At 48.6% G+C, this 57,671-nt stretch carries 49 protein-coding genes and 1 tRNA gene (1 of these 50 running past the window's edge); 23 read left to right on the top strand and 27 right to left on the bottom strand.

Annotation, left to right across the window (positions count from 1 at the left end; translation table 11 throughout):
* Positions 1-267: 267 nt before the first annotated feature.
* The 6 genes from OXH00_19640 to OXH00_19665 all read right to left on the bottom strand — a co-directional run bounded on the left by OXH00_19640 (position 268) and on the right by OXH00_19665 (position 6,307).
* Positions 268-576 (bottom strand): hypothetical protein, encoded by a 309-nt coding sequence (locus OXH00_19640; protein ID MCY3743237.1) that lies wholly within the window; start codon positions 574-576, stop codon positions 268-270.
* Between the two features lie 60 nt (positions 577-636).
* Complete coding sequence (locus tag OXH00_19645; protein ID MCY3743238.1) at positions 637-1,785, bottom strand: glycosyltransferase family 9 protein; 1,149 nt, start codon at positions 1,783-1,785, stop codon at positions 637-639.
* A gap of 68 nt (positions 1,786-1,853) precedes the next feature.
* Positions 1,854-2,456 (bottom strand): hypothetical protein, encoded by a 603-nt coding sequence (locus tag OXH00_19650; protein MCY3743239.1) that lies wholly within the window; start codon positions 2,454-2,456, stop codon positions 1,854-1,856.
* The gene (locus OXH00_19655; GenBank protein MCY3743240.1) at positions 2,456-3,493 is read right to left on the bottom strand and encodes a hypothetical protein; all 1,038 of its coding nucleotides are present in this window, start codon (positions 3,491-3,493) and stop codon (positions 2,456-2,458) included. Before OXH00_19655 ends, OXH00_19650 begins: the two co-directional genes overlap by 1 nt.
* Before the next feature lie 13 nt (positions 3,494-3,506).
* Positions 3,507-4,874, bottom strand: coding sequence for a sulfatase-like hydrolase/transferase (locus tag OXH00_19660; protein MCY3743241.1), 1,368 nt, complete (start codon positions 4,872-4,874; stop codon positions 3,507-3,509).
* Between the two features lie 287 nt (positions 4,875-5,161).
* Positions 5,162-6,307, bottom strand: coding sequence for a PLP-dependent aminotransferase family protein (locus OXH00_19665; protein MCY3743242.1), 1,146 nt, complete (start codon positions 6,305-6,307; stop codon positions 5,162-5,164).
* A gap of 548 nt (positions 6,308-6,855) precedes the next feature.
* On the opposite strand from OXH00_19665, the gene rimI reads away from it, so the two are divergent.
* Both rimI and OXH00_19675 read left to right on the top strand, forming a co-directional pair.
* A complete protein-coding gene (gene rimI, locus OXH00_19670) occupies positions 6,856-7,335 on the top strand; it encodes a ribosomal protein S18-alanine N-acetyltransferase (protein MCY3743243.1) in 480 nt (159 codons plus the stop codon).
* Positions 7,325-8,104 (top strand): isochorismatase family protein, encoded by a 780-nt coding sequence (locus OXH00_19675; GenBank protein MCY3743244.1) that lies wholly within the window; start codon positions 7,325-7,327, stop codon positions 8,102-8,104. The genes rimI and OXH00_19675 overlap by 11 nt, the downstream gene beginning before the upstream one ends.
* A 183-nt stretch (positions 8,105-8,287) precedes the next feature.
* Here OXH00_19675 and OXH00_19680 read toward each other — a convergent pair whose 3' ends face one another.
* Positions 8,288-9,889, bottom strand: coding sequence for a CRTAC1 family protein (locus OXH00_19680; protein ID MCY3743245.1), 1,602 nt, complete (start codon positions 9,887-9,889; stop codon positions 8,288-8,290).
* A gap of 771 nt (positions 9,890-10,660) precedes the next feature.
* Between OXH00_19680 and OXH00_19685 the strand changes: the two genes are divergently transcribed.
* From OXH00_19685 to OXH00_19725, 9 genes are all read left to right on the top strand, one after another.
* Complete coding sequence (locus tag OXH00_19685) at positions 10,661-11,167, top strand: HNH endonuclease (GenBank protein MCY3743246.1); 507 nt, start codon at positions 10,661-10,663, stop codon at positions 11,165-11,167.
* Between the two features lie 3 nt (positions 11,168-11,170).
* On the top strand, positions 11,171-11,530 hold the full coding sequence (gene rnpA / locus OXH00_19690) for a ribonuclease P protein component (protein ID MCY3743247.1): 360 nt from the start codon (positions 11,171-11,173) through the stop codon (positions 11,528-11,530).
* 192 nt (positions 11,531-11,722) lie between these two features.
* A complete protein-coding gene (gene yidD, locus OXH00_19695; protein MCY3743248.1) occupies positions 11,723-11,926 on the top strand; it encodes a membrane protein insertion efficiency factor YidD in 204 nt (67 codons plus the stop codon).
* A gap of 169 nt (positions 11,927-12,095) precedes the next feature.
* Entirely contained in the window at positions 12,096-13,907 is a 1,812-nt protein-coding gene (gene yidC, locus OXH00_19700) for a membrane protein insertase YidC (protein MCY3743249.1), read from the top strand.
* Between the two features lie 168 nt (positions 13,908-14,075).
* Positions 14,076-14,699 (top strand): protein jag, encoded by a 624-nt coding sequence (locus OXH00_19705; GenBank protein ID MCY3743250.1) that lies wholly within the window; start codon positions 14,076-14,078, stop codon positions 14,697-14,699.
* 49 nt (positions 14,700-14,748) lie between these two features.
* Positions 14,749-16,137: a tRNA uridine-5-carboxymethylaminomethyl(34) synthesis GTPase MnmE gene (mnmE, locus tag OXH00_19710; protein MCY3743251.1), complete on the top strand. Its 1,389-nt coding sequence runs from the start codon at positions 14,749-14,751 to the stop codon at positions 16,135-16,137.
* 86 nt (positions 16,138-16,223) lie between these two features.
* Positions 16,224-16,421: a hypothetical protein gene (locus tag OXH00_19715; protein MCY3743252.1), complete on the top strand. Its 198-nt coding sequence runs from the start codon at positions 16,224-16,226 to the stop codon at positions 16,419-16,421.
* A 130-nt stretch (positions 16,422-16,551) separates the two neighbouring features.
* Positions 16,552-16,728 carry a hypothetical protein gene (locus OXH00_19720; GenBank protein ID MCY3743253.1) on the top strand — a complete coding sequence of 59 codons (177 nt, stop codon included), beginning with the start codon at positions 16,552-16,554 and terminating at the stop codon, positions 16,726-16,728.
* Between the two features lie 15 nt (positions 16,729-16,743).
* On the top strand, positions 16,744-17,466 hold the full coding sequence (locus OXH00_19725; protein MCY3743254.1) for a hypothetical protein: 723 nt from the start codon (positions 16,744-16,746) through the stop codon (positions 17,464-17,466).
* Between the two features lie 149 nt (positions 17,467-17,615).
* Here the strand turns inward: OXH00_19725 and OXH00_19730 are convergent, their stop codons facing one another.
* The 6 genes from OXH00_19730 to OXH00_19755 all read right to left on the bottom strand — a co-directional run bounded on the left by OXH00_19730 (position 17,616) and on the right by OXH00_19755 (position 22,891).
* Positions 17,616-18,329, bottom strand: a complete 714-nt coding sequence (locus OXH00_19730) for a pseudouridine synthase (GenBank protein MCY3743255.1) — start codon at positions 18,327-18,329, stop codon at positions 17,616-17,618.
* Between the two features lie 12 nt (positions 18,330-18,341).
* On the bottom strand, positions 18,342-18,983 hold the full coding sequence (locus OXH00_19735; GenBank protein ID MCY3743256.1) for an HAD-IB family hydrolase: 642 nt from the start codon (positions 18,981-18,983) through the stop codon (positions 18,342-18,344).
* Positions 18,980-19,732, bottom strand: a complete 753-nt coding sequence (locus OXH00_19740) for a pyridoxine 5'-phosphate synthase (GenBank protein ID MCY3743257.1) — start codon at positions 19,730-19,732, stop codon at positions 18,980-18,982. The genes OXH00_19735 and OXH00_19740 overlap by 4 nt, the downstream gene beginning before the upstream one ends.
* A gap of 30 nt (positions 19,733-19,762) precedes the next feature.
* Positions 19,763-20,368 (bottom strand): hypothetical protein, encoded by a 606-nt coding sequence (locus OXH00_19745; protein MCY3743258.1) that lies wholly within the window; start codon positions 20,366-20,368, stop codon positions 19,763-19,765.
* Between the two features lie 30 nt (positions 20,369-20,398).
* Entirely contained in the window at positions 20,399-21,820 is a 1,422-nt protein-coding gene (locus tag OXH00_19750) for a Glu/Leu/Phe/Val dehydrogenase (protein ID MCY3743259.1), read from the bottom strand.
* A 210-nt stretch (positions 21,821-22,030) separates the two neighbouring features.
* Positions 22,031-22,891, bottom strand: a complete 861-nt coding sequence (locus tag OXH00_19755) for a peptidyl-alpha-hydroxyglycine alpha-amidating lyase family protein (GenBank protein MCY3743260.1) — start codon at positions 22,889-22,891, stop codon at positions 22,031-22,033.
* 146 nt (positions 22,892-23,037) lie between these two features.
* Between OXH00_19755 and OXH00_19760 the strand changes: the two genes are divergently transcribed.
* The gene (locus OXH00_19760) at positions 23,038-23,430 is read left to right on the top strand and encodes a hypothetical protein (GenBank protein ID MCY3743261.1); all 393 of its coding nucleotides are present in this window, start codon (positions 23,038-23,040) and stop codon (positions 23,428-23,430) included.
* 24 nt (positions 23,431-23,454) lie between these two features.
* Here the strand turns inward: OXH00_19760 and OXH00_19765 are convergent, their stop codons facing one another.
* Positions 23,455-26,622, bottom strand: a complete 3,168-nt coding sequence (locus OXH00_19765; GenBank protein ID MCY3743262.1) for a DUF294 nucleotidyltransferase-like domain-containing protein — start codon at positions 26,620-26,622, stop codon at positions 23,455-23,457.
* Between the two features lie 661 nt (positions 26,623-27,283).
* On the opposite strand from OXH00_19765, the gene OXH00_19770 reads away from it, so the two are divergent.
* Positions 27,284-27,475 carry a type II toxin-antitoxin system HicB family antitoxin gene (locus OXH00_19770; GenBank protein ID MCY3743263.1) on the top strand — a complete coding sequence of 64 codons (192 nt, stop codon included), beginning with the start codon at positions 27,284-27,286 and terminating at the stop codon, positions 27,473-27,475.
* On the top strand, positions 27,472-27,648 hold the full coding sequence (locus OXH00_19775) for a type II toxin-antitoxin system HicA family toxin (protein MCY3743264.1): 177 nt from the start codon (positions 27,472-27,474) through the stop codon (positions 27,646-27,648). The genes OXH00_19770 and OXH00_19775 overlap by 4 nt, the downstream gene beginning before the upstream one ends.
* 84 nt (positions 27,649-27,732) lie before the next feature.
* On the opposite strand, the gene OXH00_19780 is transcribed toward OXH00_19775, so the two are convergent.
* Complete coding sequence (locus OXH00_19780; protein MCY3743265.1) at positions 27,733-28,746, bottom strand: hypothetical protein; 1,014 nt, start codon at positions 28,744-28,746, stop codon at positions 27,733-27,735.
* Between the two features lie 236 nt (positions 28,747-28,982).
* Here OXH00_19780 and OXH00_19785 point away from each other — a divergent pair, with 236 nt between their 5' ends.
* The 7 genes from OXH00_19785 to ftsZ all read left to right on the top strand — a co-directional run bounded on the left by OXH00_19785 (position 28,983) and on the right by ftsZ (position 38,729).
* Entirely contained in the window at positions 28,983-29,855 is an 873-nt protein-coding gene (locus tag OXH00_19785; GenBank protein ID MCY3743266.1) for a sugar phosphate isomerase/epimerase, read from the top strand.
* A 9-nt stretch (positions 29,856-29,864) separates the two neighbouring features.
* On the top strand, positions 29,865-30,950 hold the full coding sequence (locus tag OXH00_19790) for a mandelate racemase/muconate lactonizing enzyme family protein (protein ID MCY3743267.1): 1,086 nt from the start codon (positions 29,865-29,867) through the stop codon (positions 30,948-30,950).
* Positions 30,951-31,039: 89 nt separating this feature from the next.
* A complete protein-coding gene (locus OXH00_19795; GenBank protein MCY3743268.1) occupies positions 31,040-31,750 on the top strand; it encodes an SDR family NAD(P)-dependent oxidoreductase in 711 nt (236 codons plus the stop codon).
* A 67-nt stretch (positions 31,751-31,817) separates the two neighbouring features.
* Positions 31,818-32,579 (top strand): TatD family hydrolase, encoded by a 762-nt coding sequence (locus OXH00_19800; protein ID MCY3743269.1) that lies wholly within the window; start codon positions 31,818-31,820, stop codon positions 32,577-32,579.
* A 36-nt stretch (positions 32,580-32,615) separates the two neighbouring features.
* Complete coding sequence (locus OXH00_19805) at positions 32,616-33,434, top strand: hypothetical protein (protein ID MCY3743270.1); 819 nt, start codon at positions 32,616-32,618, stop codon at positions 33,432-33,434.
* Positions 33,435-33,450: 16 nt separating this feature from the next.
* Complete coding sequence (gene gguB / locus OXH00_19810) at positions 33,451-34,569, top strand: sugar ABC transporter permease (GenBank protein MCY3743271.1); 1,119 nt, start codon at positions 33,451-33,453, stop codon at positions 34,567-34,569.
* 101 nt (positions 34,570-34,670) lie between these two features.
* Positions 34,671-38,729 carry a cell division protein FtsZ gene (gene ftsZ, locus OXH00_19815; GenBank protein ID MCY3743272.1) on the top strand — a complete coding sequence of 1,353 codons (4,059 nt, stop codon included), beginning with the start codon at positions 34,671-34,673 and terminating at the stop codon, positions 38,727-38,729.
* On the opposite strand, the gene OXH00_19820 is transcribed toward ftsZ, so the two are convergent.
* The 6 genes from OXH00_19820 to OXH00_19845 form a co-directional block, all read right to left on the bottom strand.
* Positions 38,701-40,107: an extracellular solute-binding protein gene (locus OXH00_19820; GenBank protein MCY3743273.1), complete on the bottom strand. Its 1,407-nt coding sequence runs from the start codon at positions 40,105-40,107 to the stop codon at positions 38,701-38,703. The two genes, ftsZ and OXH00_19820, sit on opposite strands and share 29 nt — an antisense overlap.
* A gap of 61 nt (positions 40,108-40,168) precedes the next feature.
* On the bottom strand, positions 40,169-41,125 hold the full coding sequence (locus tag OXH00_19825; protein MCY3743274.1) for a M23 family metallopeptidase: 957 nt from the start codon (positions 41,123-41,125) through the stop codon (positions 40,169-40,171).
* A 252-nt stretch (positions 41,126-41,377) separates the two neighbouring features.
* On the bottom strand, positions 41,378-42,295 hold the full coding sequence (locus OXH00_19830; GenBank protein ID MCY3743275.1) for a CBS domain-containing protein: 918 nt from the start codon (positions 42,293-42,295) through the stop codon (positions 41,378-41,380).
* A gap of 189 nt (positions 42,296-42,484) precedes the next feature.
* Positions 42,485-43,315 (bottom strand): phytanoyl-CoA dioxygenase family protein, encoded by an 831-nt coding sequence (locus OXH00_19835; GenBank protein MCY3743276.1) that lies wholly within the window; start codon positions 43,313-43,315, stop codon positions 42,485-42,487.
* A gap of 83 nt (positions 43,316-43,398) precedes the next feature.
* Positions 43,399-44,829: an Nramp family divalent metal transporter gene (locus tag OXH00_19840; GenBank protein ID MCY3743277.1), complete on the bottom strand. Its 1,431-nt coding sequence runs from the start codon at positions 44,827-44,829 to the stop codon at positions 43,399-43,401.
* Between the two features lie 25 nt (positions 44,830-44,854).
* Entirely contained in the window at positions 44,855-47,791 is a 2,937-nt protein-coding gene (locus OXH00_19845; GenBank protein ID MCY3743278.1) for an FAD-binding protein, read from the bottom strand.
* A gap of 101 nt (positions 47,792-47,892) precedes the next feature.
* Here OXH00_19845 and OXH00_19850 point away from each other — a divergent pair.
* Positions 47,893-47,976 (top strand) — tRNA-Leu (locus OXH00_19850).
* A 5-nt stretch (positions 47,977-47,981) separates the two neighbouring features.
* Here the strand turns inward: OXH00_19850 and OXH00_19855 are convergent.
* The 3 genes from OXH00_19855 to OXH00_19865 form a co-directional block, all read right to left on the bottom strand.
* A complete protein-coding gene (locus OXH00_19855) occupies positions 47,982-49,103 on the bottom strand; it encodes a glycosyltransferase family 4 protein (GenBank protein MCY3743279.1) in 1,122 nt (373 codons plus the stop codon).
* Between the two features lie 51 nt (positions 49,104-49,154).
* A complete protein-coding gene (locus OXH00_19860) occupies positions 49,155-49,547 on the bottom strand; it encodes a hypothetical protein (GenBank protein ID MCY3743280.1) in 393 nt (130 codons plus the stop codon).
* Positions 49,548-50,145: 598 nt separating this feature from the next.
* Positions 50,146-51,066: a DNA glycosylase gene (locus OXH00_19865; protein ID MCY3743281.1), complete on the bottom strand. Its 921-nt coding sequence runs from the start codon at positions 51,064-51,066 to the stop codon at positions 50,146-50,148.
* 239 nt (positions 51,067-51,305) lie between these two features.
* Between OXH00_19865 and OXH00_19870 the strand changes: the two genes are divergently transcribed.
* Positions 51,306-53,285: a peptidyl-prolyl cis-trans isomerase gene (locus OXH00_19870; GenBank protein MCY3743282.1), complete on the top strand. Its 1,980-nt coding sequence runs from the start codon at positions 51,306-51,308 to the stop codon at positions 53,283-53,285.
* Positions 53,286-53,359: 74 nt separating this feature from the next.
* Here the strand turns inward: OXH00_19870 and OXH00_19875 are convergent, their stop codons facing one another.
* The 3 genes from OXH00_19875 to mqnC form a co-directional block, all read right to left on the bottom strand.
* Entirely contained in the window at positions 53,360-54,805 is a 1,446-nt protein-coding gene (locus OXH00_19875; protein MCY3743283.1) for an arylsulfatase, read from the bottom strand.
* A 140-nt stretch (positions 54,806-54,945) separates the two neighbouring features.
* On the bottom strand, positions 54,946-57,192 hold the full coding sequence (locus tag OXH00_19880) for a leucine-rich repeat domain-containing protein (GenBank protein ID MCY3743284.1): 2,247 nt from the start codon (positions 57,190-57,192) through the stop codon (positions 54,946-54,948).
* Between the two features lie 105 nt (positions 57,193-57,297).
* Positions 57,298-57,671: the end of a dehypoxanthine futalosine cyclase gene (gene mqnC, locus OXH00_19885; protein ID MCY3743285.1), read on the bottom strand. 694 nt of this gene lie beyond the right edge of the window; only the last 374 of its 1,068 coding nucleotides appear in the window; its start codon lies off the right edge, out of view; the stop codon is at positions 57,298-57,300.

A 57,671-nucleotide genomic window follows, 5' to 3' on the forward strand; every position in this document is an offset into this window, starting at 1 on the left:
GACCCTTCGTTGAAATGTCCAATTTTCTATAGACATAACACCCGTACGGGGTATAAAGAGAAAGTGTTCCTTGAAACGTCTATGTTTCAACATCCAATATCTATTAGGTAGCAACTTGGGTTATTTATAGACATAGCACTCCTACGGAGTGCGTTCGATTAAACACGCTGTTTCTATAGATATATCACCCCTACGGGGTGATGAAAATGCCTAAGCCCGTTCGTTGAAACGTTCAAAATTTATGAGTAGCAACTTGGGTTATAGATACTACCAGAATGACTTGATCAGCGATATAATGGCCGCAACAGCTGATCCGAGTGCTATCCATATAGCAGATTTTACATCTTTGTTTGATATTGATTGCTGCTGCCCCTCTAATTTCCCTTTAATCCATGCAACATCTGTTTCTACGTTTCGGAGCCCATTGTCTATACGCTTAGCGTCGTGTTTAATATCTTCTATGGATCGTTTGACCTCTGCAACGGATTGTTTGACCTCTGCGATGGCTTGCTCGTTACTACGCTTGATATCCGCCATTGCACTCAAAATCTGATCTTTGAAATCTTGATCTGACATTTTTTCTCCCTCCTCCACCTACAAGTTTAACATTAAAGCAGTAAAAAGTCAAACCCAATTTCATGATGCTGCGGATGAAACGGGTGCCAGAAACCGATCACATTCCTGAAGCACAGTCGCAACCTCGATGGTATGCATACACGGCGAAGTTCCATCAGATAACGCCTGACACCCATATTCAAATCCTAAATTCAGGCACGGACTACACGGCAGTGCCGCACAGACAATACCGGCATCACGGCTCCAAGGTCCCCACTGTGCAGCGTTTGTTGGACCGTGCAGCCCGATAACCGGTGTACCCGTCGCAGCGGCAAGATGCATCGGCCCACAGTTCCCGCTCACCACTAACACCGCATCCGAAAAAAGCGCGGCAAGTTGATTAACGTCTGTCCGTCCGGCAAGGACGACTGCCCGCTGCTGCGTCCGCGCCGCAATCGCTTCAGAGACGTGGACCTCATTCGGCGCGCCTGTCAAAACAATCTGTACGCCGTAGCGTGCAATAAGTGCATCTGCTAATGCGACATAGTATTCTTGGCGCCACCTTCTACGCGGTTCACCCCGTCTCCCCGCTTCTGGATGTAGTACCACAAACGGTACATCCAGCGAAATCTGTTCTTGAACCAAGACTTCGCGCACCCACGTCCGTGCCGCCGCGCCGCACCAGGTTTCAAGCGTAAATTCCTGTGTTGAGCATCCCAATCGCGTCGCAAGGTCCAAAAAATTTCGCACTTCGTGCCGACCTTGGACGTGTTGCACTGTCTCTGTAAAGAGAAAATGGCGATACTGCCCTTTTGTCTGAAACCCAATGCGCACTGGTGCCCCGCTAATATATGCAAGGAGCGCGCTCAACCGGGGCCAGTGCTCCAGATCGATTGCCCAATCAAACTGTTCGCGCCGCAACAACGCAAACAACCGATACATCGGCATCCGAAAAGAGAACTGTTTATCAATGTAGGGGCAGTTTGCCAAATAGTTAAGATTCGTCGCGGAAGCCAACATTGTGAGCTCCGCATCCGGGAAAGCCTGCCGTATCGCACGGATCGTCGGAACAGCCAAAATGGTATCACCCAATGCAGAGAGTTGGATGAAGAGGATTTTTTTCGGTGTATAAGACGCCGCATCGCGCCTACAAAATAGACTGAGCATACCACAAAGCGGTATGCCCAAATAACGGTCTAAGTACTGTTGAAAACGGTTGGATTGCGTCATGGTTTTCAGTTCTCAGCCGTCAGCAATCGGCTGTCAGCCGTCGGCTGACAACTGACGGCTGATGGCTACTAATTCGCATACCCATACAACTCAATCTCCGCGATCTTGGCTAACGCTGTCGTCGGACCTGTGAGATGGTACAGATACCGCCCGCGCCGTCTATTACCGTCAGGCGTCTCTACATTCTCACGCTTGAGTTTCAGGTTCTCACGCCGTTGTGCTGCATCATCTGTCGTCCGTCGCACCAATAGTTTAATACCCGTCGTCGTGACAACCTTGTTCAGACGGATGTCAATCACTCGTTCCTTATTTGTCCGTCGGTCATAGATCTTTTTCCATTCTCCGAGGGAGTCGAACGCTTGCACCTCAAAATCCTCCAGATTCGTGGAGTGGATGACGATACGATAAATTGACCGCTTCTCTGGCAGATAGATAATCGCCTCTGAGGGGATATTGAGGTCGGTTAAGGCACTGCCGGAACTCTTCTTGCGTTGAGACTGCCCAATTGTTTCAGGATTATCGTCAATAAGTGCTGGGTCACTGGCTGTTACACCCGATTGAAGTGCGTAATTCTCACTCCAACTCTGCCCGAGACTACAACCGACACATAAACCCATCAGACCCAACAGCGGCAACATGTAAATATAACGGACCTTGAATTGCGTACGCATTATTCCCTTCTCCTTCGGATTTGACTATTCATTGTCTCAATCTGCTTAACAATATCCTCTTTCGTCAACGGACGGACATTAAAATGTAATTGTCTAAAGAACGGCACGAGATCTTCACCGGCTGCTTTGCTAAAATAGTAGACCAGCACACTTGTCGGCATCAGGGACTCTAATTGTTGGTGAAGCCCATCCGCCTCCATCAATTCAAAGACCTTAATATAAAAATCGTTGCCGTATCGTTCCCATAATTCTGCCACCAGTGTGTACGCGTAGCGATATCTCCACTGTGTCAAGGGGCTGCTTTCCGTATGCCCGACCCAATTCTCCAGTTCGTTCTCACCGTTGAGATCAATGCGGATATCCGCCTTAAGGCTATCAAGTTTAGCGTGCAATCCGCCTTTGGCATACTCCGACTGAATCAGCACGGCGATGCCTTCGGAAAACCAGACGGGGATATAATAGATATTCGTGAACGCGTGTGTCAATTCATGTACCCGCACCCCGTGTTTTTCATACATCTGCATCGGAAAGTCCATCTGTATGCCGCTAATAAACTTCACATACCGTCCGTTTGAAATGCCGGAGCGATACTGGGTACTCGTAAACGCTGCGAGTCTACTGCCTCTATAGGCATCATGCAGGGTCACATGGATCTGATGCTCCGGATGAAACCCGAAGTGTTCGCTCATGGCATCGTAAAGGCTCTCCATATACCCGAGTGCGCTGAGGATGAATTCTTTCCGCTCCAGGACCTCGTCGAATTCGGGGTGGTTATGCAAATCTTCAGCGAATTTGAGCGTATAGTGGACGCTTTCACCGAAGAGTGCATCATCTGTGATGTCATCGTCATCAATCTTTGCTTTCGAGGGTTTGAGCATCAGGGAACTCGCGTTCCGCTGTTCAAGTAGCCGTTTCTCACGGCGCTGCTGTGCCTCGTTCAGCGCAGTACAGCTGTTGAAAACCAGTGCTGCGAGAAGTAGTGTCGGTATCACATACAGAAAGGTAGCAACACGGCGTAATGGACTTCTATGTTTCATGATACACCCCTCATTAGAGCGGCGCCGCCCTCGATTTATCGCCGATGCGGCGCATGGTAATATCTTGCTCAACCGTCGGGTCGGGCAGTCCTGTCTCAGCGAGCCTGCGTTCCAAAAAAGCCGACATCTCCGCTTTCAAACGCGCGACGACATCGTCGGCTTCCTCAGCGAGGTTATAGACTTCATCGGGATCCTCTTCAAGATCGTAAAGTTCCAAATCTGGCGTGTTGTAAACAGCAGGCGTACCACCGGTTTCAACAATCAATTTCCATTTTTCGGTCTGCCATCCGCGCTTTTTCATCCAGCCACACTCAGTCAGATAGACCGCCCCTGTCGTGCCATCGTGCGCGCCGCTTTCGATCGGCGTACGTAGACTTATCCCTTCCATCTTTTCACGTTCCGCCAGTGCTGTCAATCCCGCATAATCAAGAATCGTCGGCGCGATATCAGTGAGACGGACAAGGCCGCCAAGTCGCTGCGCTGCTGGGATAAGTGCCGGGCAATGAACGATCAACGGCACATGGCAGTTGGTTTCGTAAAGTCCGTGATGATCATACCAGAGTTCGTGTTCATCAAGCTCTTCACCGTGATCCGCCGTAATGATCAGCAGCGTCTCCTCAAACTGTCCAGAATCTTGTAGATACCGAAAAAGCTGCGCGAGGCATGCGTCCATATAGGCGATCGAGGCATCGTATTGTGAATTCACATACCGTCTATCTCGCCAGAGTCGTTTCTTCGCAATGTCCTCGGGATCCGCAGGGTCTGGTGTGCACATCCACTGTCGGAAATAGTCCGTGAAGGGTTCACAGGCATAAACGGCATCCATACTTCGATTGTTCGGATCGCATTCGTCGCCGGAATAAAACATCCGTTCAAAGGGAAGCGGCGGGTGATACGGTGTGTGCGGATCCCAGTAGTGGAGAAAAGCGAACCAGGGTTTATCTTGAGACTGTGCGAGGTCTAAAAGTGCCATTGCTGTCTCATTCACCGCCTCCGCTTTTCGCGCTTTCCGGTAACCGCTTTCCCATTGATAGCCTCGGTACTGACCTTCAGGAAAACCGCGCTGGAACCAACGCCCCAAATTGTCCGCGGCGACAGTGAAATAGCCCGCTGCGTTCAGCAATTCCGGCACCGTCTTAACGTCTTCTGCCAAGTTTAGTGTCCCACCTTGTGTGATGATTTGGTGAGACAAAACATCTTTGCCGGTGAACATCGTGGTATGCGCAGGGTGCGTCGGGATATGTGGACTGATACACTTCTCAAAAAGCGTTGATTTTTCTACCAGTGCATCGAGGTGTGGTGTTGTTAGATTGTAATGTCCGTAACAACTCATACTCGATGCTCGGAGTGTATCTAATGAGATAAGGATAATATTGCGCAAACTTTCTGCTCCTTTATTAGCCATTAGCCATTAGCAGTCAGCCGTCAGTACGATTTTCTCTCACTGCGAGGCATGAAAAATCTTTCAGTTATCGGTTAAGAGATGATTTGTGGCAAGGCTTTTCTCGGAGCTGCCACAGAAATCGGACTGAGTCCTGACAACTCTTTCAACGCTTTTATCAGACGGATGGATGACATGGGATTTAAAAAGGTCCGATAATCCGTATGATACTGACAGCTGATGGAAACCGATTGCTGACGGCTAATCCACTGACAACTGATGAAACACTAATCCCCCGCTGCAACATCCGCCGCCGAACTCTGCGCCGCACGGATCGCTTCACATAGGTACGTAATTCCTTCAGGAATATCATCGACATGGCAGTATGCATACGCCAGCCGGATCGACTTCACTGGGGCGTTCGCATAGTGGAAAGCACTCCCATTGCTGTAACCGACCCCTTTTTCAGATGCCAACTGTTGCAACTTCTGCATATCCGTCGTTTCGGGCAAATCTATCCAGAGGAACAATCCACCGCGTGGTCGCGTCCACGTACAGAGGTCACTCACATGCGCGTCAAGCGTATCTACCACCGCCCGACATTTCGCGCCGACAGCAGCGTTCGTCTTTACAAGATGTGCTTCAAGATGCTCTGTGAAGAATTCAGCAACAATCGCACTCGCCAACGCGCTCGTCCCGCCGTCCCAGCGGTTCTGGTGGATTTGCCCATAATACGGTTGTCTCGCCACAAAATACCCCTGCCGCACCCCTGCCCCTAAAATCTTTGAGAAAGTCGCAATGAAGATCACTCGATTTGAAGTGTCTAACTTAAACAGCGAATCCGGGGTCGGTGTTGATGTAAAGTCGATGTCGCCATAACAATCGTCTTCAACAATCAGTGTATCATATTCTTCTGCGAGTGCCAGCATCCGCTTTCGGCGTTCAAGCGAGAGGATTGCACCCGTCGGATTCTGATGGTTGGATGTCGTATAAATTAACGCGGGACGGATGTTTTTTTGCTTGAGTTCTTTCAGTTTCGATGCCAGCGCGTCCATATCCATACCGTCGGTATAGTCCATTGCCACGCCTTCGATATTTGCCTCGAAATGTCGCATGATCCCCAAAGTGCCGCTGTAAGTATATTCCTCTGTTAGCACGGTATCACCGGGGTTGATAAATGTGCCAAGTACCAATTCCAGTGCCTGCATAGAACCGGAGGTAATTGAGATATTATCTATCGGTAGCGGGATACCTTCACGCCGTTCAAAGCGCATGGATGCAAGTTCACGCAAACCGCTATAGCCCGATTCGCCTGGATAATTCACTAAATCGCCGCCCAGTTTTCGGAGTGCCTTCTCACTCGCTGCAATGAGTCCTTCTGTCGGGAACGTATACGGATCCGGACGCCCCCCTGTAAAAGCAAAATCCTTCATAATATACTCCTTCTTGTAGATAGATACCCCTTAGCATCTAATTATAACAAACTTTGGGAAAAAAATCAATGTGTTGTCAGCGGTCAGCCAGGATGATTTAGTTTTCGGTTTTTGAGTCCAATTTTGGACACCCACCAGGCCCGGTAGGTTCGGTTAGGAATGCAGGTCGCATTTGGTCGAGTACGCCGCAAAACTGCACCATAGGTGTCAATTTAGTGATTTTTCGTTCGATTCTCGTCCTATTAATTCTGAACTGTGATTTTTGTGATAAGGTCTGTGATGGGAAATAAGCTGCTGATTGTGGTGTTTAAGTTTCTACAGAGATGCCGTTCCTACGGAACTGAAGAGGTTTTTGAAGTCATCAATGTTTCCGCGCAGGAGCCGGTTCGGTTAGGAAACCGAACCTACTGGGCCTAGGGCTAAAATTGGACCAAAAACCGGAAACTGAATGGTGTTGACTGACAATCGACAACCAATTGACACCAATTCCCCAATATGTTATACTTTCGCTATCTTTATAGAATAGAACTCTACACGCATTTATTGAAATGACAGCCCAAAACCCGCGCCAATATCTCACATTTGAACCGATGCATCTCGATGATCTGAAACAGGTCTTAGCAATCGAAAACCAATGCTTTGAGCATCCGTGGAGCAAGACCTATTTCACACTGTCCCTGAAACGACCTCGTTCGTTTGAGTATTTATACGTCGCACGGCGCGAGGATACCGTCGTCGGCTACATCGTGTTTAACATCCTTCATGAAGAAGCACATATTTTGAACATCGCGGTACCACCTGCCAATCAGCGGCAAGGCATCGGCAAATATCTACTCGCTTCAGCCTTAGAAATGGCACAGTCAGATGATGGGCGCGAGGTGTTCTTGGAAGTCGCCGTCAGCAATTTACCGGCGCAGTATCTTTACCGTCAATTCGGGTTCCGCATCTGTGGCATCCGAAAAAACTACTACGGACGCTATAAAGACGCTTACGTCTTTCGCAAAGGAGCCGAAACCGATGCTACTTAACCTCTTAAGCCATACTATTGCAGCGACCCCAACTCTATCGCTCTCAACCCGCCGACAAGAAGCACGAACCGTCGGCAGAAACGGTTGGCGCGTCATTGAAGAAGAGGCACAGTGGAACCCCGCTGAAACCGCTATCATTGTTGTTGATATGTGGAACGAACACTGGTCCTGGGGTGCAACAGAACGTGTAAACGTAATGGCACCCCGGATGAACATCGTGCTTGGACGTGCAAGAGAAAACGGCGTGCAGATTATCCACGCCCCCTCTGATACCATGGATTTCTACGAGGCACACCCGGCGCGCCGTTCGGTGTTGGAATTTCCACACGCCGACCCACCCCCTGAACGCGAGATGCCCGATCCGCCACAACCCGTTGATGCCTCCGATGGCGGTTCAGATACCGGCGAAGCCGAAAGTTACAAAGCCTGGCACCGTCAGCATCCAGTCATTGAAATTGACGATACGGATGCTATCAGTGACGACGGGCAGGAGGTTTACAACCTGCTCCATCACCAAGGTGTCAAGAACCTCATCTTCATGGGCGTTCACACGAATATGTGTGTCCTTGGACGCTCTTTTGCGATTAAACAGATGGTACGCTGGGGCTTCAACGCCGTGCTTGCTCGCGATCTCACCGATGCGATGTACAACCCATTCAAACCGCCGTACGTCAGTCACGAAGAAGGGACACAGTTAATCATTGAATATATTGAGAAATTCTGGTGCCCCACAATCCTCAGCGGTGATTTAACAACTCCGAAGGTGTAGATAGCCATCAGCAGTCAGCAGTCAGCAGTCAGCAAGAATAGCCATCAGCCATCAGCAGTCAGTTAAGAGGCGTTGGATTCACCAAACACCCTCTTTACTGACGGCTGAGAGGTTTTTTCGCAGAAAAACCGCCCTGACGGCTGATAGCCATTCTCGCAGAAAAACCACCCTGACAACTGATTGCTATTCCTCAACCACAACAAGCCGCTGATTTGCTGCTATATCCGTCAAGGTCTGTACAATACCGCTCGGCCACTGGATAACAATCCGATCCACCCGCTGATGGTGTGCGAGTCCGAATTCGACATCAAGGCTGCTCTGTGAGAGGTAACTGTCTCCCGCCGTCACCTGCTGGAGCTGATGAAGATCCCCCGTACTCACTGTGACGATCGCACCGACACCGTCACGGTTGCTGATTGTGCCGACCGTGCGAATCTGGAGCCAGTGGTGTTGATGACCGCCGTCATTTCGGAGCAAAGTCGGTTTTGCATTGCTGTTGACAATGAGCAGATCCAAATCGCCATCGGCATCATAATCCGCGACGGCTACACCTCTGCCGACACCATAAGCATCGGATTCTCGGAGACCGACAGCCTGAGAAATATCCGTGAAAGTGCCGTCGCCATTGTTCTGGAGAAAGACATCCGGTTGCCCGTGTGCTTCCCATGCAGCCGGATCGATGTGTCCCGCGGCAAAAAATAGGTCCAGATCGCCGTCGTTGTCGGCATCAAAAAATGCCGTCCCCCAACACGTCTTACCCAGTCCAGATTCAAAAACGCCGCTCCGCGCGGAGACATCGGTAAAGGTGCCATCTCCGTCGTTTCTATAGAGAATGTTGTTCTCATCAAGCCAATTCGTAACGAAGAGATCTAAGTCGCCGTCGATGTCATAATCCCCCCAAGTGACCCCCATCCCGCTTCGGATGTCGCCGGTACCGCTTCTCGCCTCTGGACGGTTGGTATTCGTGAAAGTTAACTCACCGTCGTTGCGATAGAGGATATTTTGATCGGTATCATTTGCGAGATAGATATCCAGATCGCCATCAGTATCGTAATCCGCCGCAGCGACTCCGAGTGTCAGGTGAAACCCGCCGTTCACCTTCGCAGCCTCCGTAATATTGATGAAACCGCCGTCCCCTTTGTTTAAATAGAGGATGTTCGTCTGCCCGAAAAAATCGTAAGGAAAAAAGACTTCATCGCCTTGTGGCACTTTCGTATATTCAATATAATTGCCGATATAGAGGTCTAAGTACCCGTCAACATCGTAATCTCCCCATGCGATGCCAGCCCCGAAACCGTTGTGCCCAATTCCACCTGCGCCAGATGAGAAGCGTTTGAAAGTGCCGTCCCCGTTGTTGCGATAGAATATATTCGCCTTGTAATTCGTAACGTATAGGTCGGCATCAGCATCGTTATCATAATCTGCGAAGGCGCATCCCATACCCCAACCGGTGTCCCCGACCCCAGCGGCATCGGTTACATCGGTGAAAGTGCCATCCCCGTTGTTGCGATAGAGTGCGTTTTTCGGTTGCACCGCGTCCGGGTCAGGCCTCACTAATGCGGCGTTGGCGATATAAAGATCCAGCCAGCCATCATTGTCATAATCCCGCCATGCCGCACCGGAACCAACAAGTGCTGGCACCACGCGCAGATCAATACCGCCAGCATGCACAAAATGGATACCGGCTTGTTCAGTGACATCCACGAATTGGATGTCGGATGCATAACCGTTAAATATAAATGCCCAACTCAAAATTACAATAACAGTTCGTAGCCGCTGCTGCATTCGGAACCTTCTCGGTGTGTCTAAGTGTGCTTTTAATCACATATTATAGTAAATCCCATAATTATTTGCACACACGGTAACTCGTAGGGGCTGGGGGATTTAGTCTGGGAATAGACTAAATCCATTCCTTGTATTACATTCCCAGCCCCTACGAACGGGAAAAGTGTAAACATATTTTCCGATTTTACTATATAACTCAAGTTGCTACTCATTTCATTGAAAGTGATTGATTCACCGCAGGATTTTGTAGCGTGATGCACGTCGCGTCTGGGGTTTTTGCTTGGGTGTTTCTTCGCGTACGCCGCGAAACTTTTAGTTTGCGTCTCCGCACGCACAATCTAAAAGATTATGCTACAAAGCTGGCAACTTGCGTTATTATACACAAAACCACAAGTTCGTTGTATCTTAATTACAGAGCCATTCAGTTTTAAGAAATTATAGAGTTTCTCGTCCTTTTCTCAGGATCCGGTGCGGTTCCAAACCGCACCTACCGGGCCTGGGGGCCAAAATTGGACAAAGAAACCGAAAACTGAATGACTCTGTCTTAATTATGGGTTGTCAGCAAGAATAGCCGTCAGCCATCGGTTTCCATCAGCGGTCAGTAAAGCGGGGTTTAGAAAAACCTGCGGGAAACCCCCAAGCAAAAACACATCTCTTTGCTGACACCTGACAACCCATAATTTAGTTGCAATTCACCGAAAAGTATGTTAAAATACATAGGAGATATTGTTGTAGAGCCAATCGTTCAAGTTAGAGGAACTGCAAGTGGAAATGTCTGTCTTAGTACTCAATGCAAGTTACGAAGCGATCAACGTTTGCAACCTCCGGCGTGCTATGAAAATGGTTTTCAAAGGCACTGCACAGACGGAAGAAGTCTCAGATATCGAGATTAATTCGCCAAGTGCTGCAATAAAAGTACCGCATGTCATTCGTTTGGTAAGATATGTTCACGTTCCGCGGAGTGTCGTCAAATTTTCACGAAGGAACGTCCTCGTCCGCGACCAGTATACATGTCAATACTGCTACAAAGAGTTGCCGACTCTGCAGCTGACACTTGACCATGTCGTTCCGATCTCTCGCGGGGGTGAAACGACGTGGGAAAACGTTGTGACAGCCTGCAAAAAGTGTAATAACAAAAAAGGGAATAAGATGCTCTACGAAACGCGCCTGAAACTTGCACGCCAACCCAAAACACCATCAATTTTGACATATCTGCAGCTCAACCGTCATTTTCGCGGGTGTCACCCGTCGTGGAGAAAATATCTGTATATCAACTAAACCATGCAAGATCCCGAAAAACTGAAAAAGTCTTGGGAGTTCCAGCGCGCTTATCAGAAGGGCAGTAAGTATTGGAACCGGTATTTCGTGATATACGTGCTACATAACCACTTCAATCATCTCCGACTCGGGATAACTGTCAGCAAGAAAGTCGGGAAGAGCGTACAAAGGAATCGGGTTAAGCGATTAATTCGCGAATCATTTCGGCAATTACGCCCGCAAGTAAAGGTAGGGTACGATATTGTTGTCGTCGGCAGGACATCGGCGTGTCGGCTCACATGTCAAGAGACACAGCATGCGTTAGCCCAGCTATTCCACAAGGCACTAATCTTGAACCGCCGTAGCAGAAACCGGAATCATTGAGGGCATGTTTTGCCTACGGGTATTATGGTAAATCCCATAATTATTTGCACACACGATAACTCGTAGGGGCGAGGTTACCTCGCCCCTACTGAATGCTTGTAGAGGAAAATAGGCGTGGCGTGTTGTAAACCGCATCAAAAAGACGTGAAACAGCCCGAAAAGCAAGGGGTAGACCACCCATCGCGTAGAAGAGTGATACTCACAGCGCCGATCCGTTTTTATAGACGCTTTGTTTCACCGATCCTGCCACCCTCGTGCCGTTTTTATCCGACATGCTCGCAATACGCACTTGAAGCTTTAGAACGCTATGGAATCTTCAAAGGGTGCTGGCTAACACTAAAACGACTCTCAAAATGCCACCCATATCATCCGGGTGGCTTTGATCCGCTAAAATAATGGATGCGGACTTTGGAAATTAATTTCTAAAATATATAGGACTTACCCTGTTAGAAACCGCTAAGTCCGTCTGATGAAACGGATTTAAGGGCTAAACAAAGAAAATTTCGCGCCGCGTACTTAAATTTGCGTAAGTCCTGACACATAAAATGAGGAGCACCTAATCTCAATGGGCGCACGTTACATTCTTGCACTGGTTCTAATGATTGGAGTCATGGTCCTATGGAGCCTGTTTCTTGCACCGAAACCAGATGAAAATCCGTCTACCGAGAAGGCACCCGTAGCATCAGACACCGGTGAAACGCCAGTCGATCCTGCAACACAGGCAACATCCGAGGCAACCGATGCACCCAGCAGTCCCGAGCTCTGGACACAAGTTGCGGAAAGCCCGGACGATGCAATGATCAACGTCCAAACCGATAACTATAGTATCGTCTTTAACGAAAAACTCGCGATCGCTAAGGAGTGGCGGCTCAACCATTTTCCAGACCGATCAGATGGGACGAGTGAACCTTTGAATCTGATTCCGAAAAATGCCCCGAACTGCCTTGAACTTCGATTGGGAAATCAACTCTTGCAGAACGACCTTAACCTCCGCTTAGCGACATGGCGGGCGGATAAATCCGAAATTGACATTACAAATGGACAAGATGCTGAAACACTCACATTTACAACAACCATCGGAGAGAAACTACAGGTAACGAAGCAGTTCACCTTCATCCCAAATACCTATTTCGTTGACATGGAGATAACCTTCCATAATACATCCGGTGAACAGTTACCTATAAATGGATACAAACTTCGATGGGGGCCAGGTATCAATTCCGATTTGCTACCGCACGAAAAAAGGAGCGGCAAACGCGGGCGGCGCGGCACAGAAGGCGCGAAAGCCTATATCGGTGAGGGAAAACCGCAACGCCAATTCAAGCCTGAACAAGCCTTAGCCCCTGTCCTCTGGGCAGGTATGGATAGCCAGTACTTCAGCGCATTGATAATTCCGGACCCTGTACTCAACGCTACATACAATTTGGATGGATCTCAGGCAAACACCGCGACAGATATTACTGTCACCGCCGCAAACGAAATAGCCGAACTCGTCCTATCAAAACCTTATCTCGAACGCGCGCAAGAAACGACGGAAACCTTTCGACTCTATGTCGGACCGAAAGACGATACGATTTTAAAGAGTATCGAAGCACCGAATGCCCCAGAAAATCCGGTCCGCCTCTCCAAAATTATTGATTTCGGATTTTTCTGGTTCATCGCATGGGGCATGCTCTGGATATTCAAAGGGTTGCACTCGGTCTTCGGGAACTACGGCGTCTCGATTATTCTCCTCACCGCTTTGGTCAAGTTAATCTCTTATCCCTTTACACGCAAAGCGCATAATTCTATGAAGAAGATGCAGAAACTTCAACCGCAGTTGCTCGAATTAAAGGAGAAATATAGGGACGATCCCCAGAAGCTCAATCGCGCAACGATGCGCCTCTATAAGGAAAACGGGGTCAATCCGTTAGGCGGTTGTATCCCCTGGCTCCCACAAATCCCCATTTTCTGGGCACTTTTCGCACTCCTTGGCAGTGCTGTCGAGTTACGGGGCGCACCCTTTTTCCTCTGGATTAATGACCTTTCTGCCCCCGATACTTTAATCGAACTGCCGTTCACGATCCCGTTGATCGTCACGCAGATTGATGCTATACGTTTATTGCCCATCATAAACGGGTTGACAACTTGGCTCCAACAGAAATTCGTCGGTAATATGACCCCCACGACCGACAACATGCAAGCGAAATTGATGCAGTTTATGCCGCTCATCTTTATCTTTATCTTCTACAACTGGGCATCAGGGTTTGTGTTATATTGGCTGTGCAACAATGTGTTCACGATCGCGCAACAATACATACAGAACCGAAGCGCGGCGGATGAAGAGCAAATCGCAGTGGTAGATAACAGGAGGCGGAACAACGCGAAACAAAAGTAGTTATCAGGGGAATAGTTGTCAGTTATCAGTGCGATTTTTTCTGCGAAAAAATCTTTCAGTTTTCAGAAAGAGACTTTGGGATACCCGAAAACCTCTTAACTGACGGCTGATGGCTGACGGCTGATTGCTATTCTTGCTGATAACTATTAAATAGGAGGACATGAACCTGTGCAACATTATATCGAAGCCGAAGGCGACACGGTGGAGGAAGCAATTGAACAGGCACTCAACGAACTTGAGGCGACTCGGGAGCAAGTTACAATCGACATTGTCACTGAACCGACGAAGGGAATTTTGAACTTCGGCGCGAAACTGGCAAAAATCCGAGCAACCCTCAAACAAGATGTCTCTACTGCACCAGACGCAATCCTCAGCGAAATTCTCAACCGGATGAGGATTGACGCAGAAATTGAATCGAACTTCATCGATGGGAGCACGCATCTCAACATCCTCACGGACAGCCCCGCCTTATTGATCGGGAAACACGGACAGACCCTTGACGCAATTGAACGCTTACTTAATTGTATCATCAATAAAGCCTCGCTCGTCAAAAGACGCGTTTTTGTTGATACCGAAGGTTACCGAGAACGTCGAGAAGAACGACTCGTTGAAATGGCGCATCAAGTTGCAGAAAAAGTCAGATATACGAACCGGGAAGTTGTCCTCGCACCGATGTCCGCACGCGACCGACGGATCATTCATGTTACCTTAAAAGGGGACGCTGTTATCTCTACCTACAGCCAAGGCGAAGGGGAAATGCGACGCGTCATCGTTACCACACAACAGCCTTAATTATTGAAAACTCAATGCTCTATCTGTCTTATGCGTTGGGGCTATTAAAATGAAATTTCACGATACGATTGCAGCCATCGCAACAGCGCAGGGTGAAGCCGGTATCGGTATTGTCCGAGTCAGCGGGACACTCGCACTGAGCATCGCCGCTGAAGTCTTCCGATCGGCGCGCGGGGTGGTGCCAACAGAATTGCCAACGCATACGCTTAATTATGGACATGTCGTAGATACAACGGCAGCTGATGAGGTTATTGATGAAGTCCTACTCGGTATCATGCACGCACCGAGAACTTATACTGGTGAAGACATCGTTGAGTTTAACTGCCACGGCGGGACAATCCCGCTCACGGGGGTATTAGATTTGGTGGTGAGGCACGGCGCACGCATCGCGGCGCCGGGCGAATTTACAAAACGCGCGTTCCTAAACGGGAGACTTGACCTTGCACAAGCCGAAGCCGTCGCGGAACTCATCGCTTCAAAAACAGACTTAAGCCGAAAAATCGCTGTAGCAGCACTCGCTGGAAAACTCTCTGATACCGTCAACGGATTGAACGATCAGCTCGCAGCCCTACTTGCAGAAATCGAGGCTTCTATCGACTTCCCTGAGGAAGACTTGGATTTCATGAAGGTGGAGACGCAACTTGAAACTGCCCGCGCAGTTCAGACCGATCTGACGGCACTCCTTGAAACTGCCGCCGAAGGTAGGCTTATTACGGAAGGGGCTAACGTCGCGATACTCGGTAAGCCAAACGTCGGAAAATCGAGTCTGCTCAATGCCCTGCTCGGAACGCCCCGAGCAATTGTCACCGATATACCCGGCACAACGCGCGATACGATTGAGGAGATGATTAACATCGGCGGTATCCCTTTGAAACTCATTGATACTGCCGGGATCCGACACACAGATGACGTTGTAGAACAACAAGGCGTTGAACGCAGCAAGGCGGTGCAGGATAGGGCAGAATTATGGCTCCTCATGTTCGATGCATCGCAACCGCTCAATGATGCCGATCTTGAACTCTTAAAGACTGCGCAATCATCCAGTGCAATTCTTATTCTCAACAAAACGGATCTACCCGTTGTAACGTCGCCAACAGCGCTGCTTGCACACTGTCCGAAAAAACGGGTCGTCGAAACAGTGATTCCTGAAGGTAAGGGACTTGACAAACTAAAAGCCATGGTCTCTGAGGAACTGCTTGGCGGTGAATTGGTCATCGGTGAATCGCCGATCGTGACAAACGCTCGTCACCAAGAGGCACTCCGGCGCGCGAATGAAGGGCTTAATTATGCGATAGAGAGTCTCGAAAACCGGATGCCGCCTGACCTCATCGCTGTGGATCTACGAATTAGTCTTGATGGCCTTGGGGACATCGTCGGTAAAACAACGACGGAGGATATTCTTGATAGAATTTTCTCACAGTTCTGTGTCGGAAAGTGATGTTTACGAAAAGGGAACTTTTATCGGGGTGAGGTGTGTCTATTTCTACGTGTAAGCGGGAGGCACATTCTCACAAAGGAGTGATTATGTTAGCCGCAAAACAACAGTGGTGCCCGCGCTGCAAAAGGCACGTCCAAACAGAACAGAAGCGGTCCAGTATTGGCAGACAGAAAGAACTCGTCAGAATTATCATTACCTGTTTCAAGTGTCGTACAACGCTATCGAGCAAAACAACCAGCGCAGCTGCGCTTGAGCAGAACGAAGAAATTTCACCGGAAGAATAACACGCGTCCCAATACGGGTAGGCGCAGTTTTGCGGCGCACTCGCTTATAAGCGATCTGCATTCCTAAACCTGCCTACTGACAACTGCGTACTGATAACTGAAAACTAATAACCAATAAAGGAGAAAACTCATGTTTAATTCCGTTGTTCGCCGTATCTCACTCGGCGTTTTATTGCTGATGATAGGTACAATGCCAGCACTCCTCGCGAGCGGAGAGATCAGTTGGGAAAAATCGCTTGAGGACGGTATAAAAGAAGCCGAGAAGACCGGCAAACCCATTATGCTCGATTTCTATACTGATACATGAGGGTTCTGTGATCGGCTGGATGCCGAAACATTTACGGATGATCGCATCATTGCGTTGTCCAAAAAGTTCATCCCGATTAAGGTAAACCCTGAAAATCAAGAATACCCTGAGAATGTAGAAGCCGTGAGGCGGTATCAGGTTACCGGATTCCCAACAATCGTCTTCGCAAGTTCAGATGGCGGTATGATTGCGAAACAGGTAGGATTCATCTACCCGAATGACTTCGCACCCGTGATAGAAGCTGCATTGGAAAAAGAGCAAGCCTTCATGGAAAAACTTGCTAAACTCGATAAGACACCGGATGATGTCAAACTTAATTCTCAAGTTGCACTCACCTATCTGGAACGGATGCAGCTTGAAAAAGCGCTCCCGTTCAGTAAGAAAGCGTTTCAACACGACCCGAAAAATCGCACAGGTCTTATGCCAGACTTGCATAACCAACTCGGACTCGCTTATGCCGGAAAGGTTGAAGCGGCTATGGTTGGCGCACCTGAAGAAGCCGGGATGTACTTTGAAAAGGCGGTTTCGCACTTCAGAACTGTGATAGACGAGTACCCGAAGAGCGATGTCAAGGATCCCGCCCAGTATTATCTCGGTATAACGTACGCGATCAAAGGCGAGTTTGATGAGGCAATCTCGGTGCTTGAAAAGTTAGTCCATCATACCAGCGATGCGAATATCAAGCAGAACGCTGAAGCGATGTTGGAACGGGTGAAAGATTTGGCGGGTTCTAACTAACGATCTCCGATAGGTGCGGTTTTATGAAGATTAAAGTATTAATTCGGTAATTTTTGGATGGAGCCCGGTGCGGTTAGGAAACCGCACCTACCGGGCCTGGGGAAAGATAGAATTACCGAAATATTTTCTTAAACTTCATTCAACCGCACCTACAATTCCATTAACGCCGTAATCTCCCCCGGGGTCAGAAGTCGATACTGCCCCTGTGGGAGGTTACCCAATCGTAAATTACCGATCCGGACCCGCTGCAAACGGATTACCGGAAACCCCACGGCTTTAAACATCAGGCGCACCTGCCGTTTCTTCCCCTCGTGAATGACTACCTCAAACTTCGTTGACGCGCCATCTCTGCTTGTCTTCAAACGTTCAACTTTCGCTGGTGCCGTGGTCCCGCTCGGAATCGTGACACCTTCACGCAACCGTTGAACAGCGTTGTCGTTTGGCACGCCCTTCACCCATGCCAGATAGGTTTTCTCGATCTCGTGGCTCGGATGCAGCAACCGATAGGCAAAGTTCCCATCATTCGTGAAGAGGAGCAGCCCCTCGGTTTCCAAATCTAAACGCCCGACAGGGTAGATGCTATCAGGCAGGTCGGCGACGAGATTCATGACGGTAGGACGACCACGCTCATCGCTGCGTGTCGTTAAGTAGCCCGCAGGTTTGTTCAGCATCAGATAGATGTGTTCTGTCAGTGGTTCAACCCGTTTCCCTTCAAATTCAACCGTATCGGTCTCTACGTTAATCGGGTGTCCCGGGACCAAAACGGGGTCGCCGTTCACAGTGACCCGTCCGGCTTGGATACGCTTTTTCACCGCCCGTCGAGAGGCGATGCCTGAGGTAGCAATATACTTTTCAAGTCGCATGTTGGTTGATGGCTATTCCTCTATCTGCCATCCTTTTTCTGTAGCAATTCGCCGCAACTTTTGGTCCGGGTTAACGGCAACCGGATGTCCAAACAATTCTAACTTGTACGCGTCTGTGTGGTGATTCCCATACGCGTAAGAGTTACTGAGGTCGAGCCCATGTTCAGTTGCGAGTTGCTGGGCAAGTTTCGCTTTGTTTTCCGCAAAAGGGTGCAACCCGACACGCTGACCCGTAAGTTTCCCATCGACTACCTCTAATTCATGGGCAACCATTAAATCGGTTTGGAAGTGTTCGTGGAACGGTTGAACGAGGAACGACAACGATCCTGACATCAAAATAACCGTCCGCCCATCGGCTTGATGTGCGTGTATCAAGTTGGAAATATGGGACGCGATGCTCGGACGGAGTGTATCAACAAAGCAGCGTCGCGCAATCTCATTGAGGCGTTGCTGCGCCAAACCGCGAAGGTAAACTTTGTTGGATTTCGCCACCGGCACGGACTTAACCTTCAGAAGATTGGAGGTCCACTCAAGCAAATTTGGTATTGGGATCTCACCGTGGCTCAGGAGATAGGACAAAAAAACTTGTTCTGAGGAGACGCGGATAATCGTGCCATCTAAGTCGAAGATAGCGCATGTTTTAGATGTTGTCATGTTACCTGCTGCCCCAATGCGCGTCGATACGCTTTGACGGCAGCTTCCATGCCGATATAAAGCGCGTCTGCCATGAGATGGTGCCCGATAGAGACTTCAAGAAGCCCTGCTAATTTCTGCATCAGCGGTAGGTTATCAAGGTTCAGGTCGTGTCCGGCGTTGACACCAAGTCCCAAATCTACCGCCTTCGCCGCTGCGGTTTCTAACAGCGCGAATTCACGTTCAATTTCCGCTTCCGTTTCTGCCATTGCGTAAGGGGCGGTATAGAGTTCGATTCTATCCGCCCCGGTGTCGCGTGTCCTCGCTATCTGTTCAACATCTGTTCCGCTAAATAGGCTGACACGAATATCTGCATCTTTCAAGGCTGCGATAATCGGTTTCAACGTGTCCCCGTCTTTACGAATATCCCAGACGGTATGGCTTGTTACCTCCCCTGCGACAACGGGAACGAGGGTGCATTGTGTCGGTTTTGTGTGGTGTACCATTTCAATAAGGTCAGGTCTCGGGTCGCCTTCAATGTTATATTCAATAGTGGGTCTTTTTTTTGTATTGATTTCTTTTAGCCGTTCGGCGATGTCCGTAACATCTTTAGGTGTGATATGGCGTTGATCTTCACGCGGATGCACAGTGATACCTTGTGCGCCTGCAGCGACACAGGTATCAACAGCGGTGAGTACATCCGGAATATCACCACCCCGTGAGTTTCGTAATGTTGCGACTTTATTTACGTTTACACTTAAGGCTGTCATCTTTTTCTCCGTAGAGGTTGCGTGAGCGTCTCACGCTTTTTGAGTTACCATGTTCGCAAGGATACCGAGAATTTTGTTGCAAAGCGCGATCGGGTAGATTGTCAAATCAATGTGCAAGCATTTTGCCTCCAATTTGAGAAACAGCCAGTCTGTCCCTGAAGTAACGGTCCCGTAAATGCAAGAGACATTATTTTCTTTTTCCGCATTAAAGCGTTGGGCTGCAAGCATCTCAGCGACACATTGTCCGAGCCCGCTGATCAAGTCTTCTTTCTTTGCCTCAACGAGCATGATGACGGGGGCATCTAAAACAGTTTGCAGTGGTGACAGGCTGACCAAGAAATCGCATACCCCTGTCAAACCGTTTTCGACATCAACGCTGAAGTCAATACCAGAAAAGAGGCTGATGCGCTCCTCAAAATGTTCCCGGAGTTCAAAGAGAACGTCGGCGACAATGAGTTCCGATCGGGCTTTCTCGGTTCCGATCGTAGCCGCTAACGGGACTTTTTTCGCCAGTTCCGCTGTGAAATGCGGGCGCGGTGTCACAGGCTCGCTTTCAGAAAAGAGACCGACAGATTCAACTGTTTCTAATTGAAACGTTGACAACACCGCTGCTAACGTAAAGTTACTATAAGCCATTTGTATCCTCCTTTCATCTGTCCGCTCCTTTTACGGGAAAATACCCAGCTGCATATAGGATTGCGCGATTCTATGGATGGCATTGATGAATGCCGCTGTTCGGCAATTCACGTCATCGTTTTTGCTGCTGTGCTGCATGCGGGTCTCACGTAACTCCTGATAGGCTCTTATCATCGTATCCTGAAGCCCGGAGTTCACCAAATCCTCCTCATCGGCACCGTGTATTGACTGACGCTCATCATCCGAGAATTGATAGCCGGTCGCTTTTTCAACGGCGTGAAGCATGGCGTGCTGCGTGCTGTCTTCAAACCGTTTTCCGAGTCGTCCGAGTTGCACATGTGAGAGATTCCGAAGCCACTCGAAATAGGAGACGGTGACACCACCCGCATTGAGATAGGTATCCGGTATAATCATGATCCCGCGTTTTTGAAAAATTTCATCGGCGGCTGGGGTTGTGGGACCGTTCGCGGCTTCAGCGACGATCGCAGCTTTAATCCGGGGCGCGTTCTCCGCTGTGAGTTGATTCTCAAGCGCAGCCGGTACAAGGATATCGCATGCTAACTCTAAGCCGTCATTCGGGTGCTCAATAAGTTGGGTTCCCGGATACCCACGAAGTGACCCCGTTTCTGCCCGATACATGGCGACTTTTTCGACATCAAGTCCTTTCGGATTATAGATACCACCATTGCGCTCAATGAGCCCGATAACGCGTGCATCCATCTCCATTAAAAATTTCGCTGCATGATATCCGACATTTCCAAAGCCTTGGACGACGACGCTTTTTCCGTGTAGACCGGGAGTCAATCCAAGTGGTTTCATATCCTCTTCGATACTACATACCTCTTCCAGTCCATAGACAACCCCGCGCCCGGTAGCTCCTCTCCGCCCGTGAATCCCGTTTTGTTCAATCGGTTTGCCTGTGACGCACGCAATCGCATTCAGCTTATCGGGTGCCATTGTGATATAGGTGTCGAAGATCCACGCCATTTCTGTTTCGCTGGTCCCGAAATCGGGTGCTGGCACGTCTACCCCGGGGCCGATGTAATTTTTCTGGATGAGCTCGTAGGTATAGCGACGGGTAATGCGTTCGAGTTCGCTTTCCGAATACTGGTTCCGATCCAACTGGATACCGCCCTTTGCACCACCGAATGGAACATCAACAATCGCACACTTGTAGGTCATTAACGCCGCAAGCGCGATGATCTCATCTTCGTTGACGAGGGTGCTGTAACGGATGCCACCTTTCGTTGGGAGTTTATGGTGGCTATGCTCGGCGCGCCAACCGTGGATCGTTTGGATAGTCCCGTCGTCGCGTTTTATCGGGAACGTGAAATGACAAGAACTATTACAGATTTTTATCTGTTCCAATAACCCAGGCGGATAGTCGGTGAACTGCGCGGCTTTGTCAAAGTCCGTGTTCACTTTCTGGAAAAACGAGGAATTTTCTGCCATAGTGTTCGACCTTAATGAAGTGATGGGCGAGGCATGAGGACCTCGCCCTACAATATAGAACTACCATCGTGAGACATAAGAACTTCGTCTCATAAAACCTGTTAGACCGTCCACATTAAAAATTATAGGACGATTCATCGCCCGTCGCATTGTGAAAGAAACCACACGCTCCCAAACAGACCTCAATTTTAGACGGGATAGACTCCCATTCTATCGTTGCCGGATAAATTTTTGAAGTCGTGCGTCCGCTTGAACTTCGCCAACGTATATATCGCCGTGCGAATCCAACCAGATGCCGTGTGGGCATGCCATAAATTCACCGGGAACGGTACTGCCGCGTTCACTGCCCCATTGCGAAATAACCTCACCGTCCAATGTCATGATGCTGATACGCTGACCCAATTCAGCGATATAGACAAGATCATCTTCGTCGATATAGATCGTGTCGGGTTGCAATAAGTCTCCCCACTCTTCAATGTATTCCCCATCAAGCGTGAAGAACTGGATACGGTTGTTTTCGCGGTCAGCAACCATGAGTCTATTGCGCGGATCGACTCGGACACAATGCGGTAGGTCAAACTCACCGGGACCTGTACCGGGCTGTCCCCACGATTTAATCAACTCGCCATCGGGTGAGTATTTATGAACGCGAGCGTTCCCATATCCATCGCTGATATACATTTCGCCATCGGGCCCAAGTGCTAAATCTGTCGGTTGGTTGAAAGGCTCTCCCTCTGCCCCGGGTTCGTCCGGTGTGCCGAGCGTCATCAGCAGTTCACCATTCGTAGTGAACTTGCGCATAACGTGTGTATCACGTTCCGTACAGTAGATATTATCATCGGCATCAATGAAAATCCCGTGTGCATCCTTGAGGATGTCGTCGCCCCAAGCGTCGATAAAGTTGCCGTCCCGATCAAAGACAACCATTGGGTGCTCACTCCGACTATAAACATAGACTCGGTCTTGTGAGTCAACAGCGACAGCCGGAATCCATCCGAATTCCCAACCCTCTGGCAGTGACCACCAATCTTCTTGCACAGTATATTGATGTGTTCCTTGTCCAAAAACCATAAATTTTCTCCCTACGCCAAAAAGAATTGCCATCTATTCTAACAAGTTTATCGCGATTTCTCAAGGGAAATTTTCAGTCTTTTTTGACATTTTTTCGGACTAATATTACAATGTCGTAAAAACCTTCCAACAAGGAACATGTCAATATGGAAAACGAACACGGCAAAGAAAGAAAACAGGTGTTGAGAAATTTTATGTGGGCAACGATGTTTCTACTCGTCTTGGGCTTCGCTGCTCTGGGAATCCTGTTTTATATCCTGATTCCTAACCTGCAAATCTCACCTATTTCACCTGGGACAGAGAAACTCCTTTTGTTAGCTGTATCAATACTCCTGCTCATAGCACTTTTCGCTTGGATATTTTGGTATAGACCTGCTGTAAAGCAATATAAGAGAGAATATAAGGAAGAACTGGAAATGTTTGAAAAGTCAAAGATATCGAGATTCCTTAGCGGTCGAGCGTTTAAAGTGCTGCTGTTTCTTATGATTCTCTTAGCGGCTGGAATCGGTTGGTTTTTCGGAGACAGAATTTTCGGTTAAATAGTGATGGGTATGTTTATAGCTTCAATCAACAAGAATCTGATTAAATAGGGAGCGGGTCGTCTCTGTCCACTTCCCGTAATCTTGCAAGAATGCATCTACGGTAGATGCCCCTTCCGTTTCCTCGTATCCGAGTCGGCGTGCCAACTGCGCCAGTTCTGTTCGGTTTTTCGGGAGTGCATCCAACGCGCGGTCGTGGACAATCCGCAACGCATTCTCGACGCGGCGAAGGAACAGGTACGCCTCCGATAATCCGTCACACTGTACTTCTGTCAGCACGCCGATATTCTGCAGTCTCTCAATCGCAAGCGGTGTATTTTGGACACGAACAGAGGGTGCTTCTCCACCGTGTACGAGTTGAAGCGTTTGCACGGCGAATTCGATATCGACGAGTCCGCCGTATCCAGATTTGACATTGGCAATCGGTGTCTGTGTTTTACTGCGTCCTCTGCGTCGCGTGGTAGGTCTGCGCGTGGCTTGCGCCTCCTTCCGTTTCCGTGTATGTACAATCTGCGCGATGTCTTCGGATGTCAGTGAACTGCCATAACAGAAGGTGTGCCCAATGTCCAGAAATCGGTTTCCAACCCCTTGTATGTCTCCAGCGACAACACGCGCCCGCGTTAACGCTTGACGTTCCCAGACCTCCGCGGTGGTATCGTAATAATGCTGATACCCCGCCAAGGGTAATGCAATCGCACCTCCTGCTCCATGTGGACGGAGCCGTAGGTCAATTTCATAGATACCCATCCCGTTTCCAGCAAGCCGATTTACTAACGCCAAACCGACAGCCGAGAAATACTCTACATTCGGCATACCTTTGGTCGTCTCGCCGTCTGCCGAATAGACGTACATCACATCTAAGTCTGAGCTGAAGTTCAGTTCGCGTCCACCAAACTTACCCATCGCAATGATCGCGAATGTCACGGGGGTGCCATCGGGGTCAAGTGGTGTGCCGTGTGCCTCACGCATTTCGGCTTCAATTTCTGGATAAATCGCTTGCAGGACAGCCTCTGCTAAATCGGAGAGTTCTTCAGTCGTCGTCGGGAGTGTCGCATTACCGAGGATATTCCGCAAGGCGATACGCCAAATCTCGTCGTTCTTATAGCGCCGCAACATGGACAACATCCGCGCTTCTGATGCCTCCGCGACAATTTGTAACGCCTCCGCCTGTTTCTCAGCAAGCGTCTTGGAACGTTCTATCAACGTCGGCACCGTCAACAGGTCAAAGAGTTCAGGACTTGCGATAAGCATATCCGAGAGGTAGAGACTTGTACCGCAGACCCGCGTAAGTGCCTCAAGCGTTGAAGGTTTCTCGGCGAACATCGTGTAGTAGCTGCTGCGTGCCCCCACTTTATCTGTAAATGCTGAAAGATAGCGGAGTGCCATGTCCGGGTTCGGAGAATCCCGTAAAACATTTAAAAGCGTCGGCGCAAGTTTGAAGAAGGTACGCCTAACACTCGGTGAGAATTGGATACCATCGCCACCGTTCGCGAGTTGTCTGAGGAGACGCTGTGCCTCCCGCACGTTTTCAAAATGGAACTCGGTTAAGAAGGTCTCTAACTGTTTCGGATCCTCTTCGGAAAGCAGAAGGCTAATATCGAGTCCCTTTTCGGACGCAATCGCCGTTGCGGTAATCTTCTGGAAAATAGCGCGCACACGCTCAGTATGCGTGCGGTAGTCCTTCCGAAATGCTACCAACGCATCCGTCTCCAGTGTGTGTGGGTAACCCACGCGTCGGGCAAGTTCACGTTCTTCAGATGTTTTTTCAGGAATTGAATATCGCTGCTGATCCGCCTCAACTTGGATACCGTTCTCAACCGAGCGTAGGAACCGATAGGCAGCCGCGAGCGCGTCCGCATCCTCTGCCGTAAGCAATGCGTTCTCCTTGAGTGCTGCGATCGTTTCGAGTGTGTTGTGTGAACACAACGATTTCCGCTTAGCACCGTGAATCATCTGCAGACACTGCACTGTGAACTCAATATCACGGATACCCCCCGGACCGAGTTTGACATGTTTTTCGAGATTCGCACCTTCGCCGACGAGCCGCTCCTCTATCCGTACCTTAGTGCGTCCGATGTCCGCCTTAATCTCACCGAGCGTGACACCGTCTAAATAGCGTTGATACACAAACGGTTGGATCATACGGATGAACTCGTCACCAAACGCCATATCGCCTGCAACGGAACGTGCCTTGATTAACGCCTGACGCTCCCACAGGTCCCCCCAACCTTCATAGTAACTTTCATAACTCTCCATCGAACGGATAATCACCCCCGCACTACTTTCAGGACGTAAGCGGATATCGACCCGAAAGACGTAACCCTCTGGCGTAATCTCACTCATGGCTTTGATGATGAATTCGCAGAGACGTGAGAAGTACTCGCTATTGTCGGTGCCGGTATCCGTTTTAGCGTCGTCCGAGTAGACGAAAATAAGGTCGATATCGGAGCTGAAGTTCAATTCATAGCCCCCTAATTTCCCCATACCGATAATAGCGAAACGGCACGGTGCGTCGCCATCTTCATTGAGTGGTGTGCCGAATTTCGGTTGCATGATCTGATCGCGTCCGATCTCGTAGCAGTGTTGCAGTGCTGCCTCCGCCAGATTGCTCAACTCCCAAGTCGTCGTCTTGACATCTACCGTCTTAAGCAGATCGCACAATCCGATACGGAGCGTCTCGCGCCGTTTATAGCGTCGAAGGACACGGAGTTTCTGATCCACCGAATCGAAATGCGAAAGCGATCGCGCCAGTTCTTCGTACATCGTCTCGGAAGTTTTCGCGGTATCCATCACATTCGCATCAATGATGTCATAGAAATATTCCGGGTTGCGGATGAGCGTTTCCGACAGATACGTGGACGCACCGAAACCGAAGATGATCGTGCGCATAAGGAACGGCGCATCGCGCAGAAGTTGATAGAGCCATCGACGATTGAACGCGACTTGCGCGAAGCGAGAAAAGCGATTTAAGGCGGATTCAGGGTTCGGTGAATTGAGGGCGGCTTCTAACACGGGGATGATGATTTCTGAAAAGTGGGATTGGGTATCCGCATCATCCGTAGCGAGTTCTTGGAGACTTCGCACTATAGCGTCGTTATTCACGGCACCGGCACTCCCCGCAGCGTCTGATAAAATCCGATGTATTTCTTCTTTCTGATCTTGTGGCAGTGACAATTCTGTGTAATTCACCATTTTCCGCCTCCATAATCGACGCTACAATTACAGAAACCGTCAGCCATCAGCAGTCCGCGAGATGGCTATCGGTTTCCACTAACAGTCCAGTGCGTATTGCAACCAAGATGTCGCCCTACAGTAAGAGCAATTTTAGCACATCTTCTGCCTTCATTGCAAACCAATTCGTTATGGATTCAGAACAATAATCTTGACGCTCCACCCCAAACCTGCTATACTTTTCAGATCTTGAAGCTTCCGCACTTCAAGCAGAAGACACTGACTATTTCCCTATACAACTCAATTTCCAGGACTATGCGAACTTAGCCCCGGATGCCTTTTACACTATTCTTGCTGAGGAGCTACCGCAAGCAATCAACCGAACGCTTCAGAGGCGAGGGGAGCTGCAGCCCCACAGTTTGAAAACTTCTTAGAAAACCCAGGTATCACTGACAATATAGCGATGCGGCGTTTCTTTGAAAAACTTCCGACACTGCCCGCGTCATCACCGTCAGCCTAAAAACGGTGGAGGTTGTGGGCAAGTTGCCCGACTTGTAGTGGTTCTTTCCTTATCGCCTAATTTTTTCAAAATAAATCTTGATTTCTGATAATTTGAGTGGTATAATTATCAATATGCGGGAATAATGTCTGGGGATTGCTCCCTATTTGGTAGGTGCTATGTATGGAAACGCAGAAGTACATTTACTGGCAGGATGAAAACATGTTCCTGGGTTACCTTGAGGCATACCCCGATTATTGGACGCAAGGGGAAACATTAGCAGTGCTTGAGGAAAACCTTCTTGACCTCTATACTGAACTCACGAGCGGCGCTATTCCATGTGTCCGAAAGGTTGCAGAGTTACAGATTGCATGAAAAGACGAGACCTAATTCGTGAGTTGAAGAAGATGGGATGTGTACTCATTCGTCATGGCGCGAAACATGATTGGTATCAGAATCCAGATACGCGCGTTTCTCAGCCAGTTCCGCGCCATAGAGAAATTAAAGATTCTTTGGCGAAGCATATCCTCAAGATGCTTAAGAATTAAATAGGACTTACACAAAATCGCAAAATTATGCCTATTGCGATGTGGTATAGCACATACCAAGGCGTTACGTAAGTCCTAAACTATCTAACGAATGCGATACCGCTCAACGGCATCCATATCAAGACTGATACCCAATCCCGGCGCGTCTGTCAGGTTGATTGCGCCGTTAGATAAATCCATGCTACCGCCAGAGAGATCGTCAATACGGATGTGCGGGAGTTCGTCAATCGGCATCGTGCAGTTCGGTATTGTGCATGCCATGTGTGCGGCGAAGGTCGAGGCGACGCATGAACCGAAAGCAAAAATCTGCACCCAAATCGGCAAATCCGCGGCTTCAGCAACGGCAGCACTCTTCCGCAGTCCAGCGACGTTCCCCGCGGTATTGATAGCGTCCACTGCATCCGCACGGATGTTCTTTAAAATCTCTTGCCCACCCCCGATATGCCTTGCAACTGGCACTTCCACTTTTTCCCGCATCTGGCGATACCAAGATAAATCCTCAAACCGAATCGGGTCTTCATAGACTTCGATGTTGTACGGGAGCAATTCCTCAGCGAGCCGGAGTCCGGTCTCCAAGTCTCCGAATTCTGTATTCGGATCGACGCGAATCTGGAAATCCGGTCCGCACGCTTCTTTCGTTAAGCGCGCCGTTTCGACGATAGTCGCCTTACGTGCTTTGAGCTTGTGTACCCGAAACCCAAGGTCTGCAGCACGTTCTGCCTCCGCTGCTGTCGCTTCCGGCGGCATCGGGGGCGACCAGTAGGCGAGTTCAACGCTATCCCGATGTTTTTCACCGATGAGTTTATGTGCTGGCACACCCAATGCCTGTCCAGCCAAGTCATAAAAGGCTGACTGGAAGGTGAATGATTCGGATGAAAGGTCAATATCCCAAAGGTTTTTGCCGACGTACCTTTCAGCGATACTGTCAGCTTGATCTGTAATATCGCTGTGCAGAGAATTACTTTCACCCAACCCTGTCAGACCTTCATCTGTATGTACCCAGACCAAGGTCGTTGGATATTCCATGCCCGAGTGTTCTTGTATTGCTGGAAGGAAAGGGATGGAGACGGTCCGATATTCAAAGCCTGTGATTTTCATGGGTGCTCCTCCTTGAAATTCGGTCATAAAATCTACCGTATACCTTTCGGTGTTAACTGACTATTATATCACAAAATTCTCTAACGCTTCGCTGAAAACTGAATGTTCCGCTCATGCCCGTTTCACTGTATCAATATGATAACATATTGGCCGAAATGCTCAACAGAAAATCCTGCTTGCTATTAACATTGTGCTGTGTTAACATGTCGTAAAAGTTTCAAAGGAGAAACACAGCTATGTTTAAACTTGGCGTTATCGGCGACGAAGTTTCACAGGACTTCGCCACCGTTGTCAATTTTGTGAAAGATTTCAACTTACACTCGATCGAAATTCGTTCCGTCTGGGATAAGCTTCCACACGAACTTACTGAAGCCGACATCGAGAAAATGAAACGCCTACTTGATGACACCGACATTGAGATTATCGGCGTTGCCTCCCCTTTTTTTAAATGCGATATGGACAACGCTGAAGAGCGGAAAGAGCACCTTGATATACTGAAAGGATGCATCCGCACAGCAAAGGCGTTTGATACCAACCTCATCCGTACCTTCGTCTTCTGGGATACCGGTGAGACCGAGGAACGTTGGGACGACATTATCGCTGCCTACGATGAACCGCGCCGGATGATAGATGGCGAAGGCATCGTACTCGGCATGGAAAACGAATCCACCACCTCGCTCAGTACTGCCAAGCTCACAGCGGAATTTATTGAGCAGATTGATTCTCCGAATATCCGTGGTATCTGGGATCCTGCCAACGAAGCGCATGCCAAGGGCGGTGAGACGCCATACCCCGATGCGTACAATCAGATGAAACCGACAATGATCCATGCGCATCTCAAGGACGCGGCACCAAACCCCGATACCGGCGAAATGGAATCCGTTCCTGTCGGCGACGGTGTAATCGACTGGCAAGGGCAGCTGCAAGCCTTTATTGATGACGGATATGAAGGACACCTCTGCCTTGAAACGCACTGGCGACCCTCGCTCAAAATCGACGATGCTATTCTCAATAAACCGGGCGGACAGGCGTTTTCTGAAGCCGGTGAAGAAGCCTCGCGTATCTGTATCGAAAAATTGCTGCCGATGATCGAAAACCTAAAGCAGTAGGAAGATTGAATGAAAATTAAATCAGTTCGTACAGCTTTATACGACATCCCGCCTCAAGTTGAACGCGTTGATGCTATTCAAACCTTTGTCTCTATGGAGTTCCCTTTCATTGAAATTGAAGATGCAGATGGTGTTGTTGGCACCGGGTTCTCTTACACGATCGGTAAAGGTGGCGAGGCAATCAAACAGACTATGGATGCCTATCTCACGCCTATTCTCCTTGAAGAGGATGCCGCCAACATTGACCGGATTTGGAATCGGATGTGGATGGAGACACACTGGGTCGGCAGAGGCGGTATCGTCGGTTTAGGCATGGCAGCGGTAGACATCGCGCTCTGGGACCTCATGGCAAAGCGCGCCGAGTTGCCGCTTTACCAACTCCTTGGTGGCGCGAGAGCTGCTGTTCCCGTCTACAACACAGACGGCGGTTGGCTCCATCTCTCCGAAGACGAACTCGTCAGGCAGTCCGTGGCATTTGTGGCGCAAGGCTTCAAAGGTATCAAGATTAAAGTCGGGCGCGACAGTCTCCACGAAGACGTGGCACGCATCTTCGCTGTCAGGAAAGCGATTGGGCAAGAACCCTATCTTATGATTGATGCCAACATGAAGTGGAACGCGCGTGAAGCCATTCAACTGGCGTGTCGCGTCGAAGGGGCAGACCTTTTCTGGTTTGAGGAACCCATTGAGGCAGATGACGTAGATAGCCATGTGACGTTGCGCGAGAAAACTACGATTCCGATCGCTATCGGCGAGACGATTTACAATAAATATGTCTTTAAGGAGTATATCGCACAAGGCGCAGCGGACATTCTACAACCCGATGCTGTGCGCGTCGGTGGTATCTCTGAATGGATGAAGGTCGCACACACCGCGGAATGTTTTGGACTCTCTGTTTCCCCACATTTCCTAATGGATTTGCATGTGCATCTCTCTGCCGCAGTACCACACTCGCTTTTTGTGGAATATATTCCTTCGCTTGATCCGGTACTTGACGATACTTTGACGCTTAAGGATGGTCACTTTTCACCGCCTGAACGTCCAGGGCACGGCATTCTGTTCAATAAGCAAAAACTCGCGGCATATCAAATTCAGTAGTACTCTGTGGGAGCGAGTGTTTTTGCTTGGGGATTTCTGCGGATTTCTTGTCGCTCGCGACACTTAACTTACTACTTTAAGGAGGACTCGTGAAACTTGAAAACCGTATCGCGATTATCACAGGTGGCGGACGCGGCATTGGTCGCTCAACTGCTCTCGCATTTGCCAGAGAAGGCGCAGACATCGTTCTTGCCGCACGGACTGACACGGAGATATCTGCTGTCGCCGAAGAGGTGACACAACTCGGCAGACGCGCACTCGCCATCACAACCGACATTCAGTTGAAAGCCGATGTTGATGCCATGGTTGCACAAACGCTTGACACCTTCGGCAAGGTGGACATCCTCGTTAATAACGCGGGTGTAGCAATCCACAACCCGATTCCGAAGATTCGAGAAGAGGATTGGGATTTGACAATGGCTGTCAACCTCAAAGGCGTATTTCTCGGCACACAAGCCGTCTTCAGCCACATGTGCGAGCGGAAGTATGGACATATCGTTAATGTCTCCTCGGTTTCCGGTAAATTTGGACACGTCAACGGCGGGGCGTATTGCGCCTCCAAATTCGCCGTTATCGGTTTCACCGAGACAACAAACAACGAGGGAAGAGCGCACGGCGTGAAAGCCTCGGTTGTCTGTCCGGGACCAGTCGATACCAAGATGCGTCGCGATAACCATCCTGACGATGTGATTGCGCATCTGACGCTTCCAGAAGATGTCGCGGATCTGATTCTGTTCCTTGTAACGCAGCCACCCCGCGCACATACACTTGAAACCATTATCCGAACACCTTTGATGTGATTTTTTGTTAGCCTCCCTTTCAAATCCGTGCGGTTCCAAACCGCACCTACCGGAATTAGGGACCGAAATGTTTATTGACTCACACGCACATATTCAGCTCTCCCAATTCAATCGCGATCGAGACGCGGTGCTGAAACGCTCCCAAGAAGCCGCGGTTTCCAATATCTTGGTTATCGGTTTTGATATGGAGACCAGTCTCGGCGCAGTGGCATTAGCGGAGAAACATCCACACATTTATGCCACTGTCGGGATGCATCCGCACGATGCAAAGGATCTGACCCCGGATGTGCTAAAAACCTTTCGTGAACTCGCTGCACACCCGAAGGTGATTGCGCTTGGCGAAATGGGATTGGATTATTACCGCAACCTTTCACCGCGCCCGGTACAAAAAGCGGCGTTTGAGGAACAATTGGACCTCGCTGAAGAGTTGCAGATGCCTATTGTTATCCACAACCGCGATGCTTACATGGATATCCTACCTATCTTAGAGGCGCGGCAAGGGAAAATCCGAGGCGTGCTGCACTGCTTTACTGGTGATGTGGCGTTGATGCATAGAAGTCTTGCGATCGGATTCCATATCGGTATCGGTGGAATTGTGACCTATCCAAATGCCAAAGATATCCAAGCCGTCGCGCAGGAAGTACCTGAAGATCGATTGTTGATAGAAACCGATTGTCCATGGCTCGCGCCACAGTTCCGACGCGGCAAGCGAAATGAACCGGCTTATGTCCGCGCTGTAGCGGAAAAAATCGCGAATCTTCGTAATACTTCCATAGAAGCAATCGGCGAGATAACGACGAAAAATTTTCAGAATCTCCTTGCATGTTAGCGCAAAACTATAACTTCCGCTTCTGGAGAGGTTATCATGAAACGAAATAATCGGTTATGGATAGCAGAACACAAATTACGCAAGAGGGTTCCTATCCTTTGCTTACTCCTTTGTTGTCTTTCATTGACCACATTTTTCGGTTGTGGTGCCGTAAGTGCTATAAAAGCTCCCTTTGAAATAGCAGGATTCATGAAGGGTATGGGGGCACACCTCGAGGAGCGAGAAACGTTCTTGATAGAATCTGGAGAAGAACCTTTAACCGAAAGCCAAGAAAAACTCTTAACGCAAGTTCTTGAAGAAGAAGGAACTCTGGATGTAGTTTTGTCAAGTCAGTTGTATTTGACTTATCTGGAAGAGCAAGTCGGCGCAGCTTATAAAGATTATCCGACTTATCTTGCCGCAGTTCCCACCATCGAACAGAAATCAGCTACCCTATTCACGTTTAAAGAAATTCTGCCGCCAGAGGTAACGGATGAGGAAGTTCAAATCTCTATAGATTTCTATTTCAAATTCCGTGAGCTAATCGCGAACGAACCAGACATCACCTCCGAGTCAGAAAAAATGGAGGCATTCGTGGAGATGCACCTGATTGATCCATTAATGGATACGTATTCATCAGAAATGTCCACTTCCGATACGATAAAATTAATGAAGGTAGCTGCGGTGCCGAGTGGTATGGCTCCACTGGATACAGAAGTATTACGTAAAATCTGGCTTGGGCAGCTGGAAGTTTATGGTTCTCGGGAGGGGCTGTTACGTTGTGCGATCTTAACCGCCGACGAATTTGCGCTCATCCGTTCATTTTTTGAGAATGCTGCCGCCCTTGAAAGATGGATTCGGCTCCCATCCAAATAGGAGTGATTCCTGACATATGAAGCGTCTTAATCTCCGTATGTATGCGATGGTGCTTGCGCTCTTCTGTGTCTGGGTGATTTTCACACTGCTGACCAGTGGCACCTTCCTTAGCACTCGGAACCTGTCGAATCTCTCCCGCCAAGCCGCTGTCACTGCCATCCTCGCTGTCGGCATGACCTTGGTTATCGTTTCTGCCAACATCGACCTGTCAGTCGGCTACGGTGCCGGTTTACTCGGTGCGATCGCAGCGATTGTACACGTCTGGTGGGGGCAACCGATTCTCGTCACGCTCTTCATCGTTATCTGCATCGGTATCCTAATGGGATTGATGCAGGGTTACCTCGTCGCATATCAGCGTATCCCGGCGTTTATCGTCACACTGGGCGGCTTTTTGGCGTATCGCGGCTTGATGCTGGCTTTTACCAAAGGCGAGACCATCCTGCTCCCAGACAATTGGCTCAAAGCGATTGGCAATGCCTACCTCTCGCCGATGCTCGGATGGGCACTTATGGTAGTCGGGTTAAGCATTAGTGGTTACCGATTTTACCGACAACGCGTTGGGCGGCTGCAATACGGAAACCCAGAACAAGCGTCTCTGCTCATGTTTCTATTGAAGGTCGTCGGGATGTCGGCACTGATTATCGCGTTCATCACCGTGATGAATGCGCATAAAGGCGTTCCGTTTCCAGTATGCATTCTTTTCGGATTGGCGTTCGTGTTCCATTTCATCGCGAGCCACACCCGTTTCGGACGTTACGTCTATGCGGTCGGCGGCAATGCGGAAGCAGCGTACCTCTCCGGGGTGAATGTCCGCGGTATCACGTTGCGGGTATTTGCGACGATGGGTGCCTTGATGGCAATCGCGGGGGTCGTCATGACGGCGCGTGTCGGGAGCGCGAGTCCAGAGGCAGGACGGTTGCTGGAGTTAGACGCTATCGCTGCGTGTGTTATCGGCGGTGCCAGTCTAATGGGCGGGCGCGGGAGCATCTTTGGTGCGGTTTTAGGTGCGTTCGTCATGGAAAGCCTCAACAACGGTATGAGCATGGCAAATATGGATGCTTCATGGCAGGATATTATTAAAGGCGTGGTGCTTGTTGCAGCAGTCGGTTTTGACATGGCATCACGAAGGCGATAGCGAAAAAAATCGACTGTTTACATTTTTTTAAACCCTTTCCGCATAAATTCTCCTCTTTATAACTACAGTCTAATTGACGAAATCTAATTGGAAATTTGTCTATGCGATATGATTCATCAACGTACACAGATTTGACAGACGAAGAGCTCATTCAGCGCGTGCAAGACGGTGATGAGGCGGCATTTGCGCAGCTCGCAGCCCGCCACAGTTCCAGAATTTGGCAACTGGTTGTTTTTAACTCCCGTCAGATCCGCGATGCTGAAGAGATCTTTCAAGACGTTTGGGTTGCAGTCTGGGAAAACATCGGCGGTTTACGCGAAATCAGCAGTTTCGGTGCTTGGCTCCGAAAGATAGCCTGGACGACTTGCAGAAGGTACTACGCCGCCAAGTCGCACACCAGAAGCGAAATTCTTCAGAGTGCAGAGCAACTCGCTGAGACGATTGATCGGGATGTGCTTGCCCGTTTCCGGGAGACGGAACTTCGCGCGGCTGTAACAGAAGCCGTACACCACCTCCCAGAGCGTGTCCGCGCGATTGCGGTGTTATACTACTTAGAGTTGTGGACTGTCAACGAGATTGCAGAGGAACTTGGTTTGGCGGCGGGTACCGTCAAAACAAGACTCAGCCAAATTCGGACGCTCCTGCGTGAGGAATTTGGCGTTGAGGAAGTTAAGAGGGGAACAACTATGACGTATGAAAAAGAAGTCGCAAAGCCGTCAGGGTACAAAATTAAGATTTTCGGTGTCGGCGACGCGGGTGGGAACATCATCAAACGGATGATGGCAGCTGATTGGAAAGAAGTGGAATTTTATGCTGTGAATACAGACTTGGAAGCACTTCGCACGTGTGAAGGTGCGATGCAGATACAGATCGGGACTGACACGACGCAAGGGTTTAGCGCAGATGCGAATCCAGAGATAGGTAGAAGTGCAGCTGAGGAAAATCTGGGGACACTTGACGCTGTGCTTGCAGGCGCGCGTCTACTTTTCGTTGTAGCAGGCATGGGTGGCGGAACGGGGACAGGTGCCGCGCCTATGATCGCATCCCTTGCACGAGAGCATGGTGCCTTAACAATAGGTGTTGTAACGCGTCCGTTTGATTTTGAAGGACAACGCCGCGCCGAACAAGCAGAATACGGTCTTCAGGAACTACGAGAGAGCACCGATGCCGTTATTGTGGTGCCCAACCAGAGACTCATGGATACTGTAGAGGCAGATCTCCCAACGAGCGAAGCGTTCCGCATGAGTAATGAGACTGTGCTACGCGGTGTTAAAAGTGTCGCCGATATTATTGTGGAGTCAGGCGAAATTAACGTTGACTTCGCCGATGTAGAGAGCGTCATGCAGAATGCTGGTACGGTGTTGATGGGTATAGGAAAAGCAAACGGTGAAAATCGGGCGCGGATCGCTGCGGAAAACGCCGTTGCTTCTCCTCTCTTGGATGGTGGAAAATTGGGAGATGCCCCTGGGATGATTGTCAACATCAGCGCGCCACAAGATTTCATGATGCATGAATTGGATGCAGCGATGACGGTAATCAAAGATACTGCACCCGAAGCACAGATTATCTTTGGATTGGTCTACAGGGACGATGAGCCTGAGACTGAGACTGAAGATACAGTTGATGTCACTGTCCTGGCAACAGGAATTGAGACGCAAAGCGAACCTACCACGCCGTTCTCCACTCGGCAGGATGGCACCTCTCCTGAAGGGGGTACTTATATTCCTTCCAAAACCGGTTCCGAATTTGTTCATCTCCATAACCATAGCGAATATAGTATGCTTGATGGCGCGTGCCGTATTCCAGATATGGTGGATTGGGCAGTTGAAAATAGTGTCCCTGCCGTTGCACTTACAGACCACGGGAACATGTTCGGCGCATGGGAACTCTACAACAAGGCAACAGAAGCAGGGGTCAAACCGATCATCGGTTGTGAAGTGTATGTCGCGCAAGGGAGTCGAAAGACACGTGTGCAAGAACCGGGCGGTCCCTACCATCTCACGCTGCTTGCCGAGGATGCAACCGGCTACCAAAACCTCTTAGAACTGGTATCGCTTGGATACACGGAGGGATTCAATCGTAAGCCGCGTATTGACATGGAAATCTTGCGTGAACACCGGGATGGCATCATCGCACTGACCGGGTGTATCCAAGGACAGGTGCCACAACTCCTCTGTTCAAATCGACGCGACGAAGCGATTCAAAGTTTCAAAATGCTGATGGAGATAATGGGTGAACGAAACCTCTACGTTGAGATACAGAATCACTACATCGACAAGGAACTGGAGGCATATCCGGTGATGGTGCAGCTGGCGAAAGAGTTCAATCTGCCGCTCGTCGGTACGAATGATTGCCACTATCTCCGCAAGTCCGACCACGAAATGCACGACGTGCTTCTTTGTATCCAGATGCGGAAGACTGTCAACGACCAAGAGCGTCCGCGGTTTGACAACCACTTCTACTTTAAAAGTGTTGACGAAATGCGGGAAGCACTTAAGGATTATCCACCGGAGGCTATCAGTAATACACTTGAAATTGCGAATCGGTGCAATCTTCAACTTGACTACCGACAAGACGCAATGCCGAAATATGAGATCCCCGAAGGGCAGACACACGACAGTTATCTGAGAGAACTATGTTACCAAGGCTTAGGAAAAAAATATGGTGAACTCTCCGAACCGATCCGACAACGGATTGATTATGAATTGGATATCATCAAACAGTCAGGGTACGCCAACTATTTTCTTATTGTGGCGGATTACGTCAACTATGCCCACAAACAAGGGTACCCACTTTCTGCACGCGGTTCCGCCGCCAGTAGTCTCGTGCTGTATGCCCTTGATGTGATCGGTTTCAATCCGATGGATTACGGTTGTCTGTTTGAACGGTTTTTAAACCTTGAACGTCTCAATCCTCCGGATATTGATATTGATTTCGCTGACCGCGCTCGTGAACCTGTGATTGAATACTTGGCGAAAAAATACGGAGCGGATTCTGTCGGCAAAGTTGCGACCTTTGCGACCTTAGGTGCGAAAGCTTCTATTAAGGATGTCGGGCGGGCACTTGAGGTGCCTCTCGAAAAAGTCGAACAGTTGACGCGGCTAATTCCGCCTTTTCCCGGAATCACGCTTGATGAGGTCTTGGAACGGGTGCCCGAATTTCAGACACTCGCCGAACTCCCGGAAAATAAGGAGTTGATTGAGATTAGCAAGGCGGTGGAGGGTATGAAACGGCACGTTTCGTGTCATGCCTCCGCGATTGTCGTCACAGAGGGACCGTTGACAAACTACGTCCCATTGTTCAAGGATATACACGACCAGGTCGCATCGCAGTTTGAAGGTAAAATTGTTGAAGATGTCGGGATCATCAAATTTGATTCCCTCGGCTTACGGAGTCTTACTGAGACACACGACTGCCTTCAAATGATTAAGGCAAACCACGGCATTGAGATCAAGTTAGCGGAAATTCCATTTGACGATGAACAAACGTATTCGCTAATCGGCAACGGACTCATCGCTGGTTTGTTCCAGTTGGAAGGGTCCTCTGGTATGTATCGGGTTGTTACCGAACTCAAACCGGATAACTTTGAGGAGTTCTCCGCGATTCCCGCCCTTTATCGTCCGGGTCCGATAGAAAACGGGGACATGCAACGGTACATAGATCGAAAAAATGGAGTGCAGCCCGTGGCGTATATGCACCCCTCGTTTGAAGGCGCACTCGAAAGCACGTACGGTGTATGCATCTATCAGGAGCAGGTGATGCAAATCGCACACGATATAGCAGGCTTTACGCTCGCTGAAGCGGATATACTTCGCGCCGCGATGGGTAAGCAGAACGAGACGTTGCTTACGACACAACGTGAGAAGTTCGTTGAAGGGGCAGTCAAAAAAGGGTTCGCTAAAGAGGAAGCAGCGGAGATATTTGAGATGCTTGAACCTATTGGTCGCTATGTCTTCAACAAATCGCACACTGTCGCGTATTCTATGTTGGCGTACCGTATGGCATACCTGAAAGCCCACTATCCACACGAATTCATGGCAGCAAAGATGACCGGGGAGGCAGGCGATTCAACAAAAATTGCCCACTACCGTGAGGAATGTGAGAAACTCTCTGAATTCTTGGGTGTAACAATTATCTTGCCAGATTCCGCGCCTCTTTGAACTTCTCTTTCGCGAACTGTCCCCATTCCTTGATTTTTTCGTTACGCACTGTCGGGTCTTTCCAAGCATCCTTTGCGAGTTCCATTGCCTCTGCTTCGGTTATCGGCATCTTCGTTAAAGCTGCAATCGCTGCTTCCCGTTTTGCAGGGTCTTTACACTTCTGAATCGCCTTCCACGCGTTGACGAGATCCTTATGCGAATCGATAATCAGGATGCCGAAGAGATCGTTAACAATATTCCACCGGGTGCCGCCCTTCTTAGAGTCATATTGAAAAGGTGTACCTTCCATAGCAAACGGGTTCGGGACAATACATCTTTCTCCCAATTTATCGTAGAGTGCTGGAAGTACGCTGGCACGGTTCAAGCCACCCTTCCATTCAGGACCCTCTGGGTCGGTGGTTTTATTAAGCACTGAGCGTTTCTCTGGGTTGTCCTCTGCTTTGTCAAGTTGGGCTTTGGTGGGTTTGTTGCGAAGCATCCAGAGTTTCTGTGCGTCTTCCGATAAGACAAATTCAAGGAATTTCTCCGCAACGGGTAAATTGGGAGCACCTTTGAGGATCGCAATCGGATCAGCCGTGACCACCGCGCCATCGGCGGGTACTACGTATTTAATCTTATCTGCCCCGACAACCGCAATTTGGCCGTACGCATAAAAATCAATTGCAAGTCCGTAAATGACTTGGCCAGCAACGACATCTGTCGGAATAGCGTTGGCACCCGCCGAGAAACCGCGCACATTACCGCCAAGCTTCGTCAAAAGTGCAAACCCATCTTCCCATCCCAGGGTTTGAAGAATGATTTCATAGACCATGTGTGCGGAACCGCTCTCTCTCGGATCCGCTGCGCCAATTTTACCGAGCAATTCCAAATTCCCCAGATCTTCCCATGCCGTGGCTTTCGGGAGTTTCAACAGTTCACGAAGTTCTTCGTTGTACATGATACCGAAACTTGATAACGCTGCACCATACCACTGATATTCAGTATCATAGAGTGGAATCCCTTGGAACGATTGCGTCATCTGTTCAAGTTGCGGTCCGGGCAGTTTGTAAGCATGCAGCCATCCCATATTTGACAGGCGGAGGTAGTTGTCAGTGCCGCCGCCAAAAAAGATATCGATACCGATGCCATCGGGCACGCGCTTAAATTCCGATTCAATAAACCGATAGTTAGAAGAGGTGCCACCGACATCTCGCCAATCGGTTTTGACGGTCCTGCCTGTCTGTTCCTCATACCATTTCTCGAAATTTTTGCCAAATTCTGTTTCAATACCCTCTGGGTGCGGGGAGATAATGATGAGTTCGTCTTGCGCGAATGAGAGCACCGGTAGTGCTAAAAGACAGAATATTATCGTCAGGGCCAGGGGTTTAAAGTCGGACATTTTTTCATACTCCTTTTCCGATATGTTCAGTAATACGCAGTTAACCTTGATTCATAGGCAGTTACGGTGAGAGCGTTGGTTCTTGATTAAAGATAAACAGGATTGGGTTCCGCCACCTTTCTTTTTCGATATCATAAATGCCGTAGTGGAGGTGAGCCCCCGTGCTGCGGCCAGTATTTCCGACGTAGCCAATAATCTGACCACGTACCACTTCTTGATTAACTTTGAGACCCTCTGCATAGCCTTGCAAATGCGCGTACAAAGTTTTATACCCGGATGTTTCATGGATGATCTCAATTGTATTTCCCAAATAGCCCTTCTCGCCAACCTGTACAACTGTGCCATCGGCGGCAGCGATCACAGGAACGCCGGCGCGGGTTTTAATATCCAACCCTTGATGAAATTCACGGTTTTTCGTTAACGGGTGGTTCCGCCATCCGAAGTGGGAAGAATACCAAAAGGCGTGTTGCTCCCCGTTTTCTTGTTGGAATTTCACTGGGAGAATCAAAGGATATCCGAAAAGTTGTTTTTGATAGGCGTTGATATAGTTATAGAGAGCCTGCAACTCCTCTTTCAGAATACTGGGTGTCAGTTTCTGGGGCTCGTGGGTATCAGGTGTGGCATCAGTGAGCGCGGATATATCCATCTGTTGAGGCTCGGATTCTCCTGCGGACGAAGTCGCATTCATCTCGCCCCCTTGCCCAAGTATCCCTAAAACCTCTCGGATCTTTTCTGCCATCTGGCGAATCTCGTTCATTTCCTTGTTAACGGCAGCAAGTTCCGATTCAACTTCGTGTTTTGCCTGTGTTAATTGTTGAATTTCTTTATCCATGCGCGTCTGTAATTCGTTTGCAGCACTGACGCTCTGCCGTTTGTGGAAGAGGCCGTAGCTGAAGCCGCCAATTGCCGCAGAGAATAGACCAAGGATAACGCAGGATAGCAGCAATAGAAGCCCTCGACCGATCACGTGCTGGCGGACAGAATTTTTATGAGATGACATGATAATAAGTGTATACATTCAACAGATCCTCCTTTCCAATAAAACTGGTGCAAAACATCAACATTTGCTTACAAGAATTGGAGACTTATGGCTGCCTAATTCACCCAACAAGAACGCACCGTTTACAAGTGCGAAACGATCGCTGGCATTTTCCAGATGAGGATGATGATGGCACCAAGCAGGATGAGATACCACACGATCAACATTCGGACGCGGGTTCTCTTGAAAATGTGACGACGCGGACGTTTCAATTGACTCACTTAACCTTTTTTAGGTTTTTCTCGTAGCCCGAATTTGGGAGATCCCGTACTTGAAAGCTGCCTCTATATTAAATTCAACATCTTCATAGACAACCTTCTCACCTTTTTGTGGTAAGTGGCCGAGCAACATCAGGACAAAGCCACCAATCGTATCACACTGATCTGTGGGGATTCGGATGTCTAAGACTTTATTAACATCAGTAATTAACATGCGTGCATCGATCCGCCAGTCGCTTGCTCCAAGTTTTTCGATGTGAGGTGTCGTCCGTTTGCGATTAGCTGCGACCTTGCCTATAAGCCGCTCTAAAATATCTATCAATTCTACGATCCCGACACAACTGCCGTGCTCGTTAACCACAATCGCGATCGGTATCTCAGATTGCCGCAGATCACTCAATAAATCCGTAGCAGACTTCAGGGCAGGGACATAATTCACATCGCGCACGAATGACGATAAATCGTTCTCGGGGTGCTCGCTTGCGAGTACCTCCATTGCATCAACGACTCCGAGTAATTGGTCGACGCGTGCATTATAAACAGGGATGTAATGATAGTTGGAAGCGCGGCAGAGTGTGAGAACTTCAGAGGAGGATGACCCGACTATCAGCACGGCTGCTTCTGATAATGGCAACATTACTTCTTGTGCTGTCAGCGTTTGCAACTCAAAAATTGTGCTGAGTAATTGAGCTTCGGAGTCCGAAAATGCCTCAATATTTTCCAGCAGTAACTGGACGAGTTGTTCGCGAGATGGGGTCGCCTGCCGTCCGGATTTCCCAAACCCCCCCTTTTTGCGGGACTTTGCTGCCTGTCTATTATGTGCAACAAGCGGCTTAGGCGTAACTAACTCCATTTCCCCCATGTCCGGCTTTCTAACGACAGGCATGGGACCCTCTTTTTCTTCCGGAGGGTTTTTGGTAGTCTCGTTCATAGTTCATATCCCTAAAATCCAGAATGTTGTGAATACCTGAGTAACTTGGGTTATATCAGGACATAATTAACAAAATTTTTTTTTTTTGTTATGTCGTGGCGTAGCAAATTATACTCAAATTCAATTTTTAACGCAACTCAAATCTGATTTCAGTAGAAAATTCTATGGATTTACAAATGGCAACTTGGGTTAAGATCTACCATCAGTCTGGGCAACGAGCGTCAGTTCCGTTTGACCACCGAGGCCCGCAACGACAGGAAACGTTTTTTCACCGGGTTTCCCGTCTCTCGGGACATACCTGACTTGCGGCGAGAAGTAGGCATACAAGGCTGTATTCCGAGAACGCGGTGTGGTATTAGGACCCGAACCGTGCACCATCAGGCTATGGAAAAACAGAGCACTCCCCGCCGAAAGCGGCACATCCATCTGTTGCTCTGCCACCTCTTTCCGATCAGTGAGTTCTGCACCCTGCTGACGGGCAATGTCTCCCCAGGATTGCATGCCCCACAGATGGCTTTTCGGAATCACCTTGAAGCAACCGTTCTCCGGCGTAGCGTCGTTGAGCGCGATGCTCACGGTAACAAGGTTCGGCGGCTCCATCGGCCAATATGCCGAGTCTTGATGTAAGCCATGTGAGGAACCGTGGAACGCAGGTTTGAACATCAGCGTGCTTCTAAAAAGCAATAGATCCTCGGATTCGGTGAGTTCTTGGACGACTGAGATGAGTTTCGGATGCTGTGCGAGGTTCCGAAATACTTCGGAATACTGCCGTGTATTTTCTGCTTTCCGTAACACCGGTAGGTTGCTTCCTTGGGTCTCGTCTTTTGCGAAGGGTTCGCGTTGTACGTGGCGGCGGGCAACCGCTGCTCGTTCTTTTTCTATATCGGATTCCTGCTCCGCTGCGAACTGGTGCAACTTGTGGATCTCTACTTGGCATGCCTCAACCTCTTCTGCCGACAGTAGATTTTCAACGATAAGATAACCTTCCTTTTCAAAAAACGCCTTTTTCTCGAGTTTCATTGTAAAAACTCCTATCAATTAACCAGAAATCCATTTTGCCATCGGCAAAAATGGGCGGAGGCTCCATAGTTAAAAAAACCGTGTTAGCCTCCAATCAATTGTTTAACTTCCCAGATGATGCTTGAAATCGCGAACCCGACGTAGACACATGAAGCGATCAGCATCATGACGGTAGAGAGCCGTTTCGGTTTGGCGAAATCAGGCAGAAAGCGGTAGTTCATGTAAAGTGTAAGCGGGACATAAATCGCCATAGCGAACCCGCCCATGTATGCCGCATTAAAGAGAAATCCTAATTCACTGACGTTTAATTGCTCCATTACAAAAGTGATTACACAGCCCCCGACGATCCAGATACCTGCGGTGAGAAGATACCACCAGCTCAAATCCCGCTTTTGCGCGCCTCGGAAGTTGGTATAGATAATGTCGGAAATCGAGCGCGATACGCCGTCAACCAACGCGAGTTGCGTCCCGAAAAGCGTCGCTACACCGACCAATAAGAAAATCTTCTGTCCCGCCGCGCCCCAGATTTCCCCTAATATCTGTGCTTCATCGTAAATAAGTTTGCCTTGCTCAGGAACAATCCCTTGCGGGTGTAAAACCGCGAGTGCCCCAAAAATAAAGAGCAGAATCGTGAGTGTGTTGAGTGCCCAGAAGAAAAGTATCTGGTCCTTTTTCACATATTGCCACCATGCCGTGAAGCGTTTTCGATTTTCCTCTGTCACTTCAAAAATGAACCCCGTTGCAGGCACTTTCTCGGTTCTGCCGCGCAGCGGGTTCTGTAGCCCCGGCAGCTGCGCTCCCATACCGATATTCTTGTCGCGTAGATAGAAGGTGTAGAAGAGGTTCGCCGTCCCGCCAGCCCCGGCGAAGACTAATGCACTGAAAAAGGTTTTCACCGGCATGCCGGGGTCTTTGTAACCAACGTTTATCAAGCCCGCGCCGACTTCCTTCCATGTATCCATAGAACCGACAGCGATAGCAACCAGGATTAATCCAGTCGTTACGATGGCAACAAGCAGTTCAACCGTCCGTTCTACAGAATTGTAAATCATCTTCGGTCCGAAGAGGATCAGCGCGACCCCTGCAAATGTCACTATGGTCCAGAAGGTATCAGAGCCCGCACCGCCGGGTCCAAGCACAAGTGCTTTGAGCGCGAGGCCTGATGTGCGTGCCCATCCGGGTGCTATCCACCCGACTACAGTTAGCAGAATGAACAACGGGGCGAACCCTCGCCAGATACGACTGTAACCTGTATATACCGTCTCGCCTGTTGCGATTGTCCAGCGGCCTACCTCAAAGTTAATCCAAAGTTGGAGGAATACCCCGAGCACTGCCGCCCAAATCATGCTCCCACCGTACTCTGCGGCAATGAGGGGCCAAATCACACTCTCACCTGCACCAATAGATAAACCGACCAAGATTGCCCCAGGCCCCGCAATTTTCCAAAACGGTAGCTGCTTTTCGGGTAACTCAACGACCTTAAAATCGTCAAGCGGTTGATAAAGTCTTGCCATTAGGTTTCCCTCCGGTGCATGAGGTTTAATCTTTGATTACTGCTTCGTGTAACACTTCAACCGGGTGTCTCGGTTGCACACCCGTCCCGTGTTCAAGTTGGTGTCTGCAAGAGAACCCGGCGGCACTAAGCGCGAAACTACCCGGCGGCTTTTCACGGACGGCATCAAAAAGCCGTAATTCACCTATCTTCATAGAGAGATCATAATGTGCCTTCTCATATCCAAACGCGCCAGCCATACCACAACAGCTTGAGTCGATCACTGTGACGTTGTATTCTGCGGGTAGGTTTAGCATCTGGACAGTTGGTTGGATACCGACAAGTGCGCGCTGATGGCAATGTCCATGCAGTAATACGTCACGGGGTTCTGCCGAAAATTCCAACGGCAATTCGTCCTTTTCAGCCAGCTGCGCAAAAAATTCCTCAAACGAACAAGTTGCCTGAGCGACACGTTTTGCATCCTGTGTGCCGATCAACTCAACGTAATCATCGGTAATGGCAGAAGTGCAACTCGGCTCGCATCCAATAATCGGGATTCCTTCGTCAGCATAACCTCGAAGCGCGTCAATATTGTAAGTCGCATTCTCAACTGCTCGGTCAAGCATCCCCTCTGAGATAAGTGGCCGACCGCAGCACCGTTTTTCAGGTAGCAGTACCTCAAATCCGCATGCTTCCAGCAACTCCGCCGCGGCCTTACCGATAGAAGGTTCGCTGTAATTCATAAAGGTGTCGGGAAAGAGTACAACTTTTTTATCCGATGTCTGTTTGGCACCACGCTTTCGGAACCACTGTTCGTAGGTAGGACGCACAAAGGTAGGCATATCCCGTCGTCGGTCAACGCCAATTAATTTTTCGGCGATCCATTTTGAAATCCCGTTGTTGACTGCCCAATTGGAGAACGGAGAAAACATCGAGCCGAGCGGCGCGAGCGCACCGATCTCACCAAACAGCCGCCGATGCAAGGGCAAACCGTTTGCTTTGTGGTAGTGTGCCATGACCTCGTATTTAATCTTCGCCATGTCTACATTAGACGGACACTCCGCTTTGCATGCTTTGCAGCCGAGACATAAATCGAGTACCTCTTGTAGCCGTTCATTCGTGAATTCTGTGTGTGGCAACGCTCCCGAAATGATGGAGCGCAGCGCATTCGCACGCCCACGTGTCGAGTGCTCTTCTTCACGCGTCGCAATAAAAGAGGGACACATGGTGCCAGTCAGCGTTTTTCTGCATGCGCCGACACCGTTGCACATCTCAATTGCTCTGCCAAATCCGTCTTGACTGGAGAAATCGAAATAGGTATCAATTTTAATAGTGTTGTAATCTGCACCGAAACGCAGATTTTCTGTCATCGGCGGTGCATCGACAATTTTGCCCGGATTCATAATACCGTTCGGGTCGAACGCGCTTTTTACCTCAGTGAGTGCCTGATATATCTGTGGACCGAACATGCTTTCTATCCACTCACTCCGGACGAGTCCATCGCCGTGTTCTCCACTCATAGCACCGTCCAATTCCATGAGTAGGTCTCGAACTTCACGAGCGATGTCGTGCATCTTCTGAATGTCAGTTTCGGATTTGAGGTTGACGATAGGGCGGTTGTGCAACAACCCAACGCTTGCATGGGCATAGTAGGCGGCGGTGGTGTCGTGTGCCGTGACAATTTCATCGAATCGGCGAACATATTCTGGCAAGTGCTCTATGGGCACGGCTGCATCTTCAACGAAACCTACCGGTTTGGCATCGCCTTTCATTCCCATTAGCAAACCGAGTCCAGCTTTCCGGGTCTCCCAAACGCGCGATTTTTCTTCGGCGGTAAAACAGCGTACGAACGCATAACCGAAACCAGCACTTTTTAACGTTTTTTCAAGTTTCTCTAACTGTGATTCTAATTCGACTTGGGTCTCACCGTAAAATTCGACAGCAAGGAGCGCTGTTGGTTCGCCTTGTATGAAAGTGGTAAGTCGTGAAAATTCTAATGAACCTCGCGCCATATCAAGGATCGTTTTGTCTATGAGTTCTACAGCGGTCGGGTTACATTCCAAGATGGGTTGCATTGCCTCCATGGAGGCAATGAGAGATTCAAAATGGACGACACACAGCGCAGTCAGTTTGGGAATCGAAACGAGATTCACTGTCGCTTCAACGGTCGTCGCGAGTGTTCCCTCAGAACCCACGAGAATTTTCGTCAGGCTAAATGGGTGGTTTTCATCGCATCCGTCGCGCCGATAGGGTGTTACCTCTTTTGAACCGGCATCTGTAACAAACTCATCCAGATTATAGCCGGCGACACGACGCAGGATACGCGGATAACGTTTACGGATTTCTGCTGCGTTGTCCTCACAGATACGGCATAACTCGCGATAGATGTTCCGTTCTAATGTGTTGCCCTGTTTTTTAGCTTCTAATTTCTCAAGTGAAATGGGAGATGCTGTGATTTCGTCAGCGTTGGAAAGCACCAAGTCAAGCGACATGACGTGATCGATAGTTTTACCGTAGATGAGAGAGTGCGAACCTGCGGAGTTATTGCCGATAGTGCCACCAACGTTCGCGCGGCTGCTCGTGGCAACATCTGGCGCATACATCAAACCGTGCGGCTTTAACTTATGGTTCAACTCGTCTAAGACGATACCCGGCTGCACACGCGCCCAACGTTCAGCGATGTCTACCTCAAGCAGTTGATTCATGTACTTAGACATATCCAACACGATCGCCTCACCGACGCTCTGTCCAGCGAGGCTCGTACCACCACCACGAGGAAGGATGGGGACATTATGTTCTGAGGCAATTTGCACCGTTTTGATAACGTCTTGGCGGTCTTTCGGAATTACAACACCTATCGGTTGTATTTGATAAAGGCTTGCATCTGTGCTGTAGAGTGCCTTAGAATATGGATCAAAACGCACCTCACCTGCAAGTGTATCCGATAGTTGTTGTTCAAGATTTTCCCATGTGGGGGTGTTCATGTTGCTATCCAAAGTGGTCGTGTACATGACTGCTGGAAATTTCTAAAAAAAGTCTAAAAAATTTGACATTATTATCTGAATAAAGTATAATTAATCACAATGCCCCTGTGATGGAATTTGGTATACATAGCAGGTTGAGGGCCTGTGCCTTAATTGGCATGCTGGTTCGAGTCCAGTCGGGGGCATCTTTTTATTTTGTAGCCGCCCCAAGTAGTTCTTGATATACTTGATATGTCCGTTCCGCAATCGTCTCCCACGTGAAATTTTTGATACGATCAAGCCCGCGCGCAACCAGCTCGTTTCGGAGGTGTACATCGTGAGCGATTTGATATATCCTTTCCGCTAAAGCATCCGTATCCGCTTCAGGAAAAACGAGCCCTGCGTCATCAATGACGTGCGGAATTTCGCCAGAATCTGAGCCGATGACTGGGACTTTGCACGCCATTCCCTCGATAAGCACTCTACCAAAGAATTCTACCCATCCTGTTGTCGTCAGCGAAGGCAGGACAATCGTGTCCATACAATTAATATAGGCAGCGACCTCTTCAGGGGGTACTGCATCGATCCACACAATCTGTTCAGAAATACCGAGGGTTTCTGCCTTTTTTACGAACGCATCTTTATCTTCGCCTTGCCCAACGATTAAAAGTTTATAAGTGCGTGTGGTGTTATGGGTTACAAGGTGTGCTAAGGCTTGAAGAAGTGTATCTATACCCTTCATCTGGAGCAATCTACCGACATAACCGACCACAAAACAGCCGCTAAGTTCCAGTGAGTCACGTAATTGGGTGACATCCATCTTATAGAAATGGCGTACATCAACGCCATTCGGAAATGGGGTCTGTTTTCCAGTGTAGCCCCGTTCGGTTAGAATTTTGCCAGCATTTTCACTAAGCGGAAAAGCTCTATCCGTCTCTCGAAAGACGGCGCGCTCAATCCACACGGGTAATATGCCAAACCGCTGCTTCGTCGGTATGCTCAGGGACGTGCGAAAAATGAGACGGCTGTTCGGACAATACTTCCGTTTTAAACGAACCGTTTGTAGCGCGTTGAGGCTCCACGCTTCCTCCTCTAAGTGAATAATATCCGGTTGGAAGTCCCTGAAGTGAGGCTTAATGCCATGCCGGTAGTAAAAACGGCTACCATAACCGGAGAATCGGATCGGACACGGACACTCTTCACACGGCGTGTCAGGTTCCGGTTGAAAAATAATGTCTTGGAAGCTTTCATACCAACGCATTGGTGTGACAACACGTAGTGTAACATCTGGGTGTTCCGCAATGAGCGCGAACTTGCGCCGGTACGGCTTCATAATGTAAGAATGAGAGAGAACTAAGACACGCAAGGTGCTAATTATGTTGGTTTACTCAGCGTGTGCCGAGTCTGCTGAAGACGATGGTGATGTTTCGTCTGATTCATCATCCTGCGCCGTAAAAGCGATCTCATCACCTGTATCTGGTTCCTCTGTCTCATTTGAGGCAGCGAGGACATCCATTAAACCTTCAAGTCTCTCTTTGATTTCGGAACGTTCTTGAGAAGTGCCTAACCGTTCTAAGTCGAGTTCCTCCTCAAGTTCGCTATTACGGGTTTCGAGTTCTTGAATCTTTGTATCGCGTTGTAACACATCGCTATTGAGACGCGCGATTTCAGCTTCAAGCTCCAGTTTCTCTGTTCTCAACTTCTGAACAGTCGAAATCGCAAGTTCAACATGTTCTTCCAAATGCGATACTATACTTTGTTCAAATGTTTCAGACATATTGTCGTCACCTCCAAGGTCGCTTTTTAGTGTCTTTAATCCAAGTTGCTGCCTAAATCAAAATGGCACATAATTATGTCAATGTATACTAATATAACCCAAGTTGCCACCTATTTATTCTCACTGCGAAGCAATGGCACTCCTAATGAAGATTAAAAATTTAATCGGGTAATTTTCAGTTTTCTTGTCGGACCCGGTGCGGTTAGGAAACCGCACCTACCGGGCCTGGAGTAAATTACCCAATTTATTTGTTAAACCTCATACGGAGTGCGGTCGCTTAAATATGCCGTTTCTATTCTCACTGCGAAGCAATACCACCCCTACGGGGTGAAGGAAGTATCGGAAAAACCGTGTTACAATGCTCAAAATCCATTGGTAGCAACTTGGGTTAATATAATATAATTACTTTTATGCGTCAACAAGACTGGATTATATTTTATTTTCGGTTACAATGCAATAAAAATGTATAGTAAAGGCTACCGAATTTTTTGGCAAGATAGAACGGCATTAATTTCTCTACGAAAGGAGATCTTGCGATTTTCAAGCAAGACAGCCTCTTTACACCTGCAATGTTTAGATGGAAACTTGCTGATCTTTATTACCTCGTGGTGGATTCACACTGTTCCTCCACAGCGGTAACAGTTGATTCAATAAGCGACAAATGCTCGGCATCTGCCCAATTTGAACACTCATGAACGTAGTGAAAGAGATACTGCTGTGCGTATCCTACACTGTCCCCGAAATAACTGTGAGCGAATTCGCGTATTTCGCGGTGCGTCGCGCGTCGGCGAAGATAAAGCGTCTCAAAAATCCGTTTTATCCAGACATCAATCGGTAATGCCGCGAGGTGCCCAAGCGAAAACAGACAGATACAGTCGGCGACCTTTTCGCCGATGCCGTTTCGACGCATTAATGCTTGCTTCGCTTCAAAATATGACATCTGTTTCATCGTTGTGAGCGGGAGTTCACCATTAACGACTGCTTCTGCAGTATCCCGAAGGTAATTGGCTCGATAGCCAGTGCCACAGGCAAGAAGTTCCTCGTTTGTTGCTATTGCGAGTGCCTCCGGACTCGGAAAACTGTAATCCTCATATCCAGCAAGTGTTAAATGTTCACCGAAACGTTCGGACAGCCGACGGATGATGCCACGAATCCGAGAGACATTATTGTTCTGCGATAAAATGAACGATGCCACTGTTTCCCAGAGTTCTTGGTTCAGAATCCGCATTCCCCAAAGTTTCTGAATCGCCCGATGCATATAGGCATCGTTGTTAACTTCAGCAAGAATTTTGGGTACATCGCGCCCAATGTCAAGATAGTGGCGGAGATATGACACGAAACGGGTCTCATCTTCGTCGGTAGAACTTTGAACACACAAAGTTGTTCCTTTTTGGGTGATTTTGAGGATACGTCCTTCTACAACGCCGTAGTAGGCATTATCTATTCGGTTCCATCGAAATGATTGTCCCGATTCTAAGGTGTATTTCAGACTGAAATCTGTTGCGTTCTGAATCTGCATCGTGCGTTTTGTTGAATTTTAATGAAAGTTTGTAGGCAATACCCTTGATGTTACCTATTATAAGTATATAGTAAATTCCGAAAATTAGCAAATTTTTATTGTATGACGTAGGTTCTACTCTCCAAAGGTGGGTTCTATAATTTGACATTCACCTCATTTGCGCGTATAATATATTAACACCTCTTGATAAATAATATGAGTATCTGTTAGCAGAGTCAAACAGGAGATACCTTTAAAACATGATTATCTTTCTACGCGAAAAATTTATTGCGCAACTCTTTATGTGGGTAATCGCCATTGTGTTTTTGGTTGGGACAGTTTTCCTCTATAGCAACACGCGCGGCGGAGATGGAAACCCTGAGGGGGAAGTTGTTCTCAAAATCAATAATGCAGAGGTCAAACGTGGAGAATTTGAAAGTGCTGTTGCCAACGCCATGGAATCTCAAAGGCGGAACCAGCGGTTCGGTGGCGCGCCCAACAGGGAGCAGATACAAAAAGACGTAATCGATCGTTGGGTTCAACAGACTATTCTCGGAAGCGTGGATATTGGCGACGCGGAAGTAAAAAACTATATTCGAAGTGACGCAGATCGGGTTAAGCAGTACAACCTCTACCAACAGTGGGGCGTAGCAGACCTCTATACCGAAAATGTCCGTTTGGAACTCAGTACCGATGCGCTCCGAAATAGTGTTCAGGCTCTGGAATTAGTAACTGACGCTGAAGCAGAACGAGCCTACCAACTTGAAGCTGATAAAGCGAAAATCAAGTTTGTTGAATTTAAGTACAACGACTACACCTCAATAATCGAGGTTGACGACGCAGAAGCGGAAGCCTATTTTGAGAAAAATCGGGATAACTATAAAACTGGAGAACAGGTAAATGTCAAGTTTATCAAGGTGAATCCTGCGGATCTCGTTACACCTGAAGAGGTTGAGGCGTATTACGCGGAAAATCAAAATGAATTTACAACACCAGAAGCCGTTAAAGCACGCCACATTTTAAAAAAGTTCCCTGACAACGCGACAGACGAACAAAAGGCGGAAACCAAAACTGCGGCAGAAGCGTTACTCAAAACCGTCAATGCAGAACTCGCTGCTGGCGCGGATTTCGCCGAACTTGCCAAAAAGCATTCGGAGGGGCCATCGGCAGCACAAGGTGGTGCCTTAAGAGGTAGTAATCCAAAACTCCCACCGGGCGACTATTTCGCACGCGGTGATATGGTAAAACCCTTTGAAGAAGCAGCTTTTGATACGCTAAAGCCCGGAGAAGTTAGTAGTTTGGTCGAAACCAGTTACGGATATCATATCATCAAATTGGAAGAAAAAAAGGCACCAGAAATTCAACCTTTCGCCAGTGCTCAATACGAAATCCAACAGAAACTTGTTCAAGTAAGCGGCGTTGACAAGGCGAAAAAGATTGCAGAAGACCTCTTGTTTGATATAGAAATCCGAGACTATGATGAAGCACTCGCACTCGAAGAATATAAGCAACTTTCCCTCACCGCACTGGAAACAGGACTCTTCAGCCGTGATGCCACGACTATCCCACAGATTGGCGCGACATGGGGCTATCAAGGTTTAGTGGATGAACTTTTCGATATGGAAGTCAACGTAATAAAGGTGATTGAAGCAAAGAGACGAACTGGGCAGGAGGTAGACGCCTATTTTGTCGCTACCGTCCTTGATAAGAAACCTGCGGCTATTCCACCCTTTGAGGAGATAAAGACAGAGGTGATTGACGGAACAAGCAGGGTTGACGGGGTAAAAAAAGAAAAGGCGAAAGAACATGCTTTTGCGGATGCAGAAAGTTTGTTGAATCAACGCGGGGATGCTACATCTTTGGATGCTTTACTTGAAAAGTATAAAGCTCCGGAAGGTTTAGCGGCAGACCGGCTTGTCGTTCAAGAGAGCAATCCGTTCTCGCTCAGCCCAACAAGCGATTATATCGCCGGTGTAGGCAATTCCGCAGAAGTTATGTTTGCAGCGTTTCAAATGAAAGTCAATGACATCGCTGGTCCCTTCAGAGGTAGCAACGGCGTTTACATTATTCAACTCGTTGAGCGCGAAGAACCGGATGTTGAAGCGTTCAGAACGGACCCGGCGGAGAAAGCCCGGCATCGCCAAGCTCTCATCCAAGCCAAAAAGCGGGAAGTATATTTGAACTGGTTCGCCGCACGCAAAGAGGCGAGTGAACTCTGGATACATCAAGATTATCGTTAAATATTAAGTGGATGGCCTTCAAAACATTCCGCTGTCTTGCAGGCGGGGTTTGTGACCCTGCCATTCCCCGGACATCACAAATACGGATAGGTGGCATCCGGTTGATAGTACGGAAGCAGAGCCTCATGGCGTTGTCCGACGATAAGTTTTGTACCGTCGGTGAAACCTTCAGGGCGGTCTTTGAGAAACGCAATTAGGCGATTCCGCCACGGCGTTAGAAGGCGTTCAGCCTCGCTCGACCTTGCCAGATCACGTGTTTCGTGTGGATCCTCCTGAAGATTAAAGAGATGTTCCTGTCCGGTCTGAGAATACCAGATGTACTTATGGTCTCCATCCGTTAGATAGTGGTTCCCATGTTTATATTCGTAACACCCGGAGTGTTCACCGTGTAGGCAGTCCCGTACACGATCTGTCTCACCGCGCATGACAGGCAGCAAACTTTTGCCGGTACAAGTATCAGGAATTTCGATCCCCGCTGCATCCAGAATAGTTGGCATGATGTCTTGTAGACCGACAGGACTTTGACAAACGGTCTCTTTCGGGTAGCCCCATCTCGCCGGTGCTCGCATGAGGAAAGGCACTCGGGCGGAGGCTTCGTAGGGCCAGGTTTTACGGTACAGGTTGTGATCACCTAACATCTCGCCGTGGTCGGAGGTAAAGATGACCAAGCAGTCCCTGAATCCACCAGCAGACTGAATCAGACGACCGATTTGATCGTCAATAAAATTGATCATCCCGTAATAAGCAGCACGGGCGCATTTCATGTCGTAATCGTCAAGACAAATTTCCCAAGCGTTTGGATCCAACCCTTTTTCTGCCCCTTCAAATTCCGGTGCCCAGTCGCCTACTATAGGTGTAGGCAGCTCCCGTTGGATATAGCGTTGGTAATAGTGAAGCGGCGGCGTCAGTGGTGGATGCGGATCTATGAAAGAGATATTGAGAAAAAACGGCGCAGCCGGGTCACGTTTTCGCAGAAAATCGAGGGCGCGGTCAACACACCAGAAAGTGTGCATCTGCTCTTCGGGTAGATGATGTGGGCGACCGACCCATCCGTTGGCGGAAACACCGTGAGCCATACCCGGATCAACGTCGTTGCGGCGGTGATACTGTTGCAACCAGTCAACATAGTCGTTATTGGTCCCGCGGGTGGCATCTGCCAGTTGGAGATGATCGAAACCATATCGCTTGCGCGGCGGGTTCAGATGCAGTTTGCCGATCATCTCGGTTTGGTAACCGGCAGCCGACAATTCACCTGCTAACGTATGCGGTGGGTTCCACTGCGCGCCTCTAAAACCTACACCACCGTTAGCCGCTGGCGCGGTGCCAGTCATCAAACTGCGTCGCGCTGGAATACAACTCGGACATTCGGCATACCCACGGCGAAAATGCGTGCCAGTACGACCGATCCAATCTAAGTTTGGGGTCTGCAAGCAATCAGGACCGTCTGAATCCAAACCCAGACAGTCGCCACGCTGTTGGTCGGTAGTAATTAACAGAATATTTGGATGGTTATTAGGCATCTCAAGTTCCTTGTTGGGAATGTCAACTGGTCTTTTAACACTTTAGTTAGACCAACGAAAAACTCTAAAAAGTTATCTTAGCTATCAAGGAATGAAAAATGTTGAAAACCACTAACTGAAGGGTCTCAGTGCAATCCATCTTATTTTCTGATAAGCATTTTGCCAGTAGCGATAAAGTCACCGGCGGTCAGCGTGTAGAAATATACGCCACTCGCTACAGACTCTCCTAACGCATTCCGACCATCCCAATATGCCGATCTCGATTTGCTATGATATATACCTGCAGGCAAATGTCCAAACGCCAACTCCCGAATAAGCTGCCCATCTGAAGAATGGATAGAAATGTTTACCTCTGCCGACTTCTCTAACTGATACGGTATCCACGTTTCTGGATTGAATGGGTTTGGATAGTTCGATAGCAGTGCCGTCTCTGGCGGTAGAATTTCTCCCCGATTGAGAACTCCTAAAAGCTGCTCTAAGACAGCAATCCCTTTTTGAGTCCGAGGATTTTGTGGATCAAGCTCCTTGGCAAGGGCGATCCATCGCTTGAGATTTTCCGGCGTCAGACCATATAACTCAGGTGGGTTTTTCCAGAGTGTAGGTGCATCTGCAGAAGTATCTATTTCCGCTGCAATCGTAACGAGATCTCTCACATCCACAACCCCATCTCCATTGACATCCGGATAAACGCCAGAACTGGCGAGCATCGAAAAGTCTGGCGTGTGAAAATGGGTACTAACTAAAATGAGATCTATAATATTCACAACACCGTCGCGGTTGACATCCGCTGTGTTGATAGGGGATACCGTTTGGTTGCTGTTATTATATTCTAACAAATTCGCTATTATTCCCGTAATGGGCGAAAAATCTGATATACCGTTATCACCCAGATCTAACACCCTTAGATTTACCAAACCGCTAAGGGCAGACACATCTGATATCTGATTGTCCCGAAGATCTAACACCGTCAAGTTTATCAAACCCGTAAGAGGGGTCACATCTGATACCTGATTGCCATTAAGATCTAATTCCGTCAAATGTATCAAACCTTTGAGTGCGGATATATCTGCTATCTCGTTGTCATCAAGATCTAACACTGTCAGCTTCATCAAACTACTGAGTACGGACACATCTGATATTTGGTTATTATGAAGGTCAAGAAGCGTTAGGTTTCTCAGGACACTGAGCGGTGTCACATCCGATACTTGATTGCCATCAAGATCCAATTCCGTCAACTTTGTCAAAGTTGAAAGCGGAGATATATCCGATATTTTATTATCGTCAAGATCCAGAAATGTCAATCCTGTCAAGTCTTTGAGGGGCGACACATCTGATATTTCATTGTCGTGAAGATCAAGCAATTTGAGATTTCTCAAGGTACTGAGCGGTGTCACATCCGATACTTGATTGTCATCAAGATCCAATTCCCCCAACGCTGTCAAAGTTCTAAGAGGTGTTACATCTGATATCTGATTACCATCAAGATCCAAAAATATTAGATTCGTTAAAACGCTGAGTGTAGATATATCGGAAAGCTCATTGTCGTCAAAATCCAGGTAAATCAAACTTATTAAATGGTTGAGCGGTGAAACATCCGATATTTTATTATCGTGACAATCTAAATACAATAGCCTTGTCATATCTGCAACAGAGGAAATTTCTGTTATCTGATTGCTGTCAATATCTAATTCTATCAGATATATCAGATTTTTGAGGGGCGACACATCCAATATCCTATTGTCGGAAATGTCTAATAATGTGAGATTTACCAAATCTTTTAGGGGCGATACATCCGATATTTTATTACTATCAAGATCCAGGTATGTTAGATTCGTCAAATCTTTTAGGGGCGATACATCAACTATTCTGTTGGCTTCAAGGTCCAATTGTTTCAGATTTATCATATCCTTTAGAGACGACACATCCGACAACCGATTGGTTTCAAGATGCAGGAATGTCAGTTTCGTCAAATTTTTGAGGGGCGACACATCTGATATCGCATTACGGGCAAGATGTAGTTCTTTCAGATTGATAGCATATTCAAGACCTGTTAGGTCTTGAATGGCAGGTCCAAACATACCAACAGGAGGGCGATAACATATAAGCCTGCTTATTGCGAGGAAGCGACATCTGCTGGCTTGAAGCGACTGCAAACTCGCCATATCCGCTTGAGTGATGTCAGTACCGGCATCTTTGCCTAACGCTGATTCAAGTGCAGCACGAAGTCCAGGATCTGGAACATGGACAATCTGGGCAGTTGCTATCCGATATGGTGCTCCAAAAAACAGGCACATTATCCAAATAAGAATGCCAACGCGAATGAATCCTAAATTCCGGTGTGAGAAATGTGCGTTCGCTAATTTCTGATATGATGTAAAAAACTGCAAAAGATTTATATCCGTTACCTGGGCTAACTAAAGCGGGATACCAGTAGCAAATCAACGGCACCTTGAGGTAGAAACCGTCCTCTGCCCGCTTGGTATTCGCGGTAATTAATTGAGGCGTTCGTAGAAGAAGTTACGACGTTTGGGGGTATATCCGAGTTCCGCTATAGTCCGCTCAATTTCCTCAATCGGCATGCAATAGACCGTCCCGGCTTTGCTGACGACATTCTCTTCTATCATCGTGCCACCCATATCATTTGCACCGAACTTCAATGATAGCTGCCCAATCTTCGGACCTTGGGTAACCCATGAGGATTGGAAGTTATCAAAATTGTCCAAGAATAATCGGGAGATCGCAAGTGTTTTGAGGTACTCAAAACTCCCCGCAGGCGGTATATGCTCCATACGGGTGTTCGCAGGTTGTAGAGACCAGCAGATAAAAGCCGTAAATCCGTCCGTCTCATCTTGCAAATCGCGTAGAC

It is taken from the genome of Candidatus Poribacteria bacterium, assembly GCA_026706025.1.
In the GTDB taxonomy this organism is placed as follows: domain Bacteria; phylum Poribacteria; class WGA-4E; order WGA-4E; family WGA-3G; genus WGA-3G.

Coding starts and splice junctions, on each gene's coding strand:
- ftsZ (MCY3743272.1), top strand. CDS start 34,671: ATGCGATATGATTCATCAACGTACACAGATTTGACAGACGAAGAGCTC.
- OXH00_19770 (MCY3743263.1), top strand. CDS start 27,284: ATGGAAACGCAGAAGTACATTTACTGGCAGGATGAAAACATGTTCCTG.
- mnmE (MCY3743251.1), top strand. CDS start 14,749: ATGAAATTTCACGATACGATTGCAGCCATCGCAACAGCGCAGGGTGAA.
- OXH00_19825 (MCY3743274.1), bottom strand. CDS start 41,125: ATGTATACACTTATTATCATGTCATCTCATAAAAATTCTGTCCGCCAG.
- OXH00_19840 (MCY3743277.1), bottom strand. CDS start 44,829: ATGGCAAGACTTTATCAACCGCTTGACGATTTTAAGGTCGTTGAGTTA.
- OXH00_19830 (MCY3743275.1), bottom strand. CDS start 42,295: ATGAACGAGACTACCAAAAACCCTCCGGAAGAAAAAGAGGGTCCCATG.
- OXH00_19680 (MCY3743245.1), bottom strand. CDS start 9,889: ATGCAGCAGCGGCTACGAACTGTTATTGTAATTTTGAGTTGGGCATTT.
- OXH00_19760 (MCY3743261.1), top strand. CDS start 23,038: ATGGAAAACGAACACGGCAAAGAAAGAAAACAGGTGTTGAGAAATTTT.
- OXH00_19755 (MCY3743260.1), bottom strand. CDS start 22,891: ATGGTTTTTGGACAAGGAACACATCAATATACTGTGCAAGAAGATTGG.
- OXH00_19730 (MCY3743255.1), bottom strand. CDS start 18,329: ATGCGACTTGAAAAGTATATTGCTACCTCAGGCATCGCCTCTCGACGG.
- OXH00_19715 (MCY3743252.1), top strand. CDS start 16,224: ATGTTAGCCGCAAAACAACAGTGGTGCCCGCGCTGCAAAAGGCACGTC.
- gguB (MCY3743271.1), top strand. CDS start 33,451: ATGAAGCGTCTTAATCTCCGTATGTATGCGATGGTGCTTGCGCTCTTC.
- OXH00_19835 (MCY3743276.1), bottom strand. CDS start 43,315: ATGAAACTCGAGAAAAAGGCGTTTTTTGAAAAGGAAGGTTATCTTATC.
- OXH00_19735 (MCY3743256.1), bottom strand. CDS start 18,983: ATGACAACATCTAAAACATGCGCTATCTTCGACTTAGATGGCACGATT.
- OXH00_19855 (MCY3743279.1), bottom strand. CDS start 49,103: ATGAAGCCGTACCGGCGCAAGTTCGCGCTCATTGCGGAACACCCAGAT.
- OXH00_19775 (MCY3743264.1), top strand. CDS start 27,472: ATGAAAAGACGAGACCTAATTCGTGAGTTGAAGAAGATGGGATGTGTA.
- OXH00_19655 (MCY3743240.1), bottom strand. CDS start 3,493: ATGAAACATAGAAGTCCATTACGCCGTGTTGCTACCTTTCTGTATGTG.
- OXH00_19780 (MCY3743265.1), bottom strand. CDS start 28,746: ATGAAAATCACAGGCTTTGAATATCGGACCGTCTCCATCCCTTTCCTT.
- OXH00_19845 (MCY3743278.1), bottom strand. CDS start 47,791: ATGAACACCCCCACATGGGAAAATCTTGAACAACAACTATCGGATACA.
- OXH00_19765 (MCY3743262.1), bottom strand. CDS start 26,622: ATGGTGAATTACACAGAATTGTCACTGCCACAAGATCAGAAAGAAGAA.
- OXH00_19750 (MCY3743259.1), bottom strand. CDS start 21,820: ATGGCAGAAAATTCCTCGTTTTTCCAGAAAGTGAACACGGACTTTGAC.
- rnpA (MCY3743247.1), top strand. CDS start 11,171: ATGCAAGATCCCGAAAAACTGAAAAAGTCTTGGGAGTTCCAGCGCGCT.
- OXH00_19720 (MCY3743253.1), top strand. CDS start 16,552: ATGTTTAATTCCGTTGTTCGCCGTATCTCACTCGGCGTTTTATTGCTG.
- OXH00_19820 (MCY3743273.1), bottom strand. CDS start 40,107: ATGTCCGACTTTAAACCCCTGGCCCTGACGATAATATTCTGTCTTTTA.
- OXH00_19860 (MCY3743280.1), bottom strand. CDS start 49,547: ATGTCTGAAACATTTGAACAAAGTATAGTATCGCATTTGGAAGAACAT.
- OXH00_19790 (MCY3743267.1), top strand. CDS start 29,865: ATGAAAATTAAATCAGTTCGTACAGCTTTATACGACATCCCGCCTCAA.
- yidC (MCY3743249.1), top strand. CDS start 12,096: ATGGGCGCACGTTACATTCTTGCACTGGTTCTAATGATTGGAGTCATG.
- OXH00_19645 (MCY3743238.1), bottom strand. CDS start 1,785: ATGACGCAATCCAACCGTTTTCAACAGTACTTAGACCGTTATTTGGGC.
- OXH00_19740 (MCY3743257.1), bottom strand. CDS start 19,732: ATGACAGCCTTAAGTGTAAACGTAAATAAAGTCGCAACATTACGAAAC.
- OXH00_19805 (MCY3743270.1), top strand. CDS start 32,616: ATGAAACGAAATAATCGGTTATGGATAGCAGAACACAAATTACGCAAG.
- OXH00_19685 (MCY3743246.1), top strand. CDS start 10,661: ATGTCTGTCTTAGTACTCAATGCAAGTTACGAAGCGATCAACGTTTGC.
- OXH00_19865 (MCY3743281.1), bottom strand. CDS start 51,066: ATGCAGATTCAGAACGCAACAGATTTCAGTCTGAAATACACCTTAGAA.
- OXH00_19665 (MCY3743242.1), bottom strand. CDS start 6,307: ATGAAGGATTTTGCTTTTACAGGGGGGCGTCCGGATCCGTATACGTTC.
- OXH00_19650 (MCY3743239.1), bottom strand. CDS start 2,456: ATGCGTACGCAATTCAAGGTCCGTTATATTTACATGTTGCCGCTGTTG.
- OXH00_19875 (MCY3743283.1), bottom strand. CDS start 54,805: ATGCCTAATAACCATCCAAATATTCTGTTAATTACTACCGACCAACAG.
- OXH00_19785 (MCY3743266.1), top strand. CDS start 28,983: ATGTTTAAACTTGGCGTTATCGGCGACGAAGTTTCACAGGACTTCGCC.
- OXH00_19800 (MCY3743269.1), top strand. CDS start 31,818: ATGTTTATTGACTCACACGCACATATTCAGCTCTCCCAATTCAATCGC.
- OXH00_19745 (MCY3743258.1), bottom strand. CDS start 20,368: ATGGCTTATAGTAACTTTACGTTAGCAGCGGTGTTGTCAACGTTTCAA.
- OXH00_19870 (MCY3743282.1), top strand. CDS start 51,306: ATGATTATCTTTCTACGCGAAAAATTTATTGCGCAACTCTTTATGTGG.
- rimI (MCY3743243.1), top strand. CDS start 6,856: ATGACAGCCCAAAACCCGCGCCAATATCTCACATTTGAACCGATGCAT.
- OXH00_19640 (MCY3743237.1), bottom strand. CDS start 576: ATGTCAGATCAAGATTTCAAAGATCAGATTTTGAGTGCAATGGCGGAT.
- OXH00_19675 (MCY3743244.1), top strand. CDS start 7,325: ATGCTACTTAACCTCTTAAGCCATACTATTGCAGCGACCCCAACTCTA.